29 protein-coding genes are annotated in these 41,309 nt (G+C 40.9%); 22 read left to right on the forward strand and 7 right to left on the reverse strand.

Annotation, left to right across the window (positions count from 1 at the left end; translation table 11 throughout):
• Positions 1-30 precede the first annotated feature (30 nt).
• Genes yidD through rpmH form a run of 3 tightly spaced genes read right to left on the reverse strand, consistent with a single transcriptional unit; the run spans position 31 to position 781 of the window.
• Complete coding sequence (yidD, locus tag ACH2DQ_RS21775) at positions 31-240, reverse strand: membrane protein insertion efficiency factor YidD (RefSeq protein ID WP_395028310.1); 210 nt, start codon at positions 238-240, stop codon at positions 31-33.
• Entirely contained in the window at positions 237-593 is a 357-nt protein-coding gene (gene rnpA / locus ACH2DQ_RS21780) for a ribonuclease P protein component (RefSeq protein WP_394912926.1), read from the reverse strand. Before rnpA ends, yidD begins: the two co-directional genes overlap by 4 nt.
• Before the next feature lie 53 nt (positions 594-646).
• Positions 647-781 carry a 50S ribosomal protein L34 gene (gene rpmH, locus ACH2DQ_RS21785; RefSeq protein WP_027295399.1) on the reverse strand — a complete coding sequence of 45 codons (135 nt, stop codon included), beginning with the start codon at positions 779-781 and terminating at the stop codon, positions 647-649.
• A 599-nt stretch (positions 782-1,380) separates the two neighbouring features.
• On the opposite strand from rpmH, the gene dnaA reads away from it, so the two are divergent.
• From dnaA to ACH2DQ_RS21830, 9 genes are all read left to right on the forward strand, one after another.
• Positions 1,381-2,730, forward strand: coding sequence for a chromosomal replication initiator protein DnaA (dnaA, locus tag ACH2DQ_RS21790; RefSeq protein ID WP_394912925.1), 1,350 nt, complete (start codon positions 1,381-1,383; stop codon positions 2,728-2,730).
• A gap of 327 nt (positions 2,731-3,057) precedes the next feature.
• Entirely contained in the window at positions 3,058-4,161 is a 1,104-nt protein-coding gene (dnaN, locus tag ACH2DQ_RS21795) for a DNA polymerase III subunit beta (protein WP_394912924.1), read from the forward strand.
• Positions 4,162-4,174: 13 nt separating this feature from the next.
• Complete coding sequence (locus ACH2DQ_RS21800) at positions 4,175-4,384, forward strand: RNA-binding S4 domain-containing protein (RefSeq protein WP_394912923.1); 210 nt, start codon at positions 4,175-4,177, stop codon at positions 4,382-4,384.
• 11 nt (positions 4,385-4,395) lie between these two features.
• Positions 4,396-5,475, forward strand: coding sequence for a DNA replication/repair protein RecF (recF, locus tag ACH2DQ_RS21805; RefSeq protein ID WP_394912922.1), 1,080 nt, complete (start codon positions 4,396-4,398; stop codon positions 5,473-5,475).
• A gap of 39 nt (positions 5,476-5,514) precedes the next feature.
• Positions 5,515-7,440, forward strand: coding sequence for a DNA topoisomerase (ATP-hydrolyzing) subunit B (gyrB, locus tag ACH2DQ_RS21810; protein ID WP_394912921.1), 1,926 nt, complete (start codon positions 5,515-5,517; stop codon positions 7,438-7,440).
• 13 nt (positions 7,441-7,453) lie between these two features.
• The gene (gyrA, locus tag ACH2DQ_RS21815; protein WP_394912920.1) at positions 7,454-10,135 is read left to right on the forward strand and encodes a DNA gyrase subunit A; all 2,682 of its coding nucleotides are present in this window, start codon (positions 7,454-7,456) and stop codon (positions 10,133-10,135) included.
• A gap of 36 nt (positions 10,136-10,171) precedes the next feature.
• On the forward strand, positions 10,172-11,506 hold the full coding sequence (locus ACH2DQ_RS21820) for a MurT ligase domain-containing protein (RefSeq protein WP_394912919.1): 1,335 nt from the start codon (positions 10,172-10,174) through the stop codon (positions 11,504-11,506).
• Positions 11,507-11,519: 13 nt separating this feature from the next.
• A complete protein-coding gene (locus ACH2DQ_RS21825; protein ID WP_394912918.1) occupies positions 11,520-12,251 on the forward strand; it encodes a type 1 glutamine amidotransferase in 732 nt (243 codons plus the stop codon).
• A gap of 146 nt (positions 12,252-12,397) precedes the next feature.
• The gene (locus ACH2DQ_RS21830) at positions 12,398-13,327 is read left to right on the forward strand and encodes a ketose-bisphosphate aldolase (RefSeq protein ID WP_394912917.1); all 930 of its coding nucleotides are present in this window, start codon (positions 12,398-12,400) and stop codon (positions 13,325-13,327) included.
• Positions 13,328-13,351: 24 nt separating this feature from the next.
• On the opposite strand, the gene ACH2DQ_RS21835 is transcribed toward ACH2DQ_RS21830, so the two are convergent.
• Together ACH2DQ_RS21835 and ACH2DQ_RS21840 are read right to left on the reverse strand one after the other, a co-directional pair.
• Positions 13,352-14,203 (reverse strand): sugar phosphate isomerase/epimerase family protein, encoded by an 852-nt coding sequence (locus ACH2DQ_RS21835; RefSeq protein WP_394912916.1) that lies wholly within the window; start codon positions 14,201-14,203, stop codon positions 13,352-13,354.
• A gap of 61 nt (positions 14,204-14,264) precedes the next feature.
• Entirely contained in the window at positions 14,265-15,149 is an 885-nt protein-coding gene (locus ACH2DQ_RS21840; protein ID WP_394912915.1) for a helix-turn-helix domain-containing protein, read from the reverse strand.
• A 166-nt stretch (positions 15,150-15,315) separates the two neighbouring features.
• On the opposite strand from ACH2DQ_RS21840, the gene ACH2DQ_RS21845 reads away from it, so the two are divergent.
• The 9 genes from ACH2DQ_RS21845 (at position 15,316) to ACH2DQ_RS21885 (ending at position 25,098) form a co-directional block, all read left to right on the forward strand.
• Positions 15,316-16,155, forward strand: a complete 840-nt coding sequence (locus ACH2DQ_RS21845) for a sugar phosphate isomerase/epimerase family protein (protein WP_394912914.1) — start codon at positions 15,316-15,318, stop codon at positions 16,153-16,155.
• A gap of 3 nt (positions 16,156-16,158) precedes the next feature.
• Positions 16,159-17,178, forward strand: coding sequence for a Gfo/Idh/MocA family protein (locus ACH2DQ_RS21850; RefSeq protein WP_394912913.1), 1,020 nt, complete (start codon positions 16,159-16,161; stop codon positions 17,176-17,178).
• A complete protein-coding gene (locus ACH2DQ_RS21855; RefSeq protein WP_394912912.1) occupies positions 17,171-18,181 on the forward strand; it encodes a Gfo/Idh/MocA family protein in 1,011 nt (336 codons plus the stop codon). The genes ACH2DQ_RS21850 and ACH2DQ_RS21855 overlap by 8 nt, the downstream gene beginning before the upstream one ends.
• A 405-nt stretch (positions 18,182-18,586) precedes the next feature.
• Complete coding sequence (locus ACH2DQ_RS21860; protein ID WP_395028317.1) at positions 18,587-19,294, forward strand: PIG-L deacetylase family protein; 708 nt, start codon at positions 18,587-18,589, stop codon at positions 19,292-19,294.
• A 59-nt stretch (positions 19,295-19,353) separates the two neighbouring features.
• Positions 19,354-20,310: a 6-phosphogluconolactonase gene (locus ACH2DQ_RS21865; RefSeq protein ID WP_394912910.1), complete on the forward strand. Its 957-nt coding sequence runs from the start codon at positions 19,354-19,356 to the stop codon at positions 20,308-20,310.
• Between the two features lie 11 nt (positions 20,311-20,321).
• Complete coding sequence (locus ACH2DQ_RS21870) at positions 20,322-21,299, forward strand: ABC transporter permease (RefSeq protein WP_394912909.1); 978 nt, start codon at positions 20,322-20,324, stop codon at positions 21,297-21,299.
• Positions 21,300-21,324: 25 nt separating this feature from the next.
• Complete coding sequence (locus ACH2DQ_RS21875) at positions 21,325-22,803, forward strand: sugar ABC transporter ATP-binding protein (protein ID WP_394912908.1); 1,479 nt, start codon at positions 21,325-21,327, stop codon at positions 22,801-22,803.
• Positions 22,804-22,898: 95 nt separating this feature from the next.
• Positions 22,899-23,951: a substrate-binding domain-containing protein gene (locus tag ACH2DQ_RS21880; RefSeq protein WP_394912907.1), complete on the forward strand. Its 1,053-nt coding sequence runs from the start codon at positions 22,899-22,901 to the stop codon at positions 23,949-23,951.
• Positions 23,952-24,048: 97 nt separating this feature from the next.
• Positions 24,049-25,098 carry a Gfo/Idh/MocA family protein gene (locus ACH2DQ_RS21885; protein ID WP_394912906.1) on the forward strand — a complete coding sequence of 350 codons (1,050 nt, stop codon included), beginning with the start codon at positions 24,049-24,051 and terminating at the stop codon, positions 25,096-25,098.
• A 152-nt stretch (positions 25,099-25,250) separates the two neighbouring features.
• On the opposite strand, the gene ACH2DQ_RS21890 is transcribed toward ACH2DQ_RS21885, so the two are convergent.
• A complete protein-coding gene (locus tag ACH2DQ_RS21890) occupies positions 25,251-26,423 on the reverse strand; it encodes an ROK family protein (RefSeq protein WP_394912905.1) in 1,173 nt (390 codons plus the stop codon).
• Between the two features lie 135 nt (positions 26,424-26,558).
• Between ACH2DQ_RS21890 and ACH2DQ_RS21895 the strand changes: the two genes are divergently transcribed.
• Complete coding sequence (locus ACH2DQ_RS21895) at positions 26,559-27,599, forward strand: DUF4432 family protein (RefSeq protein WP_394912904.1); 1,041 nt, start codon at positions 26,559-26,561, stop codon at positions 27,597-27,599.
• A gap of 21 nt (positions 27,600-27,620) precedes the next feature.
• Positions 27,621-28,097, forward strand: a complete 477-nt coding sequence (locus ACH2DQ_RS21900; RefSeq protein WP_394912903.1) for a heme-binding protein — start codon at positions 27,621-27,623, stop codon at positions 28,095-28,097.
• 135 nt (positions 28,098-28,232) lie between these two features.
• Here the strand turns inward: ACH2DQ_RS21900 and ACH2DQ_RS21905 are convergent, their stop codons facing one another.
• On the reverse strand, positions 28,233-28,328 hold the full coding sequence (locus ACH2DQ_RS21905; protein WP_394912902.1) for a putative holin-like toxin: 96 nt from the start codon (positions 28,326-28,328) through the stop codon (positions 28,233-28,235).
• A gap of 492 nt (positions 28,329-28,820) precedes the next feature.
• Here ACH2DQ_RS21905 and ACH2DQ_RS21910 point away from each other — a divergent pair, with 492 nt between their 5' ends.
• Together ACH2DQ_RS21910 and ACH2DQ_RS21915 are read left to right on the forward strand one after the other, a co-directional pair.
• Complete coding sequence (locus ACH2DQ_RS21910; RefSeq protein WP_394912901.1) at positions 28,821-35,474, forward strand: family 78 glycoside hydrolase catalytic domain; 6,654 nt, start codon at positions 28,821-28,823, stop codon at positions 35,472-35,474.
• A gap of 175 nt (positions 35,475-35,649) precedes the next feature.
• A complete protein-coding gene (locus tag ACH2DQ_RS21915) occupies positions 35,650-41,163 on the forward strand; it encodes a family 78 glycoside hydrolase catalytic domain (protein ID WP_394912900.1) in 5,514 nt (1,837 codons plus the stop codon).
• The last annotated feature ends 146 nt before the right edge of the window (positions 41,164-41,309 follow it).

Below are 41,309 nucleotides of genomic sequence, written 5' to 3' on the forward strand. Positions count from 1 at the left end.
GACTTTTTCCTCCTAAATTAGTCACACACTCTAAGGAACCGGATCATATTCACCCTTAGAAAAAGGATTACATCTCAGAATCCTCCAGCAGGTCAAGATGGTTCCCTTAACAGCACCATGTTTTTCAATTGCCTCTAACCCGTACTGTGAACACGTAGGTATATAAGGACAACGGGTGCTTTTTAATGGCGATAAATATTTTCTATATAATTTAATCAAACCGATTAATAATTTTTTCATTTACCATCAATCTTTTCTATATGAAATATATTATGAAGTTTCCCTAAATGCAAAAGCGCGCTCTGGATCTCGGCAAAACCTTTTTCTTTGGCGCTTACCCTCGCAACTACCACAATATCATATCCAGGCGTAAAACCAGATTCATTCAGCCGGTAACTTTCTCTCAGCAATCTGGTTAAACCATGCCTTACTACACTATTGCCAACTTTTTTACTGACCGAAATCCCAAGACGGTTCCCGGATAACTGATTTTCTAAGACATACATTACTAAATATCTGTTCGCAAAAGATTTTCCTTTCCTATATACATATTGGAAATCTTTGTTTTTTTTCAATGATTCTGAAAATACCATAGGCCATCCTTTACCAATCATTTAAAGAGAAGAAAAGGCCACAAATCTGCGGCCTATGCTGATAATTTTTTTCTTCCTTTTGCTCTTCTAGCAGCGATAACTTTTCTTCCGCCTACTGTGCTCATTCTAGCTCTGAATCCGTGAACCTTAGCTCTGGATCTCTTTTTCGGTTGGAATGTCATTTTCATGAGTCTGGCACCTCCTTCTATCTAACCAAATATCTATTAACATAATTGGTAAATTAAATTTTACATGCTTAAAAACATCATTTCAATTATATTCATAAATATGCCGTAAGTCAAGCTATTCCTTTATTTTTTTATATTCTTTACCCTCTTTTTAGTTTTCCACACTTATTTTTTACGGTTTACATAAAGATATCCACAAATTGGGGATAACTTGTGTATAACTTTTTCCAAAAATGTGAAAAACTTTGATTTTAAAGGACATCCCCCGTAAATAAAGCCTGTTTTCTATGTGGATTTGTGGATTTGGTTATTCACAACCTTGTCGAAATTATTGGATGAAAGTGGATAAATATGTTCACAAAGTGTTATTTCAAAAAATTCTGATTGCTAAATTGCTTAATTTAGTTTAGAATTAGATAAGGAAATCTATCTCTAAATGAATGATTGTGGATAACATTTAGCTGCAATCATTTATTGTTGTGTTTTTCTGAGGGTCATCCACACAGTACAAATTTGTATTGTTTTTGGATAAACACCAGAAAATAAGCGGATTTTTACCAATGCGAAAAACGGAAGAATATATTTAAGGAGTCGTTAACATGGACATCATAATAGAAAAATGGGAAGAAATACTGTATACAGTAAAACTAGAACACGAGTTATCGGATGTTTCCTTTAATACCTGGATAAAACCATTAAAGGTCCACATTATAGAAAACAGCACGATTACAATACTGGTTCCATCCGAGCAGATGGGGCTTAATTATATAAGCAAAAAGTATACACTTCCTATTAAAGTAGCGGTCGCCGAGATTACGGGACTGGATTATAATATTGAATTTATTTTACCTGAACAAGCGAAAACGATAGAGAAATCAATGCCGCCTGCCTCTACTTTAAATGAAAATTTGGAAAAAGCAAATTTAAATCCTAAATATACTTTCGACACTTTTGTAGTTGGTGGAAATAACAATTTTGCCCATGCAGCATCACTGGCAGTTGCGGAATCACCCGGCGAAATGTACAACCCCCTCTTTATATATGGAGGTGTTGGTCTTGGAAAAACCCATTTAATGCACTCTATTGCCCACTTTATATTAGAAAGAAATCCGCTGTCCAAGGTATTATACGTAACAAGTGAGTCGTTTACAAATGAATTGATCGAAGCCATTCGTAACGGAAATAATACTGCAATGACAAAATTTCGTGAAAAATACCGGAATATCGACGTCCTGCTCATCGACGATATCCAGTTTATTATAGGAAAAGAATCTACACAGGAAGAATTTTTCCATACCTTTAATGATCTCCACGGATCCAAAAAACAGATTATTATCTCCTCTGATAAACCGCCGAAAGAAATCCAGACTCTGGAAGGAAGGCTCAGATCCCGCTTCGAATGGGGCCTGATTGCCGATATTTCCTCGCCGGATTATGAAACAAGGATGGCGATTCTCCGAAAAAAAGAAGAATTGGACGGCTATCAGATTGATGATGATGTTATTAAATACATTGCCACAAATATCAAGTCCAATATCCGTGAGCTGGAAGGCGCCCTGAACAAATTAATGGCTTTCAGCAATTTGGAAAAACGTGAAATTACGGTAGGACTGGCGGAAGAAGCCTTAAAAGATATCATTTCTCCGGATGAAAACCGAGAAATTACGCCGGAGCTGATCATTGATATCGTTGCGGAGCATTTTCATTTGCGTCCGGAAGACTTAAAAGGCAACAAACGTAACTCAGAAATCGTATTTCCACGACAGATTGCCATGTTCCTTTGCCGGGAAATGACAGAAACTCCATTGAAAACCATTGGAAATATCATGGGCAAGAAGGATCATACCACCATCATTCACGGTTGTAAAAATATCACCAATGAGATGGCAAAATCCGATAACGTCCGTAATACGGTTGAAATCATTAAGAAAAAAATTAATCCAAATTGAGGTGCATGACCCAATTTGCACACCTTAATTTCATAATAGAAAATATGGGTATTGGCAGTAGATTTTCCCCCTTTAAAACAATCCACACGATTTTGTTGAAAACCAGCCTCAAATGTGTGTATAATAATCATTTTTAAGGGGCTCTGTTGATAACCTGATTTTTATACTTTAATTTCAGAGACTTTTTCACATACTTATTAATTTACGGGAGGCTTATACACACGGGCCTCTTCAGACTTATTCACAAACTAACAGCCCCTAAGGTTAAGACTACTGATTCTCTTAATAATTTATTATATAGCGGGCTCGAAAGGAGTTACCCACATTATGAAGATTGTCTGCTCAAAATCAGATTTATTAAAAAGCGTTAACATTGTTATGAAAGCTGTTCCTTCTAAAACAACAATGCCAATACTGGAATGTATCTTAATCGATGCTTCCACCAATGAAATTAAGTTAACTTCTAATGATATGGAACTTGGAATTGAAACAAAAGTGACCGGTGAGATCTTAGATAAAGGTATTATTGCCCTGGATGCAAAGATTTTTTCTGAAATTATTCGAAAATTACCGGAAAATGATATTGTGATAGAAACAGATGCGAAGTTACAGGCCACCATTACCTGTGAAAAAGCGAAGTTTAATATATCCGGAAAATCCGGGGAGGACTTTTCGTATCTTCCATATGTAGAAAAAAATGATTCCATCTCCCTGTCCCAGTTTACTTTGAAAGAAGTAATTCGTCAGACGATTTTTTCGATTGCGGCAAATGAAAATAATAAAATGATGACCGGGGAATTATTTGAAATCAATGAAAATGAACTGAAAGTTGTGTCATTAGATGGTCATCGAATATCAATTCGGAAAATCGAATTAAAGGATACTTACGGTCATAAGAAAGTTGTCGTTCCTGGAAAGACACTCACGGAAGTGAGTAAGATTTTATCAGGAGAAGTAGAGGATGAGGTACGCCTGTTCTTCACGAATAACCATATTGTATTTGAGTTTGACCAGACGACAGTTGTTTCCCGTCTGATTGAAGGAGAGTACTTCCGCATAGAGCAGATGCTTTCCAGCGATTACGAAACTAAGGTTGAGATAAACAAAAAAGAATTGCTTGATTGTATCGATCGTGCTACTCTTCTTGTAAAGGAAAGTGACAAGAAACCGATTATCATTCAGATCATCGATGGGTCGATGGAATTGAAGATCAATTCCCAGATCGGATCCATGGATGAAGAAATTGATATTACGAAAGAGGGGAAGGATATTCTCATTGGATTTAACCCCAGATTCTTAATTGATTCACTTCGTGTCATTGATGATGAGAGTGTGACTCTGTATCTGGTGAATCCCAAGGCACCCTGCTTTATTAAAGACGAGAAAGAAACCTATATCTATTTGATTCTTCCGGTTAATTTTACGGTATAGAGGAAAGGGCATCATGGAAACGATTAAGTTAAGAGAAGAGTATATTAAATTAGGCCAGGCTTTAAAGGCAGCCGGACTGGTAGATTCCGGAGTGGTTGCAAAAGTAGTGATCCAGGACGGACTGGTGAAGGTGAATGGCGAAGTGGAATACCAGAGAGGGAAAAAGCTCCATGAAAATGATGTAGTGGACTTCGATGGCGAAACGATAAAAATTGTTAAATAGTTGGTGCTGACATGATTATTGAATCTATTAAACTTGAGAAATTTAGAAATTATAATTCCCTAAAATTAAAGTTTGATAGTGGTACGAATATTTTCTATGGTGATAATGCGCAGGGCAAGACGAACATTTTAGAAGCAGTGTATCTCTGTGGGACTACCAAATCCCACAAGGGAAGCAAAGACCGGGAAATTATTCAGTTTCATGAAGATGAATCCCATATCCGTATGAGGCTGAACAAAAACGGAAGTGCTTATAAGATTGACATGCATCTGAAGAAGAACAGGACCAAGGGGATTGCCATCAACGGCATTCCGATCCGGAAAGCCAGTGAGCTCTTCGGTATTGTGAACCTGGTATTTTTCTCACCGGAGGATCTTAATATTATTAAAAACGGTCCTTCTGAGAGAAGGCGTTTTATTGACATGGAGCTATGTCAGTTAAATAAATTATATTTGTTTCAGTTATCAAATTATAATAAAATAGTGAATCAGAGAAATAAACTGCTTAAAGATATTGCGTTTCATCCGGAATACCTGGATACCCTGGATATCTGGGATCAGCAGATGGTTCAATACGGCTGCAGGGTAATTGAGGAACGCCGGTTATTTGTTGAACGGCTTAATGGCATCATTGCAGGTATCCACAAAAAGCTTTCGGGGGACCGGGAGGAATTAATTGTGGATTATGAGAAGAACGTTTCGGCTGAATCCTTTGAAGAACAGCTTAGGAAAAGCAGGGATAAGGATCTGAAGATGCGGATGACCATGACCGGACCCCACAGAGATGATCTGTGTTTTAAAATCCAGGATGTGGATATCCGGAAATTTGGTTCCCAGGGCCAGCAGAGGACGGCGGCTTTATCATTGAAGCTGGCTGAAATTGAACTGGTAAAGCAGGAAATCAAAGATACACCGATTTTATTGCTGGATGATGTCCTGTCTGAACTGGACAGTAACAGGCAACACTATCTGTTAGACAGCATTCACGATATACAAACATTGATCACCTGTACGGGGATTGATGATTTTATAGAGAATCAATTTAAGATTAATAAAGTATTTCATGTGGTGGACGGTATCGTCTATGAATAACATGTGAAAATACTCAGCAGCGAAAACAGGAGGATTCTTATGGATACAGAATTAAATGCAGAATATGGCGCAGATCAAATACAAATTTTAGAGGGGTTGGAAGCAGTCAGAAAAAGACCCGGTATGTACATTGGAAGTACATCTATCCGCGGACTGCACCACCTTGTGTATGAAATTGTAGATAATGCAGTGGATGAAGCACTGGCAGGATACTGCGACACAATTCAGGTGACCATTAATAAAGACAATTCCATAACGGTAATCGATAATGGCCGCGGTATCCCGGTAGGAATCAATCATAAATCAGGACTTCCGGCAGTAGAAGTAGTATTTACGATTCTTCATGCCGGCGGTAAATTCGGCGGCGGCGGCTATAAAGTATCCGGTGGTCTTCACGGGGTAGGTGCGTCTGTCGTGAATGCTTTGTCGGAAAACCTGGAAGTAACCATCTATAGCGAAGGTAAGATCTACAGACAGCGTTATGAAAGAGGAAAAGTTGTCTATAAACTGAAAGTGATCGGAGAATGTGATCCGGAGAAAACAGGTACCATGGTTACCTTCCTTCCGGATAAAGAAATCTTCGAAGAAACAGTTTATGATTTTAATACTTTAAAACAACGGCTTCGTGAAATGGCATTTCTCACCAAGAATATAAAAATTATTTTAAGAGATGAGAGAAATGAAGAGCCGGTGGAGAAAGTATTCCACTACGAAGGCGGTATTAAGGAGTTTGTTACTTACCTCAACAAAGGGAAAAATCCGCTCTATCCGGATATTATTTACTGTGAAGGTACCAGAGACGATGTATACGTAGAAGTTGCAATGCAGCATAATGACGGGTATACGGAAGGTGCATACAGTTTCGTAAATAACATTACAACGCCGGAAGGCGGTACCCATCTGACCGGGTTTAAAAGTGCTCTGACCAAGACATTTAACGATTATGCCAGAACCAACAAGCTGATTAAAGAAAGTGAGTCTTTGGTTGGGGAAGATATCAGAGAAGGTATCACGGCGATTATCAGTATTAAAATTGGGGATCCTCAGTTCGAAGGACAGACCAAACAAAAACTGGGCAACAGTGAGGCGCGTGGTGCCGTTGATAATGTGGTTTCTGAACAGCTTATGATTTATCTGGAACAGCATCCTCAGATTGCAAAGATGATTCTGGAAAAATCAATCATGGCACAAAGAGCCAGGGACGCGGCAAGAAAAGCCAGAGATCTGACCAGAAGAAAATCGGCACTTGACGGAATGTCTCTTCCAGGTAAGCTGGCTGACTGTTCGGATAAGGATCCGAAAAACTGTGAAATATACATCGTTGAGGGAGATTCTGCGGGTGGTTCAGCTAAGACAGCCAGAAGCAGAAGCACCCAGGCGATACTGCCCCTCCGTGGAAAAATATTAAATGTGGAAAAGGCGAGACTGGATAAAATCTATGCAAATGCTGAGATTAAAGCAATGATTACAGCGTTTGGAACAGGTATCCACGATGACTTTGATCTATCAAAGCTGAGATACCATAAGATTATTATTATGACGGATGCCGACGTTGACGGCGCCCATATCAGTACGTTATTATTGACCTTTATGTATCGTTTTATGCCTGATTTAATTAAAGAGGGACATGTGTATCTGGCACAGCCGCCTCTCTATAAGCTGGAGAAAAACAAAAAAGTGTGGTATGCTTACAGCGATGAAGAATTGAATACAATTTTAGCTGAAGTCGGAAGAGATCAGAGTAATAAGATACAGCGTTACAAAGGTCTTGGAGAGATGGATGCGGAACAGCTCTGGGAGACAACCATGGATCCTGAGAGCAGAGTGCTGCTTCGTGTAACGATGGATGAAGAAGCATCATCGGAGCTGGACCTTACTTTTACCACCTTAATGGGTGACCAGGTAGAGCCGCGCCGTGAATTCATTGAAGAAAATGCTAAGTTTGTAGAAAATCTGGACATTTAGGAGGAGAAAGTCGTTGGAAGACAATATTTTTGATAAGGTACACGAAGTCGATCTAAAGAAAACAATGGAGAAATCCTATATCGACTATGCCATGAGCGTTATTGCTGCCCGTGCTCTTCCTGATGTAAGAGACGGTTTAAAGCCGGTTCAGCGTAGAGTTCTGTATTCTATGATCGAATTAAATAATGGTCCTGACAAGCCGCATAGAAAATGTGCGCGTATTGTCGGTGATACCATGGGTAAGTATCACCCTCATGGTGACAGCTCTATCTATGGGGCACTTGTTAATATGGCACAGGAATGGTCTACCCGTTATCCGCTGGTTGACGGACATGGAAACTTTGGTTCTGTGGACGGTGACGGCGCGGCTGCCATGCGTTATACAGAAGCACGTCTCAGCAAGATTTCCATGGAAATGCTGGCTGATATCAATAAAAACACAGTAGATTTCGTACCCAACTTTGACGAGACAGAGAGAGAACCTGCGGTTCTTCCGGCAAGATATCCCAACCTTCTGGTTAACGGAACTTCCGGTATTGCCGTTGGTATGGCTACCAATATCCCGCCCCACAATCTGAAAGAGATCGTAAATGCAGTAATCAAAATGATTGACAACCGCATTGAAGAGAGCCGGGATACGGAAATTGATGAAATTCTGGAAATTGTAAAAGGTCCTGACTTTCCTACCGGTGCCCAGATTCTGGGTACAAAGGGAATAGAAGAGGCTTACCGTACCGGACGTGGTAAAATACGTGTGCGTGCAGTTACGGATATTGAAACCATGCCCAATGGAAAAAGCAGAATCATTGTCAGCGAACTTCCTTACATGGTTAATAAAGCCAGACTGATCGAGAAAATAGCGGATCTGGTAAGAGATAAAAAAGTTGACGGTATCACGAATATAACCGATGAATCAAACCGGGAAGGTATGCGTATTAACATTGAGCTTCGCCGTGATGTGAATGCTAATGTGCTGTTAAATCAGTTATACAAGCATACACAGCTTCAGGATACGTTTGGTGTTATTATGCTGGCACTTGTCAATAATGAGCCAAAGGTTATGAATATTCTTCAGATGCTGCATTATTATATTCAGCACCAGGAAGAAGTTGTGACCAGAAGAACCCAGTATGAATTGAATAAGGCAGAAGAGCGCGCCCATATTTTACAGGGATTGCTGATTGCTCTTGACAATATTGATGAGGTCATCCGTATTATCCGTGCATCAAAGAATGCTCAGATTGCAAAAGAAGGATTAATTGAGCGTTTTGGACTGTCAGATGTACAGGCACAGGCAATCGTAGACATGAGGCTGCGTGCACTGACCGGTCTGGAAAGAGAAAAGCTGGAAAATGAATTTAAGGAATTGATGGAACGGATCACTTACTTAAAATCTATTCTGGCGGACAGAAACCTCCTGCTTGGCGTTATCCGTGAGGAAATTATTATCATCCGGGATAAATTTGGAGATGAGAGAAGGACTTCAATTGGATTTGACGAATTTGATATCTCCATGGAAGACTTGATTCCAAGATCAAACGTTGTGATAGCAATGACCAAACTGGGGTATATTAAACGTATGACAATCGATAACTTTAAGAGCCAGAACAGAGGCGGAAAAGGAATTAAGGGAATGCAGACCATTGATGATGACTACATCGAAGATCTGCTGATGACTTCCACCCACCACTATCTGATGTTCTTTACCAATACCGGAAAAGTATACAGGCTGAAAGCTTATGAAATTCCGGAATCCAGCAGGACGGCAAGAGGAACGGCTATTATAAACCTTCTGCAGCTATCACCTGGTGAAAAGATTACGGCTATGATCCCGATTAAGGAATATAAAGCTGGCAGATACCTGTTTATGGCAACGAAGAACGGTATCGTGAAGAAGACGCCGATTCGGGATTATGCAAATGTCAGAAAAACCGGACTGGCTGCAATCAGCCTTCGTGAAGAAGATGAACTGATTGAAGTTAAGACAACCAATAACGAAAAAGATATCATACTCGTTACGAAATACGGACAGTGTATCCGTTTCCACGAGACCGATGTAAGAAGCACCGGAAGAACCTCTATGGGTGTAATCGGTATGAGTCTGTCCCACGGGGATGAAGTAATTGGAATGCAGTTGAATACACAGGGTGAATACCTGCTGATTGTTTCCGAAAAAGGAATGGGCAAGCTGACCCATATGAATGAATTTACGGCACAGAACAGAGGCGGTAAAGGCGTGAAGTGCTATAAAATCATGGAGAAAACCGGAAATGTAATCGGTGTGAAGGCAGTTAATAAAGAAAATGAAATCATGATAATCAGTACGGAAGGTATTGTAATCCGTATGATGTGCGGAGATATTTCTGTTCTGGGACGTGTCACTTCCGGCGTGAGGCTGATTAACATGGATGTGGATAATGACATTATGGTTGCCAGCATTGCAAAAGTAAGGGAAAGTTCCAATCAGACGGAAGAAGATATGTTAAAATCACTGGAAGAAGAATTACTGGAAGAGGAATCTTCCGATGGTGAGGCTGAAACATCAGATGAGGCTGATTCCATAGAAGTAAATGAAGCAGCTGACGCATCCATCGACAGTCTGGTAGAGCGTGCACTGGAAGAAAAGGAAAAAGAAGAACAGGAATCTCTGGATAACAGTTCTGAAACGGATTTACAGGATGGGCAGGACGAGTAATCGGTATTACTCTTTTCAGGTAATTGGAGGCACATTATGAATATACGCAGATTGCTTGCAGTCTGGAGTGCAAAGTTTATTGGATTTGCATGCAGGTTGACCGGAAAACAGGGAGTTACGCTGGCAGGGCAGATAGCCCTGAGGCTGGATCCTAAGATATTGACAGAGCTGGCAGGAGAGGTAAGGGAAAAAGTATTTGTTGTCTGTGGAACCAATGGGAAAACTACAACCAATAACCTGCTCTGCTCTGCCATTGAGGCAGAAAAGAAAAAAGTAGTCTGCAATCATACGGGCTCAAATATGTTAAATGGTGTAGTCTCTGCATTTGTACTGTCTGCTGGAATGAACGGACATTTGGATGCTGACTACGCCTGCATTGAAATTGATGAAGCGTCCACAGTACGGATTTTACCGCATTTTAAACCGGATTATATGGTGCTCACTAATCTGTTTCGGGACCAGCTGGACCGGTATGGGGAAATAGATATTACTATGAACCTGTTAAAGAAGGCCATGCATATGGCACCGGACATGACCGTTATTGTGAATGCAGATGACGCTCTGTCAGCATATCTGGCAATGGACAGCGGCAATTCCTATGTCACATACGGTATCAGTGAACAGGTATTTGAAGAATCCAGCGTCAATGAGATCAGAGAAGGAAGATTCTGTAAAAATTGCGGGGAGAAGCTGGTTTACCACTTTTATCATTATAGCCAGCTGGGAGATTATGAATGTCCCTCCTGCGGCTTTAAACGGCCGGATCCGGATTTTGATGCCTCCAATATCTATGCAGGCGGTAAGCTGGCTTTTGACGTGGAGGGCAGGCATATTACTGCTAACTACAGAGGGTTCTATAACATCTACAATATTTTAGCCGCGTATACGGCCGCCAGAACCGCAGGAATGGATTTAAAACACTTCAATGATGTCTTATATAGGTTCAACCCTCAAAATGGCCGTATGGAGCAATTTGAGATCAATGGAACCCATATCATGCTGAACCTGGCGAAGAACCCGGCAGGGTTTAACCAGAATATTTCAGCAGTGATGGAAGACGATACGAAAAAAGATGTGATTATTCTGATTAATGACAATGATCAGGACGGCATCGATATCTCCTGGCTTTGGGATGTGGATTTTGACCGGTTTAAGGATGCAAATGTCAATTCCATTACCGTCAGCGGAATCCGCTGCCAGGATATGAGGCTGAGGCTGAAATACGTGGATATACCGTCTGTTTTGGAACCGGATGTAGAAAAAGCGATTCAGGAACGCATCCAAAACGGGACAGGCAATCTGTATGTGCTGGTAAATTATACGGCTCTTTACAGTACCCACAATATTTTAAAGAAGCTGGAACAGGGATAGGGCGGAGGAAAGCATGAAGATCATTATTGGACATTTATATCCGGATTTGTTGAATCTCTATGGGGACAGAGGTAATATCCAATGCATGATGAAGCGCTGTGAATGGCGTGGAATTGAAGCAGAGACAATCGAATATCAGCTTGAGGATGAGATTGACTTTTCCAAGCTGGACATTGTCCTTCTGGGCGGAGGCTCGGACCGGGAACAGATGCTGGTATGTGAAAAGCTGAAAACCATCCGGGGCGACTTTAGAAATTATGTGGAGGATAACGGCGTAGTAATTGCAATTTGCGGCGGATACCAGCTTCTGGGCAATTATTATATGACAGATGCCGGCAATATAGAGGGGCTTGGACTGGTAAACCTGCATACAGAGCAGGGAAAGGACCGCCTGATCCAGAATATTGTGATAAAAAGTGAATTGTTCGATACGCCAATTGTGGGATTTGAAAATCACGGGGGCAGGACATTTATTAATAAAAACAAGCCTCTTGGAAAAGTGCTTTATGGTTCCGGGAACAATGGTGAGACTGGATATGAAGGTGTGATCTACAAAAATGTGATCGGAACCTACCTGCATGGCCCGCTGCTGCCGAAGAACCCCCAGCTTTGTGACTACCTTCTGTCCAAGGCACTGGAACGCAGATATGGGGAAAACGTGGAGCTTGAGCCTTTGGATGACCGGCAGGAATTGGAAGCAAATCAGTATATTGTAAACAGGTTTGCAAAAAGAGGAAATTCATAGATAGCTATTGGGACAGGATTGTGAAAACAATCCTGTTTTTTCTTTGTTTTATTACTTTTTGTTTGACTTTCTGTTGTTTTTAATCTATAATTAATAAAAATATTTTAAAATTGATGTAATCAGCATCAGGAATAGGAGAGGGTAAAATGTTAGCAAACTTAAATGATGTATTGTATCCGGCAAAAAAGGGCAAATATGCAGTTGGTTTGTTCAATGCAGTTACGCTGGAGTTGGCCAGGGGGATTATTGCAGCGGCTGAAGAGACAGAATCTCCGGTTATTATGGGGACCGCAGAGGTTTTGCTTCCTTACGGTCCGATGGAAGAGTTGTCTTATTTTTTAATTCCAATGGCTAAAAAGGCAAAAGTGCCGGTTGTCATTCATTTTGATCATGGACTGACAAAAGATGCCTGCCTGAAAGCGTTAGATCTGGGGTTCTCTTCGATTATGTATGACTGCTCTACGGACAGTTATGAGGAAAACATAGAAAAAGTAAGAGAGATGGCTGATATTGCCCACTCTTATGGTGCAACAATTGAAGGGGAATTAGGACATGTGGGAGATAATGAGGGATCTCATGAAGGAAGCTCTCATATGGATGATCCGAGTAAATTCTATACAGATCCGGCACAGGCAAAAGACTTTGTAGATAAAACAGGGGTAGATGCACTGGCAATTGCCGTAGGAACGGCACACGGTGCCTACAAGCTGCCTCCAAAACTGGATTTTGACCGTATTAAAACAATTGCCCATACCATTGACGTTCCTCTGGTACTGCATGGCGGTTCGGGACTGAAGGATGAAGATTTTAAGAAAGCAATAAACTGCGGTATCAGCAAGGTTAATATATTTACGGATATTAATATTGCAGCTGTGGAAGCAGAATTCCGTGCATTTGAGTATATGGAAAAAGGGATCATAGACCTGGTGCCTGCAGCAGTGCAGGCAGTGAAGATGGAAGTCCGAAATAAAATGGAATTATTCGGCTCCGTGGGACAGGTCTATGGCAATAAGCCGGATATTCATGCGCTTATTGAACAGGTAGTGAAAGAAGTAATGGCGCAGTATCATAAATAAGCAGTATCTAAATAAATGGAACAATCATTCCAGTAAAGATCTCACAAGAGAGACACAGGCGGATATTTCAGAGTAACAATCCTCCAGATGTGTCTCTCTTTCTATGGTGTAAAAACCACTATATGAAACGCTTTTTAATGTTTTTATCCATTTTGGTATATTTACGGAACCTTTACCCAGCGGCATTTCCAAAAAATAGTCGCTTAGCCGGAAGTCCTCAATGCCGCCCTCGGCAAAATAATTGTAAATAAATGCAGGATCTGCCTGTTTCAGCATGATTCCATCCTTTACATGTACGTGCACGATTTTATCATGTACCCGGAGAACTCCGGTGCAGGGGTCATCCCCTGTAACCATGACCAGGTTGGCAGGATCATAGTTTATGGCAATATGAGAGCAGTTTATTTCTGTTAGAAAAGAGTTTAACGTTTGAATGGTTTCCGACCCTGTTTCCAGTGCAATTTTTATCTGATGGGTTTCCCCAAGTTCATTCAGGCGTTTACAGGCATCTGCAAGTGTATGCCAGGTATTATTTTTTTCATTTGGAATCACGCCTAAGTGCGTGGTGATTATGGAACAGTCCAGTTCTTGGGTCCACTGCATAATTCTTTTGGTCTTTTCTATACGCTCCGGATTATCGGATTCTTTTGCAAATCCATGCCCACCCAGGTCTGCACATATGGCACTGACGGTTAAACCGCAATTTAGCAGATGTTTGCAGATGTCCAGCTTTTCTCTTGTACTCAGTCTGTCGCAGTCTGATATGCCGGATCCCCCGTAAAACTGTACACCGTCCGCCCCGCATTTTCCAGCAAGTGAAATTGACGATAAAATGTCTGTGTGAAACGATTCCAGCATAACGCCGATTTGATTCATAGAAACCTCCTTTTCTGATTGGATCTCATAAGCAATTGTTTTGTTTTCTTTCAGGCAGCAGTTACCAGTTTTTTAGTGACAGTGCATATTCTGAAGGTGTAATTCCGGTTATCTCCTTAAAACGTCTGGAAAAGTAATAGATATTGTCAAATCCGGTCTTTTCAGCAATCTGTGTAAACGTATAATTACTCTCCTGAATCAGCCTTTTTGCTTCGCCGATCCGTATTCTTGTCAGATAAGTAATGACGGAATATCCCGTTTGTTCTTTAAAAATTCTTTTTAGCTGGGAGATGCTGATTCCGGCAGTTTCAGCCAACTGGTTTAATGTTAATTTCTGGTGGTATTTTGTTTCTAGCAGTGTACTGATTTGTTTTACGGTGGCTGCATGGTTTAGCAGTTCATTTGAACGAATACAGCGCTCTCGGATGCCAATGCTGTCATCGTGCCTGTGAATGCAGATAATAAGCTGTTCCAGGCTGGTTTTTAGCAGCTGGTCACTGCCAAAGGGAGTGTTTTCCTTTTTCTTCATGTTAATATTGGGAGGAGCTTTCTCAAATGATTCATAAGAAAGTTCCGATTCTTTTACCACATTGTGCAGACATTGCTTTTCATTTTGGTTTAGAAAAAGTATCTTATGACGGAAGGTTTCCATACAGGGGCTTTCGCATACAAAGGATACTACAATGACATTGGAGCCGCCATGTCCTGTTTCCTGAAATTTATGAAATTCTCCGGGCTGGTGAAAAGCAAGTTCGCCAGCTTTCAGTAAATAACGTCTTTCGCCGGCTGTAATCACAAGTTCTCCCTGATCAGCATAGATAAATTCCCAGAAATTATGGCTTTCTCCGGAAAATAAAAAGTTTTTCGGAAGTTTATAGTATGAGATATTGATAAGAGCCGAAATAGATACTACAGTTTTTAGTTCGTATTTGTTATATTGTACCAACAAATCCCTCTTTTCTGCATGGTCTGAGCCAATCGTATAAAAACAGTGACGTTTATGGTAAGGTATATTTTTAAAAATGATTTATAATTAGGTTTATAAGAATTATATACGGATTTCGAGCAGATGTAAACAGGAAAGATAAGATTCAGGAAAGGAGAATATTAATTTGAAGAAATCAATTAGTATCTGGTCATTTCAGGAAAGTGATGTACGAAAATGTATCAGGCTTGCATCGGAGGCAGGGTTTGAGGGAATTGAGCTGGCACTTGATCGTACCGGAAATGTAGCAGTGGATACATCCGAAGAAGAGCTTTTTCTCATAAGAAAAGAAGCGGAGACTTGCGGAATACAGATTCACAGTGTAGCCAGCGGGTTGTATTGGGATTATTCATTTACTGCCAATGAAGAAGAAGAGAGGAACAAGGCATATGAGACAGCTGTCTGCCAGATTCGAACGGCTAAGATTCTGGGGGCGGATTCTGTTTTAATTATTCCAGGAGCGGTAGGGGTGGATTTTATTAAGGGAAGAGAAGTAATTCCCTATGATACTGCTTATGAAAGGGCTATTTCAGCATTTCATAAGCTGAAAAAAACAGCGGAGGAGTATGAGATTCAGGTAGGTATTGAAAATGTGTGGAATAAATTCCTGGTATCCCCGCTGGAAATGAAAACATTTCTGGATCAGATAGACAGCCCCTTTGTAGGAGCCTATTTTGATGTGGGAAATGTGGTATATAACGGATATCCGGAACATTGGATTAAGATACTTGGTCAAAGAATAAAAAAGGTTCACTTTAAGGATTACAGAAGAGAAGCAGGAGGTCTGTGTGGATTTGTAGATCTGCTTGCAGGGGATGTAGACTGGAAAGCAGTTATGGAAGCATTTGAAGCAGCAGGCTATGACGGATGGTGTACTGCGGAAATGCTGCCGCCGTATAGCCAGTACAGCGATCAGATTATTTATAATACCTCTGCTTCTATGGAGCGGATATTCAGAAAGGAGTAGTTTATGTTAAGGATTGGTTTAATAGGTGCAGGATATATGGGAAGTATGCACGCAGCGTGTTATCAGGCACTGGTGGGAGAAGGAGTAACCGTTGCAGCCGTAGCTGATATACGGGAGGAGTATGCGGTAAAGGCAGCAGAAGCTTTTCAGGCTAAGGTATACGAAGACGGGATGGAATTAATTGATCATGCAGAGGTGGATGCCATTGATATCTGCCTGCCTACCTATCTGCATGCCAGATTTGCTGCTGCTGCGATGAAAAAAGGACGGGCTGTGTTTATTGAAAAGCCGGTATGCATGAAAAAAGAAGAGATGGATTTTTTGTTAAAAACAGAAGAAGAGACAAAGGTCCCGGTTATGGTCGGGCAGTGTATCCGTCTGTGGAGTGAGTATGCGTGGCTAAAAGACGCTGTAACCAGTAAAGTATATGGAAAAGTATGTTCTGCCGTTTTTAAGAGAGTTAGTCCGGCACCAACCTGGGCATGGAATGGATGGCTGCAAAAAGCAGAATGCAGCGGGACGGTAGCTATGGACATGCATATACACGATGTGGATTATGTAAGATACCTGCTGGGGGAACCAAAGGATATACAGGCAACTGTATCCAGAGACAGAAAAGGGATGATACAGCAGATCTTTGCTGCCTATGATTATGGAAATCTGCCGGTGACCATTGAGGCATGCTGGGATTATCCGGAGGCATTCCCATTTGAAATGTATTACCGTATAAAATTAGAGGAGGCTACGATTGTATTTTCTTCTTCTGCCAGCCCTTCTCTGGTTGTTTATCCAAATGCAGGAGGGAGAATAGTTCCGGAGCTTGAAAAAGAGTTTGAAAGTGAAAATGATATAGGGGGAAATGTTTCCTCTCTTGGGGGGTATTACAATGAACTTAAGTATTTTACAGACCGGATTCAAGTGTCTGAGCCGCTGACTATAGCTACTTTGTCTGAGTCTGTAAAATCGGTGGAACTTGTTTTGAAAGAAATAGAAAAAGCCGGAGGGATGATTGCAAATGGATAAATCATATGGGGTAGCCCTGATTGGCTGCGGACATATGGGAGAGGCTCATATCAGCAATATTTATTATAAGACTAATGTAAGGATGGAGTATGTCTGCGATCTGGACAGGAAGCGGGCGGAGTTGTTCCGGAAAAAGTATGGGGCACGTCTGACCAGTACCGATCCTTTAGAGTGTATAAAGGATAAGAATGTAGATATTGTGATAATTGCAACTTATCCAAGCACTCATTTAGAATTGCTTACTATCTGCCTTAAAAATTATAAGCATGTTCTTTGTGAGAAGCCAATTGCAGGAAATCGTGAGGAAGGTAAGGCATTTTTGCGCCTGGTAAAAGAACATCCGGACTGCAAAGTGTTAGTTGGACACATTCTGCGTCATAATGACACTTATCAGAAAGTGGCACATATGATTCAGAATGGTGCAATAGGAAAGCCCATTGCTTTTCGCATGGTGCAGAACCATCACACCATGAATTGGGAAAAGTACAAACGAATGCTTGCTGAGGCATCTCCGCTTTTGGATTGCGGAGTGCATTATGTTGATATTATTAAATGGTTTACCGGATCGGATGTGAAGAAAGTAGCAGCCTCCGGTGCCAGAACAGAGCCGGATCTTCCTGAGGGGAGCTTCAACTTTGGCATGATGATCATGGAGTTATGCGATGGGTCTGTGGGGTATTACGAAGCAGGCTGGAGCAATACCCTGTCTGCAGATAACCTGAAGGAGTTCTCGGGACCCAGGGGCAGTATCCGAATTATTTACAGAAAGGACAGGCAGACTCACCAGGAAGAAGGGGATCTGATTGAATACTACAAGTATCCGGAAAAAGTTTATGAAATGATTAATGTCCAGAGCCAGAGAAAGCCAACGGGTCGTCAATTTGACCATCTGGTCCAAATGATTGAGACCGGGTGTGATGCTGTGCCTGACATAAATGAGGTATATGAAAGTTTTGAGATATGCCTAAACGCCCAGGAACAGGTTACAGGGAAATATACATAACTGCAGGGGAGCAGCGAAAACAGCCAGCACAGATAAATGTTCTGATTGTTTCCGCTGCTTTTTATCATCTTACAATTCCCTTCCCATGATTTTAAATAAGTATTTTGTATTATATTTTAGCTTTTTAAAGTGTTGAAAATATATATTAAAAATGATTTATAATATAAAGTAAAATATGTTATAGTAGTGTTAAAATCTAATGTTTAATAACAATACATGGTTAAAATGTGTATAAAAATGGAAAATATTAAATATAAATTGGACGATACGACGGAATGATATTATAAAATTATTTTAAAAATATATTGACAATAGACAAAATATAGAATATTATATAAAAATAAGATACAGGTAAGGCATCATAAATAAAAATGATTTAATAAGTATGAGACAGGAGGAACTAAGATGAATGTTTTGGCGGTGGGGTGCCATCCGGATGATCTGGAGATTGCTTGTGGCGGTACACTTGCAAAATATGTGGATCAGGGCGCAGATGTGTATATGTGCCATGCAGCAAACGGGAATATGGGACATGTGGAAATTTTACCGGAGCCACTGGCAAAGCTTCGCGCGGTGGAATCAGAATGTGCCGGAGAAGTTTTGGGAGTGAAAAAAGTATTTAATCTGGATATTGGAGATATATTGGTAAACCGGTTTGATTATGAAGCGGTGGATGCTCTTGCAGATGTTGTGAGATTTGTAAAACCGGATGTAATTATAACCCATAATGATATGGATTATATGCAGGATCATATTGAGACAAGCAGACTGGTATTTAACAGCAGTTTTATTGCAACACTGGCACATAAATCCGTAAAGTATGCGGCGTTTAATGAATTTGTGCCAATTTATTTTATGGATACACTGGCGGGGGTAGATTTTATACCAACGCATTATGTAGATGTTACCAAACAGATAGACAGAAAGTTACAGGCTCTTGCATGCCACGAATCTCAGATTAAGTGGATGATGGAACACGATGGAATCGACTTTCTGGATATGGTGAGGACCTGCTCCAGATACAGGGGGTATCAGTGCGGGGTTACATATGCAGAGGGGTATCGGCCGTGTACCGTTTATCCAAGGATGACGACAAAACAGTTATTGCCATAATAAACGTTTACGGCAAAACATAAGCAAAAACCATGTAATGGAAGAAAGGACAGGATATTATGAAAATTAATTTTAACGAAACAGTTGGGGGAAGTTTATTAGAAGGATTTTATCCAAAGGGATGGGATATGGAGAAGATTGATAAGTGCTGCAGCCATAACTCAAAGGATATTTCAGTGAGACAGGATTTTTGGAATCCGGATTTTCATATTGCAGCTTGTAAATCGGTGGAAGAATTCAATGTGAAGCTTGGACATGAAATTGCACTGGAGATCAGGGAATCAAATGAAAAGGGACAGACCCTTGCACTTATTTTACCGGTTGGACCTATGGGAATGTATGAGTGGATTGTATATTACCTGAAGAGATGGAATGTTTCCTGCGACCACCTGTACTGCTTTAATATGGATGAATGGGCAGATAAAGATGGAAATACACTGGACAGCACAGATCCGGGTTCCTTCCAATATGCTATGGAACATGCATTTTATAATCCCCTGGGAGAGTTAACAGTACCGGAATCCCATCGGAATTTTGCAACCAGTGATAGCCTTCCTGCCTATCCGGAGAAAATTAAAAGACTGAAAGAACAGGGAGCAAGGCTTGTTACTGTATATGGTATCGGAAGAATGTGCCATATTGCTTTCTGGGAACCGCATTTTGCAGCAGAGTTTGAAACGGATGATGCATGGAAAGAGCAGTGTTACAGAAAAGGTGCATTGCTGCATCCGCTTACAATTGAGCAGAATGCATTAACCAGCTTTAAGAGCCGAACGACTCTGGTACCCTGTACCGCTAATACCATTGGACCTGGATTGTTCCTGCAGTCGGACCGTATGATCGGGGGGGCAGATGGTGCATTTTCCAGGGGAATGCAATGGCAGGGTATGTCTCTGTGGATGACATTGCGTTATGGACCAACAAGATGGGTTACTTCTTCTTATATTCCAACTGTTCCCGGTACACTTCTTTATTTGGAGGAATTAGCAGGACCATTGGCAGCAGAATGTAATTAAGGAGGTTATATATGGGTGCAAAAAGTAACACACATGGAAAAAATCTAATGGAAATGCTGGCAAAATTCTCAAAAGACTATATGTCTCTGGTTGCTATTCTCTTAATAGGGATTGTATTTTCCATTGCTTCGCCTTATTTCTTCAGCGGTTCAAACTTTGCAAATATTCTGCTGCAGTCTTCTACCGTAGGAATTGTTGCGATTGGGCAGGCACTTTTAATGATTACCGGACAGGTGGACTTGTCCCTTGGGTATAATGTCTGTCTGACGGGTTGTGTATTTGCTTATACAATGAAATATTTAAGCTTTAATCCATATCTGGCTATCATAGTTGCGTTAATATTAGGATTTGCAATTGGTGCAGCAAACGGTGTACTGGTAGCTTACTGCAGACTCCCGGCATTTATTGCTACACTGGGACTTCAGAATGTTTGTAAGGGGCTTGCAAAAATTATCACAAACGCAACACCAATTGCCAATTTACCAAATGAGATTTCTTTTATAGGAAGAGGATATATTGCAGCAATACCCATCTGTGTTGTAATTATGATTTTACTTTATATACTGTTTTCGTTTATTATGCGTAAGACAAAGTTTGGAAGAAATGTATACGCAGTAGGAGGCGGTACAGAAGCAGCGTTCTACTCGGGCATTAATACAAAGATGATTATATTTTTATCATTTGCCATAGCAGGGCTTTTGGCAGCTGTTTCCGGGGTAGTGCTTACCAGCAGGCTGAATTCTGCGGCCATTACCAATGGTAACCTCTATGAATTTGATGCATACATATCTGCGGCCATTGGAGGGGTCAGTCTGGCAGGTGGAAAAGGAAAGATTATTGGAGCAATGTTTGGTTCCATTTTCCTGATTACATTTTTCAACGGGATGACAATGTTGAATGTGGATCCATTCTGGCAGGATGTACTGAAGGGCGTTGTGTTGATTATTGCCATAGGCCTGGATGTATTCCGTAACAGGAGAAAGCATTAATATTCCCGGAAGGAGAGGGTTTACATTGAAAGATATCATACTGGAATTAAAACATATTACGCAGGAATTTCCAGGAGTAAAAGCCCTGGACGATGTCAGCTTTGAGATTGAAAGAGGTAAAATCCATGCTCTTGTAGGAGAAAATGGGGCAGGAAAATCTACATTAATCAAAGTGCTGGCTGGAATTAATGTTCATTATAAGGGAGAGGTTATTTTTGAGGGAAAGGAGTTTGCCGTAAAAAATCCTTATGCAGCAAAGGAATATGGAATCAGTGTAGTTCATCAGGAGTTGAAACTGGCAGAGACGCTGACCGTTGCAGAAAACATATTCCTTGGACGTCTTAAGATGGATAAGGGAATGGTAGACTGGTCAGGCATGAAGAAACGTGCAAGACAAATGCTGGATGACCTGGGGGTAGATCTGGATGAAAATGAGACGATTGATAACCTTTCGGTTGCAAAAAAGCAGATTGTGGAAATCTGTAAAGCAATGAATTATGACTGTAAAGTTCTGGTTATGGATGAACCGTCTGCCGTACTGACGGATAAAGAATTGGATATTCTCTTTGAAATTATTGACAAACTGGTTAAGAAGGGCGTTACCATTATTTATATCTCTCATAAGATGGATGAAATATTCAATATCTGCCAGAATGTTACGGTTTTAAGAGATGGAAAACATATTAAGACCATGCCGTTGGAAGGTGTAAAAAGGCAGGAGCTGATCAGTCTGATGGTAGGCAGGGATATGGGAATGGAGTATCCAAAAGAGATTATTAAAATCGGAGAACCAATCCTGGAAGTAGACCATCTGACAAGGGTAGGTGTATTCAGGGATGTATCCTTTAAGCTTAAAAAAGGCGAAGTACTTGGGGTATCAGGTCTGGTTGGATCGGGAAGAACCGAAATTATGAAGGCTATTTTGGGAATTGACAAGGCGACTTCTGGAACTGTAACCTTTAAGGGAAGAAAGATCGTGAACCGAAACTTTAAAGAAGCAATCCAACGTGGGTTTGGACTGGTTCCGGAAGATCGTAAGAAACAGGGGCTGGTACAGATTTTCGCTGTAAGTGAAAATATCTGTATGGTAAATCGAAATAGTGTAATTGAAAAGGGACTGATCAGAAACAGGCTGGTGAAAAAGATTTCCCACGAATATGTAAAAAAGCTTAACGTATCTACACCGGAGATCAGTACGGAAGTACAGTATCTGAGCGGTGGTAATCAACAGAAAGTAGTAATAGCCAAATGGCTGCTGCAGGACAGTGAAATTATTATATTGGATGAACCTACAAGAGGTATTGATGTAGGTGCCAAATCTGAGATTTACAGGTTGATTAATCAGCTTGTGAAGAGTGGAAAGAGCGTGATTATGATTTCCTCAGAATTACCGGAAATCATTGGTATGAGTGATAGGGTAATCATTATTCACGAGGGCAGACTCGTGGGAGAGCTGTCCAGGGAAGAACTTTCCCAGGAAAAAATTATGTCACTATGTGTTTAGCTGTTCTGTAACCAGGAAGAACGGCAATCAAAGGGTCCGGACAGATCACGAAATCAATAAACTGCCGGAGGGGTTTTAAACCAAGGAGGAAAACTATGAGTAGAATGATGAAGAAGGTAATGGCTTTATTATGTACAGCTTCCATAAGCGCTGCAATGCTTGCTGGATGCAGTAGCGGTAGTGAAACTCAGACAACCAAGGCTACGGAAGGTGCAGCAAAGGAGACAACAGCGGAAGCAGGAGAAACAAAGGCGGAGACTCAGAAAGAAACTGCCAAAGCTGCTGATAGCGGAGAGAAAAAAAGAATTGGAATCAGCCTGGTATACAAAGGAGATGAATGGTGTGCAGCTGTAGACCAGGAATTTAATAAGCAGGCTTCCGATTTCGGTTATGAGGTAAATATTCAGGATGGTAATCTGGATAATGAGACACAGGTTAAACAGATAGAAAATTTTATTACCCAGCAGTATGACCTGATTGCGGTTGACCCGGCAAGCCCGGAAGGAATTATACCGGCACTGGAAAAAGCTACGCAGGCTGGTATTCCCATTGTAGTATTTGATTCCGCTACAACTTATGAGGATATTGTATCCTATGTATCATGGGACAGCTATGAGACAGGTACTTTAATCGGTGAATATCTCCATGGATTAATTGAAAAGGACTATGGCGGAAAAGCTAATATAGCAGTTTTAACCATGGCAAGCCCGGTTAATATCGCAGATAGAATCAAAGGTGTGAAGGATGCTTTAAAAGATCTGGATATTACCTATGTAGCAGAACAGGAATATGAAGGAAACCGGGAAAAGGCAGCTAATATTATTACTAATATTAAGGAAAATATTGACTTTGTAGTCTCTGGTCAGGACAATGGCGCATGGGGAGCAGTTTCAGCTTTACAGGCATTGAATAATACAACTACTAAATGTTATTCTATGGGTGCTTACGGTACAGAACCATTTGATGCATTAAAAGCAAATGATTCAAATTATCAGGGGACGGTAGCGGTATCACCAAGCAAACTGGTAAAGGCAACTTATCAAGTTATGGATGACTATTTTGCAGGAAAGACAGATATTCCAAAGGTTGTTAATATTGACCTGGATTTGGTAACTACGGATAACATTAATGAGTATCTGAGTAAATAGTATTTGTAAGGCTCTTTATCTGTACATCGGTTAAAGAGCCTTACCTGTTTTTTGAAGGCAAAATTCAGGATACCCTGTGAGTATGAAAGGAGCAAAGATGAAGGATATAGTTAGATGGGGGATTGTAGGTGCAGGAGGTATTGCAAGAAGAAGGACGATTCCGGCAATTAATGAGATACCAAACGCATCCATTCAGGCAGTAATGGATACAAATACCAATGGTATGATTGATTTGATGAAAGAGTATGATATACCGGATGTATACGGAAATATTGATGATATGCTGAGAAATGCAGATATTGATGCGGTGTATATTGCTTCTCCGGTGTTATTTCACAAAGAGCAGGCAATTAAAATATTAGAGGCTGGAAAACACCTGTTGATTGAAAAGCCTCTTGGAATTAATGCGCCAGCTGCAAAAGAGATTATGGAATGTGCCAGGCAGAAAAATGTATGTGCCGGAGTGGCTATGGTTATGCGTTTTCATGAAGGCCATCAAAAGATCAGGGAGATGATTAAGCAGAAGGAGCTGGGAGAGATCGTTTCCTGCAGAGGGCAGCTGACATGCTGGTTTCCGCCGATGGAAGGTAACTGGCGGCAAAATCCTGCGGTTTCCGGGGGCGGTGCACTGATGGATATGGGAATCCACTGCATTGATCTTATGAAATACCTGTTGGATGACAGAGCAGAAAAAACAGTGGGAGTTATTGAAAATAAAAGCTTTTCTTATGCAGTAGAAGACTCAGCTTCCGTAATTTTAAAAATGAAAAAAGGAGCAACCTGCTACATAGATGCGTACTTTAATATACCGGACCAGGCGGCGAAGTGTTTCCTTGAGATTTACGGTACAAAGGGAAGTATTATTGCAAATGGTACAATTGGACAGGACGGCTGCGGGGATATAAAAGTCTGCATTGAGCAGGAAGATAAGGGGTATGAGAGCAGCCAGGTTCGAAACCAGCAGGCTGAAGCAGTGACTCTTAAGTTTGATGAAATAAATATGTACGCAAAGCAGCTGAGTGAGTTTTCAGAGTGTATACAGAAGGGGGAAGAACCAAGGACAACCATGGAAGATGCTTATGACACCATGAGAATCATTGATGCTGTTTACCAGTCATCAAAAGAAGAGAGGATGATATATCTTTAAAAGCCCCAGATCGTGTTTGTTTATTACCGCGGGCAACGAGCCAAACGGCACGCTGGCGCGTCCATTTGGCGACTGCCGCGAGGGTTGCTGAACGTCCAGTGGACGTTCGTTTAGCAACGACCGGAGCGGAAGTAAAGGGATGTATTGTGCTATTAAATAGTAAGGTTGCCGGTAAATAGCTGGTCTAATACAACACAAACAGAGCCGTAAAGAGGGCTGTTTTCTTCAAATTTTGTTTTATGAAGGGTAATGGTGCGGTTGTTGCGGAAGATACTGATCTGATTCAGGGTATATGCAATGGAAGCCAGTATTTCATCCGGAAAATAAACTGCTGAGTGGCCGAATACAACTGTGCTGATATCTATGATATTAATCAGGTTATTCAGTGCATAGGCAAGCTGATCAGATATATTTTGCAGAATAGAGTATGCCTTTACGGAAGTGGTACAGTATTCCATGGTATCTTTAAAAGTCGCCAATTTAGTACCGCAAGCATCATTAATTCGCTGAATAATAACAGGTGCACTTGCATACAGCTCCAGACAACCACGGTTGCCGCAATTGCATTTTGGGCCTTTGAAATCAATGGTTGTATGTCCTAGTTCTCCACAGGATCCGGTGAGGTTATTTAACAGTTGCTTGTTCGATACAATCGCCGAAGCTATTCCATTTGTAATTCCAATATACAGAAAATTTTCTTTTTGCTGTCCAATACCATAATACATTTCACAAAGTGCAGCTGCCTGCATATCATTTTTCACATAAACTGGGATATTAAATCTGGAAGACATATAACTTTTAATGTCCATTTCTTTAATATCAAAGAAGTTTGTTACATTTTTAATTACACCGTGTATGGTATCTACTACTCCGATGGTGGAGATGCCAATACCAAGTACGGGACGCTCCGTAAGGTGAAGGAGATATTCCGCCAGACGGTAGGTTTTCTCTAGGATGGATTCAGAAGTTTCGTTTTCCTCAAAATCTTCCTGTTTGGCAGCTACCAGTTTCAAACTCAGATCACTTAAAATACCAAAGAGAAAGTCTTTTGAAATCCAGATTCCCGCAACCACAGGTGAAGTAGGAGAAATTGTAAGGATCTTTGGAGTTCGCCCCAGGTTCTTAGAATCGGAGGAAGCCTCTGATTCTACAATGATATTTTGCTGTAAAAGCTCTGAAGTAATATTGGTCAGTGTCATGGAAGTCAGCTTTGAGCGCTGTGCGAGACTGTTGCGTGTGGTCCCGTTTCCGGTGGCTATCAACTGTAATATTAAAGCGCGGTTATATTCTTTTACGCCAATTAAGTTTAATCCTGATTTTTTCATAACGTTTTATCCTTTTATTTATAAAAATAATTTATTATATATATTGTAACCTATTTTGAATAGAGTGTAAACCACAAAAACTGTAAATTAGGGAATGTTTGGGAAGTGTTTTCTGATATAAGGAGGAATTATAGTATGGGAAGAAATTATGATAACCGCAGAAACTATGGATGTAGAATAAAAGAGTTTACAATCAACGGATTCCGCCATATGACCATAGAAAATAATCTGCTGAAGATTGGAATTGCTTTAGACAAAGGAGCAGATATTTATGAATTTTTATATAAACCCAAAGATATTGAGTTTATGTTTAGCTGGGGGGCGCATATGGACCGTAATATTGTACCCGGTGTTGCATCATGCAAAGGAAACTTTATGGACTATTATGAAGGTGGATGGCAGGAGCTATTTCCAGGTATCAGCTGCGGGGATACGGTAAATGGAGCCGAAACAGGAATGCATGGAGAGGTTGCTCTGCTTCCTTGGAACATGGATGTGTTGGAGGATTCAGAGGAAAAAATACAGGTAGAGTTATCCGTTTCAACCCTGCGTTTTCCATTTATTCTGAAAAAAAATCTCACACTCCTGATAAATGACCCGGTCTTGTATGTGGAGGAAGAAATTACCAATACCGGTATGCAGACCTTGCAGTATCAATGGGGGCATCATCCAGCAATAGGCGGTAATTTTCTAGATGAAAACTGTGAGATTATAGTTAAGGGAAGTCCTGCTATAAAAGGAGTACAGGCGGATTTAGGTGACGTTAGCTGTCTGAAAGCAGGGCAGGAAGGAATCTGGCCTGTGGTGACAGATCAATATGGAAACCATTTTGATTTAAGTAAAGTGGAGCGGAAAGAAAGCAAAACCTACAGGGAGTTTTCTCTGTCAGATCTTGAGGAGGCAGAGTTTGTTGTTAAAAATAACAGTCTGCAGCTTGGATTTGGCATGAGATGGGAAAAGGAGTTATTCCCAAATCTGTGGGTATGGCAAATGTATGGGGGTGGATTTAATTATCCATTCTATGGAAAAGCATATACCCTTGCGTTGGAAATGTGGAATTCCCTTCCAGGAGGACTAAGTGAAGCAATAAAACAGAAAACAGCACCCAGCATAGAGCCGTCTGAAAGCAAAAAGACAAAGTTTCAGGTTTTTGTAACATTAACGGATGATAAATAAAAGAAAGAGTGAGGTTTCAGAATGGAACAATCATTATTGGAACAATGCATGGAAGAGGAAAAGCGGTATCAGTTTACAGCTTTTTCTCATCAAGATGCATTGGATATAGGTTTAGAGCTGTTACAGGTTAGCCGGGAAAGAGAAGAAGTGGTAGGAATTGAAATACGAATTAATCAGGTAAGTGTCTTTAAATACCTACCGGATGGAACTGGAAAGTTTCATGAAATGTGGCTTCAGAGGAAAGGTAATATTGTAGATGTGATGGAAATGAGCACTTTGAGAGCATATGCTCAGATGGAAGCAAATCAGGAAGAGTTAATGAAAGACTGGCTCTTGGATCCAAGAGAATATGCTGCCTGCGGCGGAGGATTCCCAATCCGTCTAAGGGGAGGAAGCGTAGTAGGGTCAATCTGTGTCTCTGGTCTGCCACATTTAAAAGATCATGCAATCTTAATAAGTGGAATAAGCAGATTTCTGGAAAATCAGAATAAAGCTTAGAAAATGCAAAGTAATAGTTGACAAATACGAAAAAAGTATGTAAGATAAAGATACAAAGGCAGTCGCCTTCACAAGCGTGACTTCCACTATGGTTAATTAAAAATAATCACCCACTACTTTGGAGTGCAGGGGTGATTATTTTTTTGTATCTTTATGTTTCGAGTAAATAAGAATAGTAATGATTAAAGAAGCTATATTAATGATAATCATAAATTCTTCATATGTACTCATTGTACCACCTCCCTCCAAAGTTGGATATCAAGTCCATATATCATGTAAATTAAATTTACTTTTTTAAGTCCTAAAAATTATAAATCCCCCTTTTTTAACACAAAATTATACCCTGACAGCAAAAAAAGTGACTTTTTTGGCAGGGACAGAAAAATATTACCTTAAAGCGAAATATTTTCCTCTAGTAAATTTGTACAGCCGTTGTTATTCTAAATGTGAACAATTTGTGAAAATTTTAAAAATGAATTTGTTCACGAAATTAGGAAGTGATAAATTGATGATTGAAAATGAACGAATGACTTAAAAATCGTTATGTTAACTAAAAAAGTCTTCAGACCATCATATTCCCCGCAAAGATATGATCTCATTTTCTAAATAAACAGCAATAAGCTTATTCATAGGTGTACATTCGTACCCGCTTATTTCTGTCATCCTTTATTTCCCTTAAAGTATTTCACTTCCTAATAAAACTGAATAGTGGAGGTAGAAGTAGTGAAACTAAGAAGAAGATTATTGTCATGTTTATTGGCTACAGCAGTAACTGTAACATCGATCACACCAATTACCGCAGCAGCAGCCCAGGGTAACCTGCAGATTGGAAGCTTAAAGGTTAATTATTTAAGTGAGCCATTGGGGATTGATGATGCACAGCCTGTATTTAGCTGGGTCTTAGCATCGGATGGTTATGATAAGGGACAGTCCGCATACCGTGTTATTGTTTCTTCAACCAGAGAAGGTGCCGAGAGACACGAAGGCGATGTGTGGGATTCAGGAAAGACTGAGAATGAAAACAACTACAATATTACCTATCAGGGAAATCAACTCCTTTCCCGTACATCTTATTACTGGGCAGTTCAGGTCTGGGATGAAGATGGTAATGATAACGGATGGAGCGCCGTATCCAGCTTTGAGACAGGAATCATGTCTATGGATGAGTGGAATGGTGAATGGGTAGGTATTAAAAATACAGATATGAACTTCCAGGGTGCCAATTGGATCTGGAGAAGAGACGGAAGTGATTTTAGCGGAGCACCGGAAGGCGTTCAGTATTTCCGAAAAGGTTTTCAAACAGATAAGACGAAAACTATCAGCAATGTAAATATAGGTATTACAGCTGATGATGAATATGAACTTTTTGTAAATGGGCAAAAAGCAGGTGAGAACGGCGGTGTAGATTCCTGGAAGAATGGTAAATTATATGATATTACAAAATTAATTTCTGCAGAAGGTGAAAATGTAATAGCAGCATCTGCACATAATACCTCCAGAGGATATGCCGGATTACTTGCCAAGGTCGAGGTTCTGTACAATGATGGTACAAAGGATACCTATGTTACAGATAATTCATGGAAACTAAGTAAAACAAAAGAAGAAGGATGGAGTGATCAGAATTATAACGATTCCGGGTGGACGAATCCCGATCAGTCCGAACCATATGGAAATTCCCCATGGAACAGCGGCGTTGCTCCTAACGCAGAAAATGCATTTGCTGCAACCGTTCTTCGAAAAGAGTTTCAGGCAAAAAAAGGTGCGATTAAAGATGCAAAAGCCTATGTTTCCGGTCTTGGGTTTTTTGAATTAAAAATAAATGGACAATTACCGGATGACACCTTATTGAATCCGGCAAATACGCAGTATAACCAAACTTCTCTTTACCGGGTGTTTGATGTAACGGACTTAGTAAAAGAAGGAAAAAATGCCATTGGCGTAGAGCTTGGCAACAGCTTTTACAATGAGACCTGCTCCGTATGGAACTGGCAGGATGCAAGTTGGAGAGATGCCCCTAAGCTTCGTATGGAACTTGAGATTGAATATGAAAACGGGGAAAAAGAAACTGTGGTAACGGATGAGTCCTGGAAAGCCACCAAAGAAGGTCCGATCACAACCAACAGTATTTATTATGGTGAGACCTATGATGCAAGAAAAGAATTAAATGGTTTTGATCTGGTTGATTATGATGATGCAAACTGGGGTGCTGTACAGTTAATGGATGCCCCGGAAGGTAAGTTGAAAGCGCAGATTATGGAACCAATCAGACGTACCAAAGAAATGCGGCCGTCTGAGATTACTAAGCTGGAAAATGGTTCTTACGTTTTAACCATACCGGAGATGCTGGCCGGCTGGGTCAAACTGGATATCAAAGGAGCCGGTGCAGGAGATAAAGTTACCATCACCTATGGTGAGAAATTAAATGCTGACGGCCAGGTGCAAAAGCTCGGCGGTAAAGACGGTGTAAATTCCGGCTGGTGGCCCCGTGCTTATAATCAGCAGGATAATTATATCTGTAAAGGCGGAGCGGACGTAGAAACCTTTGAGCCGAAATTCAGTTATAAAGGTTATCAATATGTACAGATTGACGGGTATCCGTCAGAGCTTACAGCAGAGGATGTAACCTGTTACCGGGTAAGCAATGATATGGAGGATACCGGAACATTCGAATCCTCAGATGAACTGTTTAACAAAATGCACCAGATGATGATTACAACCATGAAGAACAATATGCAGGGAAAGCCAACCGACACTCCGGTATGGGAAAAGAACGGCTGGCTTGGAGATGCCAACGTTGCTCTGGAGACGATGACCTACAACTTTGGTTTTGTAAACATGTTAAAACAGTTCGTGGAAACAATGGAAGACTGCCAGAACGAGTTTAATAATGTTCCGAATATGGTTCCGACACAGGGCTGGGGAAATGACAATACAGTTGTATGGAATTCTATTTTCGTATTTGGCGTTGATCAGATGATTGATACCTACGGAAACGAAAGTTATCTGTATGAGCAATATGATGCAATGCGGAAACTGGCGTTAAAAGATATTGAAGAGAGCAGGAAAAATGGATGGACATGGTCAGACGGACAGCTTGCTGACTGGGTATCACCAATGGGACAGGGGGATGACGACCAGGATTTACCGTACTCTGAAAGTCCAAGCGAGGGTTCGGGTATCTGCGGCACTGCATTTGCTTATCACTTGTTAGATGTAATGGCTGATTTGGCTGACCGGATGGGTAAGACAGAAGATGCAGCAGAATACAGAGCAGCAATGGAAAAAATGTATAAGGCATTTAATGAAAAATTCTATGATGCAGAAAACCAGATTTATAGGACATTAACATGGTCCCAGCAGCAAAACAGAAGCAGATACCGTCAGACTTCCCAATTGGTACCGCTGGCATATGGGTTAGTTCCGGAAGAATATAAAGACGGTGTTTTGACCAATCTCGTTAATGACATTAAGGATAAAAACTATCACCTGGATACAGGATGTGTCGGTTCCAAGTTCATTCTTCCCGTTCTTACAGACAATGGATATGCGGATGTAGCTTATAAAGTAGCACAGCAGAAGTCATATCCAAGCTGGGGATTCATGGCTGACAGGGGAACTTCCCTCTGGGAAATGTGGGAGACAACATCCCGTTCTCTGGGACATTATTTCCTTGGAACCTACGATGAATGGTTCTACAAAGGAATCGGCGGCATCAAGGATATGCAGGACGGATATAAAACCGTTACCATAGAACCAGCATTAAATGAATCACTAACTTATGCTAAAGCAGGTGTGAATACCGTGCGCGGTCAGCTGCAGAGTGACTGGACCTTAAATGAAGATCAGGGTGTATTCGATATACAGGTTCCGGTTGGGACAACAGCGGAAATTATTCTACCCACTAATGATAAGAGTCTAATACTATGCAACGGACAGGCTTTAAGTGACACACTGAATGGAATCCATGCAGTAACTGAGGAAGCAGGAAAAGTACATATTCAAGCAGGATCAGGAATTTACAAATTCGAAACCAGTGTAAAATTAATAAGCGTTGAAAAAATAAAACTAAAAAAAGTTCTTTTAGATGCAGGAAGTTTAAAGCAGCTGGATTATGAAATGGATGCCTGGACAAAATTTAAGGCAGTTCTGGATGCTGCAAAAGCATTAGATGCAGATCTGAATGCAGCACAGGAAGATGTAGATGCGATGGTAATATCGCTTACAGATGCCACAGCAGAATTAAAGCTTCACGTAAATCAAAGCAGGGAAGCATTAAAAGAAGCAGTAAAAAATGCGGATGATAAAGCAAACCCCGTAGCAACACCGGTTCGATTCGCGGATGCCTACCAGGCAGCATATGATGCAGCGAAGGCAGGATGTACCAATGTTGATTTAACAAATGAACAGATGGATCAGTTAGTGGTAAATCTCGCGGAAGCTGAACAAGAAATGAACAGTAACTTATTCCAGAACCTGGCGTTAAACGGAAAGGTAGCATACTCCACCTCACATGAAGATAACTTCTGGGGTTGGGGAAGTAAACTGATTAATGACGGGGATAGAAAAAATAAAAATAAGGATGGTGAGTACACCGGATATTCCAGCAATACCGGCGATGCCAAGACAAAAGACCACGAAGAGTGGATAAGCATTGACCTTGGAGCAGTCAAAGATGTCAATGCAGTAGCAATCTACCCGGCTGTAAAAAACCCGGCAGAAAAAAATTCAGGCTATGGATTTCCGAAGAACTTTGATATTCAGGTATCCGAAAATGGTAAAGACTGGACAACGGTAGTTTCAAAAGAAAATTATCCGGTACCTGGCTATGAACCGGTGAGCTTTACCTTTGGATCAACAAATGCCAAATACGTAAAATTATTTGCCAGGAATTTAAATCCAAAGTCAAATGATCATGATTTCTATTATTTACAGCTTAGTGAGTTTGAAGTTTACCACAGTGAAAATACGGTAGAAAGTATAGAATTATCCGATTATGAAGCACCTCAGTCCACAGCAGTCTATGGTGAACCACTGGTGGATATGGCAGATATCAAGGCAGCGATTAATGGAAGCGTGGATATCACCGGTAAATGGTCCGTTGTAAACCAGGATGGAACTGCAGTTGATCTTAACAAGAAACCGGAGACAGGAAAATATAATGTGAAGTTAACCTTCCAGGCTCCAAATACTTATATCTTCTCTGACACTCTTGCAGGTACCGGTGAGGATGGCGCAATAGTTACAGTTGAAGGAAGCGGACAAAAATTAGTATATACATATCTGACGGAAGTTGTGAAAGCGGCATCACCAGTTGTGGAAGAACAGAAACTGTATTTTGTATATGCAGCAGGCGGTAATGGCGAAATATCTATTGCTGACGTTATGAAACAGTATCAGCCTTTTGTGAAATTTGTAGTGGGAAATGTTTCTGACGAACATAAAATACTTGGATCGGATATTACAGTTGATGAAAATGGACTTTTGAGCCTGTCAGTTAACGCAGACGGTGAGATTGGTCAGACTGCAGTAATTCCGGTAACCGTAACTATGAAGAACTATGAAGATACGGTAGTGAACGTAAGTGTTAACCTGACGGATAAAATCCCGGTAACGGTAAAGAGCAGTGCAAAAAATGTAATCTATACGGGAAATGCTTATGAAGGATTGGAAACTCCAAGTGCAGAAATCACGGAAACAGGAGAAGCATACACAGGAGAATTTATTATTACTTACAATACCGAAGACGGAAGTGCTCCGGTAAAAGAAGGTAATTATACCGTAACAGTTGTACCGGAGGATCCGGCATACGCAGGTCAGTGGACCGGCAGTTTTACCATTTCACCGTCACTGGAGTCGGTAGAAGCACAAATTGATCATCCGGAACTGTTCTGGGATGAAGAAGCACAGGTTACAGGAGTTGCAGCAATTGGATCTGACGGAAACAAAATGAATCTGGCTGGTGCAGACATTGCATATCGCTCAGAGGATACCAATATTGCTATCGTGGATGAAAATGGAAAGATTTCTGCTAGAAACGCAGGAAGTACAAAAATTATTGTTACGATTACCATAGGCGAAATGGAAAAATCCGGAGAATTTACAGTTACGGTTTCTGAAATTCCGGTAATTCATCCCGTACTCGCATCGAAAACAACCACCAGCATTACACTGGAAGCGATAGAAGGTTATGAATACGCAGTTGAAAAAGCAAATGAAGAGCCTGTATTCAGCCATGTTGCCGAGTTTAAAGACTTAGAGCCGGGAACCGTCTATGTGTTCTATCAGAGGATTGCAGCAACAGATACACATAATGCCGGAAGTGTAAGTGAAGCGCTAGAAGTAACGACGGATAAAGAAAAAATGCAGGGATCAGTTATCTTAAAAGGAACTGCTAAAGAAGGTGAAAAATTAACCTTAGATACAACCGGTATTAAGAATAAAAAACCTGGAGATTTAACCATTATATGGAAGCGTGGAAACCAGGAGGTTAAGGGGGTAAACGGAACCACATATACTCTTACAAAAGCAGATGTAGGATATAAGATTTCTGCTGTGGTAACAGCAAAAAACCTGGAGGGATCACTGACTGCAGTAACTGCTTCCAATGTCATCCCAGCAGTTACACCACCACCTGCAAAGGTTGAAGCAGATAAAGTAAGCCTGAATAAGTCCAGCGTCAGCATTAAGAAAAATAAATCAGTGAAACTGACAGCGCAGGTATCTCCGGCTAATGCAGCAGATAAAACCATTACCTGGAAGAGCAGTAAATCTTCCATTGCCAGTGTCGATAAAAATGGAAAAGTAACTGCAAAGAAAGCAGGTAAAGCAACCATTACCGCAACAACTTCCAACGGAAAGTCAGCCAGTTGTAAGATCACCGTAACAACGGATCCTACTAAGATAAAATTAAATGCAAGCAAAAAGACATTGGGAAGAAAGGAAACTTATAATTTAAAAACAACGCTCGTGCCATCAACGGCTGTGACCAGCAAAATCAAATTTACAAGCAGCAATAAAAAAGTTGCAGAAGTTGATAAAAAAGGCAGAGTAAAAGCTGTAAAAGAAGGAACCGCAGTTATAACGGCTATCACAGCAAACGGTAAAAAAGCAACTTGTGAGATTACCGTTAAGAAAGCACCTTCTTCTATAAAATTGAATGTTGGTAAGACAAAGACCCTGAAAAAAGGAAAAACATTCAAACTAAAAGTAACCCGTAGTACCGGCAGTGCTGGAAATGTTACCTTTATATCAAAAAATGAAAAAGTGGCAACGGTGAGTTCTTCCGGAAAAATAAAAGCAATTAAAAAAGGAAAGGCGAAAATTGTAGCAAAAACTTTTAATGGTAAAAATGCAGATGTAGTCATTACCGTACAGTAGTATAAAATCAGCAAAGTACACAGGGATAGAAATATCCTGTGTTACTTTGCTAATGTGCTTTGAATTCAAAGTGCAAATAATAATCTTGATTTTACATTGTTTAAGATTGTAATTCATATTTATTTGTTTTGTGGGCATACAACAACAGATGCCGGCAGAAGGAGAGAAGACGCATATGGCAAAAAAGAGGATGAGAAAGAAACTGTCAGCATGGTTATTGATAATTTGTATGGTTATGCAGCTATTTACAGGTCTTGGCATGAAGACAGAAGCATCAGAAGGATCATTTACGGTATATGGGTTAAAATGTGAATCTGCGGTAAATCCCCTGGGGATTGATGAGAGTACACCAAAACTCAGCTGGAAATTGGATTCAACACAAAGAGGTGTTATGCAGACATCCTATCGGATCATGACTGCAACCAGCAAAGATAACCTGGATCGCGGAAATTATGACATCTGGGACAGCACAGTGGTAGAGAGTGACCAGTCAGTGGATGTTGTCTACGGGGGGAAGGCATTAGAACCGGGTATCAGATATTACTGGAAAGTCCAGGTTACAGATAATAAAGGAAACACGGCTGTATCAACAGAGGAAGCTTATTGGGAAACAGGACTGATGGGAACTCCATGGGATGCAAAGTGGATCGAGCTGGATATGGGAGAAGCACCATCACCGGAAAAATATTCGGTAGAAATGGATTTTCGGATTATCAATGATGATGCAGGAATTATTTTTGCAGGAAAAGATAACTCCAACTTCCTCATGTGGCAGATTAATACCTTTGAAAAAAAATTCAAAGGAGTGACCAGCTTCAGACCTCATCAGTGGGTAAAAGGAGCAGCGGCATGTATTGATGAATTTTCAATTGAAGATGTAATTCCGGTGGAACAGCAGAAGGAACAGCATCATATCAAGATTGAAGTAGACGGCAATCAGATTACAACATTTATCAATGACACACAGATAGACCAGAGAACAAGTGACTTTACAGCGTTTGGAAAATTAGGTTTCCGCCAGACTTATGCTCCTGGTGACTGTGATGAACAGGCAGCATATGACAATATTGTTGTGAAAGACGGAGAGGGCAATATTTTATTTTCCGATAACTTTGACAGCGGAATCAATAACAATTTCAGCGTTGGAAATATTGATTCAGGTGAACTGGTTGTAACCAATGCGCTGGGGCTGCAAAATGATGCAAAATCTGCAGCGCCAATGTACAGAAAAGATTTCGAAGTAAAAAAGCAGGTAAAGAAGGCTACCGTGTTTGCTTCTGCACTTGGAATCTATGAACTGGAAATGAATGGGCAGAAGGTGGGAGATGATTTTTTCAATCCCGGATGGACCAACTATGAATTGAACCAGGATGACCGGAATTATGTGATGTACCAGGCATTTGATGTAACCGATATGCTGCAGGATGGTACCAATGTTATTGGAGCCATAACTGGTCACGGATGGTACTCCGGAAAACTGTTTGTAGGCGGAAAAGAACGCTATGGAAAAGATTCAAAACTGCTCTGCCAGTTAGAAATTGAGTATGCAGATGGAGAAAAAGTAAGGATATCTTCAGATTCTACCTGGGTTGCCAGCGGAGATGGCCCCATAGTCTCTGATGATTTCCAGATGGGTGAAACCTATGACGCAACCAGGGAAATGCCGGGCTGGTCGGAAGCAGGCTTTAATTTCCAGGGCAGCTGGAATCCGGTTAAAGAATCCGGATATGACGGAGATATTGTGGCACATATGGGTCCTGGAGTAAAGGTGATCAAAGAAATTAAGCCTATATCTGTAAATGAGCAGTCAGAAGGTACCTATATTTTTGACCTGGGACAAAACATATCCGGATTCGCAAGAATGAATGTTACCGGAGATGCAAACACAGTTGTTAAGCTGCGTTTTGGAGAGATGCTGCAAAATGACGGAAGTCTGTATACTGCAAATTTAAGAAGCGCGGCAGCAACAGATTACTATACCTTAAAGGGTGATCCAAATGGGGAAACATGGCAGCCGCGGTTCACATTCCACGGATTCCGTTATATAGAGGTAACAGGCTATCCGGGTGTACCTGCTGTGGATGATATTACAGGTGTGGCAATCAGTTCCCTGCAAAATTCAACGGGAAGCTTTACCACATCAAATGAAGATATCAATCAGCTTCAGAGCAACATTACCTGGGGCCAGTTAGATAACTTCATCAGTGTACCTACGGATTGTCCACAGAGAGACGAACGACTGGGATACACCGGAGATTCACAGGTATTTGTCCGCACTGCAGCGATGAATCAGGATGTACAGAGATTTTTTCAGAAATTTATGATGGACGTTACCACGAATCAGAGAGCAGACGGAGCAATTGCCGACTGGACACCTAACTATGTAACACCCGGAGATGGACTGAGCGGTTCATTCGGAGCTTCCGGCTGGGGAGACGGCGTTATTATCATCCCATGGACGATATACACCACTTACGGTGACACCACCATTATCCGGCAGAGTTACGAAGGTATGAAAGGGTGGATCCGGTATTATCAGAATCTGGAGACAAAGGATCATCTGGTAGAGGGCTGTGGAAATAATTATGGAGACTGGTTATCGGTTGGGGCAAATACGCCTATTGATTTAATCTGTACCGGTTATTATGCATACAGCTGTGATTTACTTTCCAAGATGGCAGAGGCAATTGGAGAAACAGAAGATGCCGCTGCATATCGCAATTTATTTGAACAGATTAAGGAAGGGTTTAACAAGGCATTTGTTGATGAAGAAGGACATGTAGGAAATGGAACGCAGACCAGTTACCTCATGGCACTGAAGTTCAACTTATTAAAAGACGATGAAGCAAGAAAAAAAGCAGCAGCATATCTTGTGGAGGACATTAAGAATAAGAACTGGCATTTATCAACGGGATTCATGGGCGTTGCTTACCTCTGTCCGATGCTGACCGAGATGGGGTACGCAGATGTGGCATACCGCCTGTTATTACAGGATACCTATCCATCCTGGTTATACAGTGTAAGAGCCGGAGCAACCACGATCTGGGAGCGCTGGAACTCTTATGATTATGAGACAGGACAGTTTGGTGATGTGGGAATGAATTCTTTTAACCACTATTCCTTAGGTTCCGTGGGAGAATGGTTCTATAACTACGTGGCAGGTATCTCATACGATGAGGAAAACCCCGGTTACAAGCACTTTTATTTAAAACCATATCCCGGCGGCGGATTAAGCTATATGGGCAGTTCTTTTGAATCTGTTTACGGCAATATCGAAAGCAGCTGGAGCTATGGAGATAACGATAATTTCTTTATGAACGTTACGATTCCTGCGAATAGCACGGCAACGGTATATGTACCGGCTGAAAACAAGGATCAGGTACTGGAAAATGGGATTCCCGCAGCTGAGAGTGAGGGGCTTACCTTTGTAAAAATGGAGGATGGAAAAGCGGTATTTGAAGCTGGTTCCGGACAGTACCAATTCACAACGGTACTTAGAAAGCAAGTTGTTTTAAACATTGTGGATAAAGATGGAAGTCAGGGAAGCATGGTAAGCATCAACGGGGGCGAGCCTCAGAAATTACCAATTATTGAGAACGTCTACACAGGTGATGAAATTACCTTAAGTGCAAAACCGGTGAATGAAGTAGATTATTCATTTGCAAAATGGTATGGGGAAGGTTTCGAAGACGAGAGTCCGGAAATCACCTTACAGATCAATGGAGAAACTAAGCTTGCAATAGAGAACAGCCGTATAGAGAGGGAGAACCTGGCACTGTTGGGGAAGGCAGATGCAAGTACCTCAATATCCAATGCAGACTGGGGAATCCAGAATATTAATGACGGTCAGTTACTCTCTGTAAAAGGAAGCCTTGGATTTACATCAAACGGAACAAATAGTGCAGATGTAGACCACTGGGTTGAAATTGATCTGGGAGAGGATATGAATTTCAACAGAGTTCATTTATATCCAAGAAGTGATGTGTTAACAGCTGATGGCAAGACACCATCTTTCCCAAAAGATTTCAGCGTTGAAATCTGTAAGGACGGAGAGAGCAAGTATACAGCTATTGCAGATTTTACCGATTACCAGGCACCTTTTGGTAAGCCGGCAGTTCTAAAATGGGAAGAAGGAGTAACAGCCAGAAAAGTCCGGATTCATTTAACAAAAGTTGGGAATCCACCGGCAGGAGAAATTAATTACTTCCAGCTGGCAGAGATGGGCATCTATAATCAGGCTGGTCTTGAGACACAGGAATTAGAAAATGCAGTAGAGCAGGCAGTTGGATTAAAAGGCAGTGAATCTGATTATACAAGTTCCAGCTGGAAGGTATTTAGCAGAGCGTTAAAAAATGCAGAAAAAGCGTTGTATAATGCAAATCTTACCCAGAAGGAAATTGATACAGCAACGGACTCCTTACAAAATGCAATAAGCGGTCTGGTACTAAGAGCAGATAAGACAGCCCTTAAAAACGCAATCAAAGAAGCAAATGAATACCTGTCCCAGGAGTCAAAATATACGGCTGTGAGTTTTGGAATTTTAAAACAGAAGCTGGATGAAGCCGTTCAGGTAATGGAACAGAAGGATGCTGTCCAGGAAGAAGCGGATGAAGCAGTAAAAGGTCTTCAGTCAGCGGTAAAAGGACTGGTACCTGCAGGTGATAAACAGCCGCCTTCCACGCCGGGAAATGTAAAAGCTTCCGGAATTACAGAAAACGCCGTTACGATTACCTGGAATGCATCCACAGATAATACCGGTGTGGAAAAATATCTGGTGAAGAATAAAGATAACGTAGTATCAACGGTGACAAATGGTACAAAAGCAGAAATAAAGGGGCTGGCTCCCAACACAGCTTATACGCTTACTGTATATGCATACGATAAGGCAGGAAATGTATCCGGCGGAGCAAGTGTAACCTTTAAAACCCTGAATAAGATCCAGGTAACTGCTGTATCTTCAGTAAAACTGAATTACAACAGTCTCACAATAAAAGGCAAAGGCACAAAACAATTAAAAGCAGAAGTACTGCCTGGCAATGCATCAAACAAGAAGGTTTCCTGGAGATCTTCCAACAGTTCCGTTGTCTCAGTTGATGCCAACGGAAAAGTAACCGCTAAAAAAGCAGGGAAAGCAACCGTCACGGTAAGCACTGCTGACGGAGGAAAAAAAGCATCCTGCAGGATCACAGTTCATACGGTTAAGGCAAAGAAAATTTCATTGAACAAAAAAAGCAAGACTGTCTATAAGGGAAAAACTTATCAGCTTAAGTCTTTCTTAAAACCGTCAAATGCAACAGATAACGTCATCTGGACCAGTTCAAATAAAAAAGTTGCTGCCGTATCTGAAAAAGGTCTGGTAAAAGCAAGAAAAGCTGGAGAAGCAACAATTACTGCTAAGATATCCGGTAAGAAGAAAGTAACCTGCATCATTACGGTAAAGGAGGTGAAGGCAAAGGAGGTTAAGATTAACCTTCATAAGAAGACATTAAAGATACAAAAAAAATTACAGCTAAAAGCAACTGTAAAGCCAAAGAACAGTACAGATACTCTGAAATGGGAAAGCTCAAATAAAAAGGCTGCAAAAGTTTCATCGAAAGGAGTCGTTACAACTTTGCATAAAGGAACAACTATCATTACGGTAAAGACACCTGGAGGAAAGAAAGATTCCTGCGTTATCACAGTAAGATAAGTACTGTCTGAGGCACAAGCATACAGGTGAATGTGAATAGTAAACATTCACATTTACCTGGTTGAAAACACAAAAAAATGCGGTATAGGAGGAAAGAGTGAAAAATAAACCAGATTTTAAGCCGACTTGAACTAAGGGGTATTCCC

The sequence above is a fragment of the Robinsoniella sp. genome (genome assembly GCF_034124845.1).

Bases quoted from the DNA above. Each gene is read 5' to 3' on its own strand.
- yidD (WP_395028310.1), bottom strand. From the start codon at position 240: ATGAAAAAATTATTAATCGGTTTGATTAAATTATATAGAAAATATTTA.
- rnpA (WP_394912926.1), bottom strand. From the start codon at position 593: ATGGTATTTTCAGAATCATTGAAAAAAAACAAAGATTTCCAATATGTA.
- rpmH (WP_027295399.1), bottom strand. From the start codon at position 781: ATGAAAATGACATTCCAACCGAAAAAGAGATCCAGAGCTAAGGTTCAC.
- dnaA (WP_394912925.1), top strand. From the start codon at position 1,381: ATGGACATCATAATAGAAAAATGGGAAGAAATACTGTATACAGTAAAA.
- dnaN (WP_394912924.1), top strand. From the start codon at position 3,058: ATGAAGATTGTCTGCTCAAAATCAGATTTATTAAAAAGCGTTAACATT.
- ACH2DQ_RS21800 (WP_394912923.1), top strand. From the start codon at position 4,175: ATGGAAACGATTAAGTTAAGAGAAGAGTATATTAAATTAGGCCAGGCT.
- recF (WP_394912922.1), top strand. From the start codon at position 4,396: ATGATTATTGAATCTATTAAACTTGAGAAATTTAGAAATTATAATTCC.
- gyrB (WP_394912921.1), top strand. From the start codon at position 5,515: ATGGATACAGAATTAAATGCAGAATATGGCGCAGATCAAATACAAATT.
- ACH2DQ_RS21820 (WP_394912919.1), top strand. From the start codon at position 10,172: ATGAATATACGCAGATTGCTTGCAGTCTGGAGTGCAAAGTTTATTGGA.
- ACH2DQ_RS21825 (WP_394912918.1), top strand. From the start codon at position 11,520: ATGAAGATCATTATTGGACATTTATATCCGGATTTGTTGAATCTCTAT.
- ACH2DQ_RS21830 (WP_394912917.1), top strand. From the start codon at position 12,398: ATGTTAGCAAACTTAAATGATGTATTGTATCCGGCAAAAAAGGGCAAA.
- ACH2DQ_RS21835 (WP_394912916.1), bottom strand. From the start codon at position 14,203: ATGAATCAAATCGGCGTTATGCTGGAATCGTTTCACACAGACATTTTA.
- ACH2DQ_RS21850 (WP_394912913.1), top strand. From the start codon at position 16,159: ATGTTAAGGATTGGTTTAATAGGTGCAGGATATATGGGAAGTATGCAC.
- ACH2DQ_RS21855 (WP_394912912.1), top strand. From the start codon at position 17,171: ATGGATAAATCATATGGGGTAGCCCTGATTGGCTGCGGACATATGGGA.
- ACH2DQ_RS21860 (WP_395028317.1), top strand. From the start codon at position 18,587: ATGAATGTTTTGGCGGTGGGGTGCCATCCGGATGATCTGGAGATTGCT.
- ACH2DQ_RS21865 (WP_394912910.1), top strand. From the start codon at position 19,354: ATGAAAATTAATTTTAACGAAACAGTTGGGGGAAGTTTATTAGAAGGA.
- ACH2DQ_RS21870 (WP_394912909.1), top strand. From the start codon at position 20,322: ATGGGTGCAAAAAGTAACACACATGGAAAAAATCTAATGGAAATGCTG.
- ACH2DQ_RS21880 (WP_394912907.1), top strand. From the start codon at position 22,899: ATGAGTAGAATGATGAAGAAGGTAATGGCTTTATTATGTACAGCTTCC.
- ACH2DQ_RS21885 (WP_394912906.1), top strand. From the start codon at position 24,049: ATGAAGGATATAGTTAGATGGGGGATTGTAGGTGCAGGAGGTATTGCA.
- ACH2DQ_RS21890 (WP_394912905.1), bottom strand. From the start codon at position 26,423: ATGAAAAAATCAGGATTAAACTTAATTGGCGTAAAAGAATATAACCGC.
- ACH2DQ_RS21895 (WP_394912904.1), top strand. From the start codon at position 26,559: ATGGGAAGAAATTATGATAACCGCAGAAACTATGGATGTAGAATAAAA.
- ACH2DQ_RS21900 (WP_394912903.1), top strand. From the start codon at position 27,621: ATGGAACAATCATTATTGGAACAATGCATGGAAGAGGAAAAGCGGTAT.
- ACH2DQ_RS21905 (WP_394912902.1), bottom strand. From the start codon at position 28,328: ATGAGTACATATGAAGAATTTATGATTATCATTAATATAGCTTCTTTA.
- ACH2DQ_RS21915 (WP_394912900.1), top strand. From the start codon at position 35,650: ATGGCAAAAAAGAGGATGAGAAAGAAACTGTCAGCATGGTTATTGATA.